The sequence below is a fragment of the Chlorogloeopsis sp. ULAP01 genome (assembly GCF_030381805.1).
GTDB lineage: Bacteria > Cyanobacteriota > Cyanobacteriia > Cyanobacteriales > Nostocaceae > Chlorogloeopsis.
On record NZ_JAUDRH010000010.1, the window covers coordinates 1 to 57671 of the forward strand.

Annotated in this window: 39 protein-coding genes; 15 read left to right on the top strand and 24 right to left on the bottom strand. The window is 40.7% G+C overall.

The window, feature by feature from the left end:
• The first annotated feature begins 294 nt into the window (after positions 1-294).
• A complete protein-coding gene (locus QUB80_RS19825; protein ID WP_289791242.1) occupies positions 295-1395 on the top strand; it encodes an aldo/keto reductase in 1101 nt (366 codons plus the stop codon).
• 94 nt (positions 1396-1489) lie between these two features.
• Here QUB80_RS19825 and QUB80_RS19830 read toward each other — a convergent pair whose 3' ends face one another.
• Positions 1490-2998 carry a helix-turn-helix domain-containing protein gene (locus QUB80_RS19830; protein WP_289791243.1) on the bottom strand — a complete coding sequence of 503 codons (1509 nt, stop codon included), beginning with the start codon at positions 2996-2998 and terminating at the stop codon, positions 1490-1492.
• A 1233-nt stretch (positions 2999-4231) separates the two neighbouring features.
• On the bottom strand, positions 4232-5047 hold the full coding sequence (larE, locus tag QUB80_RS19835; protein WP_289791471.1) for an ATP-dependent sacrificial sulfur transferase LarE: 816 nt from the start codon (positions 5045-5047) through the stop codon (positions 4232-4234).
• 303 nt (positions 5048-5350) lie between these two features.
• On the opposite strand from larE, the gene QUB80_RS19840 reads away from it, so the two are divergent.
• Positions 5351-5989, top strand: coding sequence for a histidine phosphatase family protein (locus QUB80_RS19840; RefSeq protein WP_289791244.1), 639 nt, complete (start codon positions 5351-5353; stop codon positions 5987-5989).
• 151 nt (positions 5990-6140) lie between these two features.
• Here QUB80_RS19840 and QUB80_RS19845 read toward each other — a convergent pair whose 3' ends face one another.
• The 3 genes from QUB80_RS19845 to hrmK all read right to left on the bottom strand — a co-directional run bounded on the left by QUB80_RS19845 (position 6141) and on the right by hrmK (position 13553).
• Positions 6141-9326, bottom strand: coding sequence for an efflux RND transporter permease subunit (locus QUB80_RS19845; protein ID WP_289791245.1), 3186 nt, complete (start codon positions 9324-9326; stop codon positions 6141-6143).
• 146 nt (positions 9327-9472) lie between these two features.
• Positions 9473-10840 carry an efflux RND transporter periplasmic adaptor subunit gene (locus QUB80_RS19850; protein WP_289791246.1) on the bottom strand — a complete coding sequence of 456 codons (1368 nt, stop codon included), beginning with the start codon at positions 10838-10840 and terminating at the stop codon, positions 9473-9475.
• 805 nt (positions 10841-11645) lie between these two features.
• Positions 11646-13553 carry a hybrid histidine kinase/response regulator HrmK gene (gene hrmK / locus QUB80_RS19855; RefSeq protein WP_289791247.1) on the bottom strand — a complete coding sequence of 636 codons (1908 nt, stop codon included), beginning with the start codon at positions 13551-13553 and terminating at the stop codon, positions 11646-11648.
• A 183-nt stretch (positions 13554-13736) separates the two neighbouring features.
• Between hrmK and QUB80_RS19860 the strand changes: the two genes are divergently transcribed.
• On the top strand, positions 13737-14603 hold the full coding sequence (locus tag QUB80_RS19860; RefSeq protein ID WP_289791248.1) for a branched-chain amino acid ABC transporter permease: 867 nt from the start codon (positions 13737-13739) through the stop codon (positions 14601-14603).
• 60 nt (positions 14604-14663) lie between these two features.
• Here the strand turns inward: QUB80_RS19860 and QUB80_RS19865 are convergent, their stop codons facing one another.
• Both QUB80_RS19865 and lipA read right to left on the bottom strand, forming a co-directional pair.
• The gene (locus QUB80_RS19865) at positions 14664-14798 is read right to left on the bottom strand and encodes a photosystem I protein PsaX (protein ID WP_289791249.1); all 135 of its coding nucleotides are present in this window, start codon (positions 14796-14798) and stop codon (positions 14664-14666) included.
• A gap of 199 nt (positions 14799-14997) precedes the next feature.
• Positions 14998-15879, bottom strand: a complete 882-nt coding sequence (lipA, locus tag QUB80_RS19870) for a lipoyl synthase (protein WP_289791250.1) — start codon at positions 15877-15879, stop codon at positions 14998-15000.
• 239 nt (positions 15880-16118) lie between these two features.
• On the opposite strand from lipA, the gene QUB80_RS19875 reads away from it, so the two are divergent.
• Positions 16119-16694 (top strand): response regulator, encoded by a 576-nt coding sequence (locus QUB80_RS19875; protein WP_289791251.1) that lies wholly within the window; start codon positions 16119-16121, stop codon positions 16692-16694.
• Positions 16695-16911: 217 nt separating this feature from the next.
• Entirely contained in the window at positions 16912-22533 is a 5622-nt protein-coding gene (locus QUB80_RS19880) for an ATP-binding sensor histidine kinase (RefSeq protein ID WP_289791252.1), read from the top strand.
• 136 nt (positions 22534-22669) lie between these two features.
• On the opposite strand, the gene QUB80_RS19885 is transcribed toward QUB80_RS19880, so the two are convergent.
• Together QUB80_RS19885 and QUB80_RS19890 are read right to left on the bottom strand one after the other, a co-directional pair.
• Positions 22670-23485, bottom strand: a complete 816-nt coding sequence (locus tag QUB80_RS19885) for a hypothetical protein (protein WP_289791253.1) — start codon at positions 23483-23485, stop codon at positions 22670-22672.
• Positions 23486-24986: 1501 nt separating this feature from the next.
• On the bottom strand, positions 24987-26549 hold the full coding sequence (locus QUB80_RS19890) for an NAD(P)H-quinone oxidoreductase subunit N (protein WP_289791254.1): 1563 nt from the start codon (positions 26547-26549) through the stop codon (positions 24987-24989).
• Positions 26550-26625: 76 nt separating this feature from the next.
• Here QUB80_RS19890 and QUB80_RS19895 point away from each other — a divergent pair, with 76 nt between their 5' ends.
• Positions 26626-26817, top strand: a complete 192-nt coding sequence (locus QUB80_RS19895; protein ID WP_289791255.1) for a hypothetical protein — start codon at positions 26626-26628, stop codon at positions 26815-26817.
• A gap of 204 nt (positions 26818-27021) precedes the next feature.
• On the opposite strand, the gene rbp (QUB80_RS19900) is transcribed toward QUB80_RS19895, so the two are convergent.
• Together rbp (QUB80_RS19900) and QUB80_RS19905 are read right to left on the bottom strand one after the other, a co-directional pair.
• On the bottom strand, positions 27022-27336 hold the full coding sequence (gene rbp / locus QUB80_RS19900) for an RNA-binding regulator (RefSeq protein WP_289791256.1): 315 nt from the start codon (positions 27334-27336) through the stop codon (positions 27022-27024).
• A gap of 1211 nt (positions 27337-28547) precedes the next feature.
• Entirely contained in the window at positions 28548-28841 is a 294-nt protein-coding gene (locus QUB80_RS19905; RefSeq protein ID WP_289791257.1) for a DUF8820 family protein, read from the bottom strand.
• A 499-nt stretch (positions 28842-29340) separates the two neighbouring features.
• On the opposite strand from QUB80_RS19905, the gene topA reads away from it, so the two are divergent.
• From topA to QUB80_RS19930, 5 genes are all read left to right on the top strand, one after another.
• Positions 29341-32019, top strand: a complete 2679-nt coding sequence (gene topA, locus QUB80_RS19910; protein ID WP_289791258.1) for a type I DNA topoisomerase — start codon at positions 29341-29343, stop codon at positions 32017-32019.
• A 464-nt stretch (positions 32020-32483) separates the two neighbouring features.
• Positions 32484-32624: a hypothetical protein gene (locus QUB80_RS19915; RefSeq protein WP_016876993.1), complete on the top strand. Its 141-nt coding sequence runs from the start codon at positions 32484-32486 to the stop codon at positions 32622-32624.
• Between the two features lie 20 nt (positions 32625-32644).
• Positions 32645-33109, top strand: a complete 465-nt coding sequence (aroQ, locus tag QUB80_RS19920; RefSeq protein WP_289791259.1) for a type II 3-dehydroquinate dehydratase — start codon at positions 32645-32647, stop codon at positions 33107-33109.
• A gap of 58 nt (positions 33110-33167) precedes the next feature.
• A complete protein-coding gene (locus QUB80_RS19925; protein WP_289791260.1) occupies positions 33168-34190 on the top strand; it encodes an ADP-ribosylglycohydrolase family protein in 1023 nt (340 codons plus the stop codon).
• 217 nt (positions 34191-34407) lie between these two features.
• Positions 34408-36948 carry an HD family phosphohydrolase gene (locus QUB80_RS19930; RefSeq protein ID WP_289791261.1) on the top strand — a complete coding sequence of 847 codons (2541 nt, stop codon included), beginning with the start codon at positions 34408-34410 and terminating at the stop codon, positions 36946-36948.
• 438 nt (positions 36949-37386) lie between these two features.
• On the opposite strand, the gene QUB80_RS19935 is transcribed toward QUB80_RS19930, so the two are convergent.
• The 5 genes from QUB80_RS19935 to QUB80_RS19955 all read right to left on the bottom strand — a co-directional run bounded on the left by QUB80_RS19935 (position 37387) and on the right by QUB80_RS19955 (position 41859).
• Positions 37387-37944 (bottom strand): YqeG family HAD IIIA-type phosphatase, encoded by a 558-nt coding sequence (locus QUB80_RS19935; protein WP_289791262.1) that lies wholly within the window; start codon positions 37942-37944, stop codon positions 37387-37389.
• Between the two features lie 668 nt (positions 37945-38612).
• A complete protein-coding gene (locus tag QUB80_RS19940; protein WP_289791263.1) occupies positions 38613-39185 on the bottom strand; it encodes a DUF3727 domain-containing protein in 573 nt (190 codons plus the stop codon).
• Positions 39186-39328: 143 nt separating this feature from the next.
• Entirely contained in the window at positions 39329-39898 is a 570-nt protein-coding gene (ruvX, locus tag QUB80_RS19945) for a Holliday junction resolvase RuvX (RefSeq protein WP_289791264.1), read from the bottom strand.
• Positions 39879-41141, bottom strand: a complete 1263-nt coding sequence (locus tag QUB80_RS19950) for a GNAT family N-acetyltransferase (protein ID WP_289791265.1) — start codon at positions 41139-41141, stop codon at positions 39879-39881. Before QUB80_RS19950 ends, ruvX begins: the two co-directional genes overlap by 20 nt.
• Positions 41142-41658: 517 nt before the next feature.
• Positions 41659-41859 carry a hypothetical protein gene (locus tag QUB80_RS19955; RefSeq protein WP_289791472.1) on the bottom strand — a complete coding sequence of 67 codons (201 nt, stop codon included), beginning with the start codon at positions 41857-41859 and terminating at the stop codon, positions 41659-41661.
• Positions 41860-42415: 556 nt separating this feature from the next.
• On the opposite strand from QUB80_RS19955, the gene QUB80_RS19960 reads away from it, so the two are divergent.
• Positions 42416-42778 carry a phospholipid-binding protein gene (locus QUB80_RS19960; RefSeq protein WP_289791266.1) on the top strand — a complete coding sequence of 121 codons (363 nt, stop codon included), beginning with the start codon at positions 42416-42418 and terminating at the stop codon, positions 42776-42778.
• Positions 42779-42918: 140 nt separating this feature from the next.
• Here the strand turns inward: QUB80_RS19960 and QUB80_RS19965 are convergent, their stop codons facing one another.
• Positions 42919-43830 carry an alpha/beta fold hydrolase gene (locus QUB80_RS19965; RefSeq protein WP_289791267.1) on the bottom strand — a complete coding sequence of 304 codons (912 nt, stop codon included), beginning with the start codon at positions 43828-43830 and terminating at the stop codon, positions 42919-42921.
• A 723-nt stretch (positions 43831-44553) separates the two neighbouring features.
• Between QUB80_RS19965 and infC the strand changes: the two genes are divergently transcribed.
• From infC to QUB80_RS19980, 3 genes are all read left to right on the top strand, one after another.
• Positions 44554-45087 (top strand): translation initiation factor IF-3, encoded by a 534-nt coding sequence (infC, locus tag QUB80_RS19970; protein WP_289791268.1) that lies wholly within the window; start codon positions 44554-44556, stop codon positions 45085-45087.
• A 211-nt stretch (positions 45088-45298) separates the two neighbouring features.
• Positions 45299-48346, top strand: a complete 3048-nt coding sequence (locus QUB80_RS19975; protein WP_289791269.1) for an MFS transporter — start codon at positions 45299-45301, stop codon at positions 48344-48346.
• 8 nt (positions 48347-48354) lie between these two features.
• Complete coding sequence (locus QUB80_RS19980) at positions 48355-48795, top strand: Crp/Fnr family transcriptional regulator (RefSeq protein WP_016876980.1); 441 nt, start codon at positions 48355-48357, stop codon at positions 48793-48795.
• A 203-nt stretch (positions 48796-48998) separates the two neighbouring features.
• Here the strand turns inward: QUB80_RS19980 and QUB80_RS19985 are convergent, their stop codons facing one another.
• The 7 genes from QUB80_RS19985 to rbp (QUB80_RS20015) form a co-directional block, all read right to left on the bottom strand.
• Positions 48999-50489: a cobyrinic acid a,c-diamide synthase CobB gene (locus QUB80_RS19985; RefSeq protein ID WP_289791270.1), complete on the bottom strand. Its 1491-nt coding sequence runs from the start codon at positions 50487-50489 to the stop codon at positions 48999-49001.
• 66 nt (positions 50490-50555) lie between these two features.
• Positions 50556-51935 (bottom strand): glucose-6-phosphate dehydrogenase assembly protein OpcA, encoded by a 1380-nt coding sequence (opcA, locus tag QUB80_RS19990; RefSeq protein ID WP_289791271.1) that lies wholly within the window; start codon positions 51933-51935, stop codon positions 50556-50558.
• Between the two features lie 206 nt (positions 51936-52141).
• On the bottom strand, positions 52142-53671 hold the full coding sequence (gene zwf / locus QUB80_RS19995) for a glucose-6-phosphate dehydrogenase (RefSeq protein ID WP_289791272.1): 1530 nt from the start codon (positions 53669-53671) through the stop codon (positions 52142-52144).
• Between the two features lie 176 nt (positions 53672-53847).
• The gene (gene tal, locus QUB80_RS20000; protein ID WP_289791273.1) at positions 53848-54993 is read right to left on the bottom strand and encodes a transaldolase; all 1146 of its coding nucleotides are present in this window, start codon (positions 54991-54993) and stop codon (positions 53848-53850) included.
• 341 nt (positions 54994-55334) lie between these two features.
• Positions 55335-56387, bottom strand: a complete 1053-nt coding sequence (gene fbp, locus QUB80_RS20005) for a class 1 fructose-bisphosphatase (protein WP_289791274.1) — start codon at positions 56385-56387, stop codon at positions 55335-55337.
• Between the two features lie 258 nt (positions 56388-56645).
• Positions 56646-56969 (bottom strand): hypothetical protein, encoded by a 324-nt coding sequence (locus QUB80_RS20010; protein ID WP_289791275.1) that lies wholly within the window; start codon positions 56967-56969, stop codon positions 56646-56648.
• A gap of 244 nt (positions 56970-57213) precedes the next feature.
• Entirely contained in the window at positions 57214-57501 is a 288-nt protein-coding gene (rbp, locus tag QUB80_RS20015) for an RNA-binding regulator (RefSeq protein WP_289791276.1), read from the bottom strand.
• Between the last annotated feature and the right edge of the window lie 170 nt (positions 57502-57671).

The following is a 57671-nucleotide window of genomic DNA, read 5'->3' on the forward strand; positions in this document are numbered from 1 at the left end:
AAGACTGCGACCCCCTCACCGCTTTGCGTCTACGCCGGGAACCGCCAAGACGGGGGCTGCTTCACCGCACTGGCTCCGCAAGGGCGCACTGGCTCCTTTATGCCGGGGAACCCTTACTTTCGCTTATCCGCCTTCGGCGTCTACGCCAGTCGCTCATGGGGGAGACCCCCTGTTCTGCGCGCTGCTTCACCACCGCAATGGCTCCCCCACACCCATTTTCAAGACAGGCTAAACGCCAACTAACTCCGATTACACCACTCATACAGCATGAATGGCTATCCATTAAGGACACTAATGTCTTTTGAAAGGCTCAATCAAATCAACGACTATCGACAGTTGGGCAACACTAATTTATATGTTTCGCCATTCTGTCTGGGTACCATGAGCTTTGGTACTGATTGGGGTTGGGGAGCCGACAGAGCCGAAAGCCATAGAATGTTTAACCTCTACATCGAACGAGGGGGAAACTTTATCGATACTGCCAACCATTACACTAACGGCACCAGCGAAACCTTTTTAGGAGAATTTATCGGCAATCTTCGAGATCGGTTGATCGTTGGTACCCACTACAGCATTTTCACCCAGCGCGGAGATTTCAATTCTAGTGGCGATCGCCTCAAAAACATGGTTCATTCACTAGAAACAAGCCTCAGACGCCTGCGAACTGATTATATCGACATCTACTGGATTCACCATTGGGTATTTGGAACTCCAGTTGAAGATGTGATGCGGGTACTAGATCAGGTGGTGCGAACGGGTAAAATTCTTTACGTAGGCGTGTCGAATACTCCTGCCTGGAAGATTGCTCAAGCAAATGCGATCGCCCAACTGCGTAGTTGGAGTCCTTTGATTGGCGTGCAAGTAGAATACAACTTAATTAACCGCATGGCAGAACGAGACATCATTCCCATGGCGAATGATTTACACATGGGTGTTGTGGCAACCTCTCCCTTAGCTGGGGGTATCCTAACGGGAAAATACAACCAACTCGCCCTCGCCAGACAAATCTCTATTTCTGAAATCCTGGCGCAGATTGATTGCACAACTGCTCGCGCGTCATTGAATCAAGAAATTGGACGATTAAATCTGCATAACTTGGCAATTTCGCTTGAATTGATGGAAATTGCTCGTCAAATCGACCGTTCCCCGGCTCAAGTTGCTTTGAACTGGTTACTGCAACAGTCAGACATTACTAGCACTATCCTGGGCGCTCGTAGCATTCGGCAACTTGAAGAAAACTTAGGTTCCGTGGAGTTTCAACTGGATATGACACAACTTGCTGATGTGGATGCAATTAATCCAACTGATTCAGGCATACTCTATGGTGATACCGTATACTCGGAAGTCCAAGACATCCTCTTAGAATCAGCCCGTGTTGTTGACCTAAATCAATAACAATAGCAATAAGTAGTAGACTGACTGGGCTAAAATCGTGCATTATGATTTTCTTGTGGAGCAGGTATCTTGCCTGTTCTGTGTTCCCTATTTGCTATTGACGCGATAAAATTCGTTTTGTCATGTACTCCATAACCATTGGCTGGAGTGTAAAGCCGTCTGAAGTATTCTCAATTAGCGATCGCTGCCTTAAAGTTCTCAAAGCTTCTGGCAAGTTAACTCCTGAGCCAGAGAGGAAAATTTTCTCTTGCAACTGTGGAATACTCACGGGTTTACCTTTCCTTGATAGCCAACACATAATTTCTCGCTCTAAAGTTGGTAAGCGATTAAATTGTTGATCTAATAAGTTCCAAAGCTCGTCAAAAATTAAAACTCCTTGCTTCAAATATTTTAAAAATTCTGAGAGATTACCATCAAACAACTCTTGAATTCCCGCAGCCACAATCTTGAGAGCGAGAGGATTGCCTCCATAGTAATCAATCAAGGCTCTCCATTCTTCATCAGTTCCACAAAAGCTTGCCTTGGCTCTCAAAATTTCCCGCGCGGCTTCAAATTGCATCCCCTTCAATTTTAAGCAGCGTACAGGCAGAGTTTCTCCCTCTTCAGCCGCTAATCCTTCGGGTTTCTCGCGGGTTGTTAGCAGTAAGCAGCTTTGATGGTTGCTCTTTCCCATACATAGAAAGAATTGACTATAGTCTTCATATCCCTCTCGATAACAACCACTACGTTCACCACTTTGCAAAATTGACTCGGCACCATCTAAAACTAACAGCCACCGGGAGGCACGTAACCATTCTAGTAAAAGTAAAATTCCGCGATCGCAAGAACTTGGTAAATAATCACTAGGTTGGCTGCTAAGAGATTGGAAAAGAGTAACCAAAGTCTCTGCTAGGAAAGGAGCATTATGGAGACTACGCCAAACAAGCCCCTCAAATTTGTCTTGAACCAACTCAGACAGCTTTGCTGCTAAAGCCGTTTTACCTATCCCACCCATGCCCTGAAGTACTACTAGGCGACAATGATCTTGAACAATCCATTGCTCTAGAGTGGTTAATTCTTGATGACGTCCATAAAAAGTTGAGACATCCGGAGCATCACCCCAATCAAAATGCTGCTTTATTGGTTCTATTTTCTGTTTTTCTCTCCAGTGGGGAGGTAAATCTTCAGCGTTCTGCATACATCGTTCTAGTACTGCCTTAAAGTTTTTTTTCCCAACTCTTTCCCCTAATTCCTCAGAAAGTTGCTGCCATAAACTTGCTGCGACGTCCTTAATATGTCCTTCAGAACAGTGAGTAGTTTCAGCTATATCTTCATACTTCCTGTCATCCCAAGCACCCTTTAAGATATCTCTTTGCAAACTATTCAAAGTCTTGCCTTGCTTTGCTGAAATTATCGATTCGGCAAATTTTAATGCTGGAGAACTATAAATAACCTCAGCAATGTCTTCATATTTATAATCTTCCCAAGCATTCTTCAACATTTGCCTTTGTAAAATGTTCAAAGGTTTGCCCTGTATAGCTAAGGTTGCTGACTCAACAAGAATTAAATCCTGATCTGGTTGGTGTGGGCGATTTTTGTTGAGTGAATTTTGCTGAACATACATAAATCCAAAGCTTTGATTAAGATTGAACACATATTATTTTTTAAATAGCGGTCAAGAGCACTATTTGAACTGGATATGCTGTAATAGTTAGTGACCAAACTCAAAAAGGTCAGGAATTAGTAACTGTTCCAGGTTGAAATTTTAGATAGCAGTGTCAATAAAGCGAAAAGAGATTGCTATAGTTTTTGTATTACACCTTTGACTTTTTGACTTTGAATGTACGAGTAAGTAGAACGGCGTAAATAATTAAAGGTTTGTAGTGGGGACTTTAGTCCTCTAATCAGGACTGAAGTCCTTGCTAAGAACTTGATTCAAGCATTTTTTACATTACTTTACATAGCTTGATTTTTTCAAGTCGTTCTAGTTAGTGTCAAATTAGCAAAGGTTGTTTGATTTATATTCTGTTACTCTGGGGTGAGAGATACTGTAGGGTGTCTACAGAATTAAAACAGTGTCATGCAAATGCTCTTGTTAAGACAATACGTCAAAACAATGGTACAGATTATTCTCTAACGGAAATGATAAAAGAACTTGAGTAGCAGTCTTAAATCATTTGTGAAAAAATACCAAGGCTATGCTTGCAACTAAGTACAAGATGCTCAATCCTGGATACAAATGCCAAGCAAATTTATTGACAACAGCCCAGAAACTGCGAAAATCAACGCACAAGTTTCGGTCAAAATGTCAATAGAGGGTTATATACAAAATGTACTTGGTCGATACTTATACTATTTCCCTACAAAGATGCACTGGTGGAGGCAAAGACAGATTTTGTTTATGTCACCCAATCTTCTAGACTGAGGATGGATAAAGCGCAAAGTCATAGAGAAGCAGAAAAAAGCTTTTTAAAACAAAGATTTTAGGGTTTAAAGTTTGTTTCTAAAGGAATCCAAGGTGTCTACAGCCACAATTTCATCTAGAGGTCGTTGAATCGCTCAAAACCAACTTAGCCAATTTTAGGAAGAATTGCAGTAAAAGATATTATAACAACCTTAAATCCTAAATTGAATCGAATCTCCTTTAAGTAGCAGCAGTTATTTCTAGTTCTTTCTTAATATTGAGACTAGAAGTAAAAATTTTATTGTCTAGACTTAAGATTAAATACTTATCAAAGACATTTCTCAGAGATTCTTGCTATGTTTTTTACTTTCTTTACGATATTCTTGCGATTGACAGTGAATGACTTTGCCAAAACCAAATAATAGTCCTTGTTTTGAGTATATCTGCTCCAATTTAAGAAACTTTTTGATCTAGAACCCGATTTAATTTACCACTGCTATAACCTTCTAAATCTAGAGTGATATACATAAAACCAAACTCTTGAAATGTAGACACTATTGTTTGTAAATTTGTAGTCAACACAAAATCTTTAATTTGTTCTGGCGGCAGTTCAATCCGGGCTGTATCACCTTCCGATCGTACGCGCAAATTCTGCCAACCCAATTTACGCAAGTAAATTTCTGCTCTGCCCACACGCTGTAATTTGGCAACAGTAATTTCTTCTCCATAGGGAAAACGGGAACTCAGACAAGGTTGTGCGGGTTTATTCCACCAAGATAAACCCAGTTGCACAGAAAGCTCGCGAACTTCCATTTTGGTAATGCCAACTTCTGCTAAAGGCGATCGCGCACCTCTTTCTTTTGCTGCCTGAATTCCGGGACGATAGTCGTGCAAATCATCAGCATTGACGCCATCTACCACATAGGGGTAGCCTAACTTCTGCGCTAAGGGTTTGAGAGTATCGTGCAATTCACTCTTACAGAAATAACAACGGTTGACAGGGTTAGAGGTGTAATTGGGATTTTCCATTTCGTGCGTCTCAATAATTTGATGAGGAATCCCAATTGTTGCTGCTTGCAAGGAAGCATCTTCCAGTTCTTCCGGTAACAGACTTGGTGAAACAGCTGTCACAGCCAAAGCGCGATCGCCCAACACATCATAAGCAATTTTGGCAACCAAAGTGCTATCCACACCACCAGAATAAGCAATAAGAGCCTGCTCCATTTCTGCAAATATGGCTTTAAGTTGCTTAAGTTTTTCTGTCAACATATTTTCCCATCCAGCCAAATCTTGCACCCTAACAAATTAAATTTTAGTGGTTAGTCATTGATCATTGATCATTTGTCATTGGTTATTAATTATTCTCCTTGTCTCCTTGTCCCCGTTGCCCCTTGTCTTCCCTTCTGCCATCTGCGCTCTGCCTTATTTTCAAGCTAGATACCCTCTTCAAAAATTTGTGGTTGATTGACTTTTTTGCTGGATTACTTTGTCCTAGTGTTACATAAAAGATTGCGAGATTGATGGTACTTTATATTTGCACTCTCCTCCTTGAGCCCAATCGCAATACAAGCTATGACACTCAATTTATATTTACTGCGACATGGAGAAACTACTTTTAGTCAAAGTGGTAATTTCTGCGGTGAAACTGATGCGGAATTGACAACAGAAGGGATGCAGATGGCAGAGAGTTTTGCTGGTGTTTATCAAAAATTGAAGTGGCAAGCAGTTTATGTTAGCCCGATGAAGCGCACAATTGCAACTGCCAAGCCATTTTGTGATGCTATCGGTATGGATATGCAGTTGCGTGATGGACTTAGAGAAGGTAGTTACGGCTGTTGGGAAACTAAGAGTAAATCGTTTGCCCAAGAGAATTACGCCCAAAACTATATCAAATGGTTGACAGAACCCGCTTGGAATGCACCACTAGGTGGAGAAACTGCGGTAGATATTGCTAACCGTTCTATGCCTGTAATTGCTGAAATTCAAGAAAAACATCCCCAAGGTAATGTTTTAGTAGTTTCCCATAAAGCCACGATTCGGATTATGCTTTGCAGTTTACTGGGAATTGATTTAGGACGCTATCGCTATCGGGTGAATATTTTGGTCGCGTCGGTAAGTATGGTGAAATTTGACGTTAACGGCCCAAAGTTAGAAATATTAGGCGATCGCCATCATATACCCGATCATCTTCGCTCTCGTCCGGGAACATAATGTTCTGCTTCTGAGTTACCTCCAGATATCGCTCCCTAGCTGTTAAAGTCCGATCCAATATCTTTTGAATGTGGCGTAATGGTATCCTGGCATTCTGCTTAAGGGATAAATCAACAGGAGCAGTATGTCTCAACCCTCTGCCTTCTTCGCCTCAAATCCTCACCTTGCCATTGCTATTAACACTTGCCGCCACTATTTGAGTGCGCTTTGATGCGTTGCCACCAGATAGATCGCGTAATAATCCCATTAGTGCAGGCACTACCGTTGGTGTCAGGATGGTGGAAAATGCCAAACCACCCGTAAGTACAATACCTAAACCTTGATATAGTTCAGAACCTTGACCTGGTAAGATTGCCAAGGGCAACATCCCCAAAACGCTGGTGCCGGCTGACATGAAAATCGCACGCAGGCGGTCATTGGTGGCGTTGTACAATGAACTATCAAATTCTTCTCCTGCTTCTTGGAGTTGTAAGGCACGGTCAACAAGTAGAATTGCGTTATTGACAACAACACCAGTAAGAATTACAAATCCTAGTGCTGTAATCATATCCAGAGGCACGTTCATGCCCAGAATGCGATTGGCAAGCACCAAACTCAAAAGAGCGCCGCTCATCCCCATTGGTAATGTTGCCATAATCACCACTGGGTAGAGAAATGATTTATAAAGTGCAACCAACAGCAGATAAGTAACTAACACCGAGAGTATAAAAGCTGTAGCTAATTGCGAAACTGTAGTTGCCAATTGATCGGCTGAACCAGACAATTCTAAGCGATCGCCCCCAGACAAGCTAGCACGCAGGGGAGCCAGAATTTCATTTTCGGTACGTTCTACCAGGGTTGCCAAAGGTGCATCCGGTGCCAGGGAAGCGGTAAGAGAGATTGACCGCTCTAAATTTATATGATTAATAACATCTGCTCCAGTAGTTTCACGTACTTCTGCTACGTCTTGTAGCTGTACTTGCCTTCCCTGGCTATACAACGGTAGTTGACGCAATTGTTCGGGCGTTTCCACAAAGGTATTTTTTAATTCTACAGAAACATCCAGTGGCTCTTTACCATCAATGTAATCGGAGGCAATACGTCCACCTAGTGCCGCTTCTACCATTTCGCCTATTTCTGCTTCTGAAAGTCCAACTTCCGCAAGACGTTCTCGAATAGGAATTACTTGCAGTTCTCCTGTTCCCATAACAAAGTTAGAACGGACACTACGCACACCAGGTAAAGCCCGGATCTTGTCAGAAATTTCCTTCTCTAACTTGCTCAACTCATCCAAATTTGCTCCAATGATATCAACCTCAAACTCCTTACCCGGATCGCGGAAGATAGAGACGCGGGTTGGTATGATGAATCGATAGCCAGCAAAATCATTGCTCTTAGCTCGCATCTTGTCCACCATATCAGCAAGTCCTTTGGTGGTAGCAAATTCTGGTTTAAGAATTGTAGCAACGCCACGAAGCGCCCCCGGACGGTCAATATACATAATGCGATCAACTTCAGGCTGCGATCGCAAAAATGCCTGTAGTGGTTCTGACTGGCGTATGGCTTCGGGAATGCTAGTACCAGGTAAGGGTTCTGCCCGCCACTGCACAAGATTGCGGTTGCCTTCTGGTAAATAGTCAGCAGGAGGCAGAAGGAATATACTGATAAAAAGTAAAGCAATAGGTATCGAAAGAATCAAGAGCCTGCGCCCTACTCGCTTGCGCCCTAGCGACCAACTCACAGTAGCAGCAAGCAGATTTTCCAATTTACCTTGAAAATACCGAAATGTAGCAGAAGATCTCGCAACAGCACGTTCTAACCAGTTACCACCTCGATAATTTCCTCCTTGTAGCATTTGCATCGCTTCCGATTGCTTCAGGAAAAGTCCAGATAGCATCGGTACTAAAGTCAATGCCGCAAATAGTGAGAACAGCGAAGATGCAGAAAGAGCGATCGCCATATCTGCATACAACTGTCCTGCTTCTCCCGTCACCATAATCAAGGGTACAAACACCACTACGTTTGTCAGCGTCGAACCCAACATTGCCCCCCAGACTTCCTGAGTACCCTCAATTGCGGCATTTAAGGCACTTTTTCCCTGCTGCATATGGGTAAAAATATTTTCAATTACCACAATGGCGTTATCTACCACCATCCCCACAGCAAACGCCAACCCCGCCAAACTAATGATGTTTAGTGTTCTGCCTAACGCCGCCATCACTATAAACACCATAACTAGCGTTGTGGGAATCGTCAGCGCCACAACTGCCACCGTCTGCATCGAACCGAGAAACAAAATTAAAACAATTGTTGCCAACAGCGCTCCAGTCACTAAGTTTCCTTGCACGAAGGATACCGACTGGTTAATATATTCGCTTTCGTCATAGTTGTAAGCAAAGCGAATGCCCTCATTACGCTGATCAAAATCAGCTTGCAGTTCGGTAATTGCGGCTCGGATCCCCTTTGCTACTTCCGGCACATTCGCTCCAATTTGACGAATCACGCCCACAGCAACCGCAGGTGTACCATTAAACATGAGGGCGCTGTCTTGCGGTTTGCGCCCCATTGTCACTTCTGCCACATCTCGCAGATACACAGTCCCACCCTCATCCTTCCTGAGGATAAATCCTTCAATTTGCTTGATGTCTTGCGATCGGCTTACCGTCCGTACTCGATATTCGCGCCGCCCCAAAATTAAAGGCCCACCCCTAATGTCACGGTTATTTTCCCGTAAGACTCGTACCACATCTCCAATGGTGAGATTACGATCAGAAAGAGCTTTCGGATCAATTCTGACTTCAACTTCTCGTTGTTGTCCACCCACAACCAGAAACTGTCCCACACCTGCCACCCGCCGCAAACGCGGTACTACAACCTCTTCTGCCAAATCTCGATAACGATTCGGATCGGCTTGGAAGTTGTCTTTGGTGGCAAAGGGAATCCACATCATCGGCGCACTATTACCGCCTACCAGTTCTACATCAGACTCTTGAGCTTCCTCTGGCAAACTCGGCACTTGCTGCAAACGATTGATTACATCCAATAAACGGCTTTCTAAATTTACACCGTCGGCAAATTCCAAAGTAATATTGCTGCGTCCGTTACGTGAAGTACTGGTAATTTCCTGCACACCCAACACTTCTTCCATTCGTTCTTCAATTGGACGGGTAATTAAGTCTTCCACTTCTGTTGGACTTGCACCAGGGTAGGGAGTAGTGATAGTAATTTCCGGGCGATCGCCTCCTGGTTGCAATTCCAAGGGCATCCTTAACAGCGAGAAAATACCCAATAGAGCTAGCAAGCAAAATAAAACAAATGTGCCGTGCCGCCAGCGAACAGCAGTTTGGATGAAATTCATAATAATTTGTCGTGTAAAATAAATTATCTATTTAGGCAAGGAAATAGGGAACGGGGAACAGGTGACAGAGAAGAGGGAAACAAACAAAACTCTGCGTTCCTCTGCGTTATCCTCAGCGCTCCTCTGCGTTTGAATCATTGAAATGTTTATATGCCCGAACGAGGCTGACTCTCCAAAACCTTCACTGCCGCCCCATCAGACAAACCGTCACCACCGCGCAAAACTATCCGTTCTCCCGCCCGTAACTGTGGGTGAGAAATTGCTACATTTCTACCCATATCGGCAACCATTTCCACTTCTAACTGTCTAGCTTTACCATTAGCAACAGTAAAGACAAGCCATTGATTTTGTCGCCTTGTCAGGGCATCACGAGAGACAACAAAGCTGGGTTGATTGGATGGCATCACAAGATTACCTGCGATCGCCATCCCCGGTAGCAATCTTTGGGGTGGGTTATCTAGCTGCACTCGCACTCGCTGCCTTCTAGATGCTGCATCTGCGGCTGGAACTACTGCTGTTATTTTTGTACGTTCTTTCCATTGGGGCAATGCCCGCGCAGTTAATTCTATCGGCATCCCTGGGGTAACTTTACCGCTTAGTTCCTCTGGTAGCTCTAGAAAAATATCGAGAGCATTCCCCGATACCAATGTCACAATTTGATCGGAATCTTGCACGAGATCGCCGCGACTGATATGGCGTGCTTGCACAACTCCAGATTCTAAAGAAAGAATCCGAGTGCGTTGCTGGGCTAACTTTGCCTGATTTAAAGCTGCTTCTGCTGCTGCTACGTTTGCTTTTTGGGCTGCTATTTCTTCTTTGATCGGCCCTGCTTTTGCTTCTGCTAAGGCTGCTTGCGCTGCTAGCTTTTGTCCTCGTGCTTCATCTACAGCACTTGTTACTTCTACTAGTACCCTTTGCGACAATGCACCCTGCTTTACCAAATCTGTGGTGCGTGTGAGGTTATCTCGTGCTTCTTGCTCTCGTGCCTGGGCAGAAGTAACTGCCGCTTGTCTTTGGGCAATGATTTCGGGACGAGTTCCTACTTCCAAACGGGCAAGGTTGCTGCGTTGCTGTGCTAACTCTGCTCGCGCCCGTGATATTGCTAACTGCTGATCGGAATCATCTAAAATGGCGATCGCCATTCCTGTTTTGACGCGATCGCCTGGTCTAACTAAAATGTCTTTAACTATACCTCCAGTTTGGGCGCGAATCGTTGATTGCTGACTTGCTTCTACCTGTCCCAATAGTGATACGCTAGTTGTGGCATTTCCCCTTGTCAGGATAACAGTTTCCACAGGACGCTTTGGTGGTGCTGTTGGCTGTTGTTGAGCTAGAGCAGGTTTGGATGTTCCACTCCAAGCAAACATCCGCCACAAAAAAATTGAGTTAACTGTCAAGGACAACGCTAGTAGCAGCCATAGCCAAGGCTTTCTGTTTCTGGACTTCAACTTTTGCACATCAGGGGTGTCTGAATGCAGATCAGAGTTTGAGACTTTAGCTTCAGAAGTATTCATGGTTTATTTCAGTACGCTTTCTTGTTAGGCAAGAGTTTAAGAGCAAAGATCGCGCCCAAAAGGGAAACCTTCGCCATCAACTGACAACCGCTCACAATTCAACTAAAAACACTAAAAATCTCTGCAAATCAATTACTTGTAGCAAGCCTGCGATCGCAATAATTACGAAGTAATTATTGCTTGATATTAATTCAAATGTAGTAATATTTCGTAACTTTAACTTTACTAGATAAATGTGACAAAAAAATGTCAACCCCAAAATCTTTTAAAAACAAGGTAGTCCGAATGAAACAAGTTTCACCCCTACGGGGTACTCTGCCTTGAAGCCGCGCTGCGTCTACGGCAGTCGCTCATGGGGGAAACCCCCTGTTCTGCGCGCTGCCTCACCGTCAGGCATGAAAAACCTCACCCTTTGCCCCTCTCCTTACCAAGGAGAGGGGTGTCCGACAGGACGGGGTGAGGTGAAGTGAACTTCAAGTCAGGAGGTGAGGCAGTCCCCACCACAGGCGGCTTCAAGGTAGAGTACCCGTTCGCTGAAAGTGTTCCTGTTTATACTATTTCACGAAAAGGCTGATATGGATCTACCCCACCGCCTACGGCACCTCCCCTTAATAAGGGGAGGTTGGCAGGGGTTGAATACGAATCACTCAAAAAGTGAAATGGTATTAAATTAGCGCTCGCAGTCCACTTGAATTGACTTGAGCTATAAGCCAAGAAATAAATTTCTTGGCTGACTACCGAATGCAGACATTATCAGCGTTCCATCGTTGCAGGAATGCGATCGCGCTGATAAACAAGGGTGTAGTTAATGAATATTTGTCTTTCCATCTCTTCCCAACTTAGGTGGTTGAACATATTTTGATACCAAAGTTGCTAAGAGTGGTAAATCAATAGGTTTAGAAATATAGTCATTGAATCCGGCGGCTAGGCAAGTTTCGCGATCGCCTTTCATTGCCATTGCTGTTTGAGCGATGACTGGAATAGCCTGAAAATTCTGATCTGTTCGCAGCTGCTTTACTATTAATAGACCATTTTTATCAGGTAGATGGACATCTAACAAAATTACTGCTGGCTTGATCCGATTTAATATTTCCCACATTTGGGCAGCATTTTTAACACAAATAACTTGATATTTCAATGACTCAAGATAATTTTGCATTAACTTGGCATTTGGTGGATCGTTTTCTACTAGCAAAATTTCAGCAGAAGAACTTAGAGTCATGGTGTGTGAATGCTCAGGAGGCAGTTCTCCATATAGTTGAGGTGTAGGTGCTTGAAGGGCAACTTCTGTTGCCTCCCCTTCTCTTGGGTGCTCCCAAGGTACAGCCCCTACTATTGCATTCTCTCCCTCCTCTTGTGCCTCTTGTTGTCTCAAAGGAAGTACGATTGTAAAACGCGAGCCATGCTCCAGTTGTGATTCTACTTCAACCCAACCTCCATGAAGTTCAGCAAGCTTTTGTGTGACTGCCAATCCTAAACCTGTGCCTTCTTCACGGCTAACTAGAGCGCTAGCTATTTGGAAATAGGGTTGAAAAAGTTCGGCTTGGTGTTCTTGAGAAATGCCAGTGCCAGTGTCCCAAACTGTAAAATGTATAAATGAACCGTTAACTTTGACTTGTAAACCAACGGTTCCCTTATCTGTAAATTTAAGGGCATTAAAAAGCAAATTCAACAGCATTTGCTTAAGTCGCAAAGAGTCAACTACAAAGGTAGTGACATTCGGATCTAGCTCAAGTACTAGTTTTAAGCCTTTATTTGCTGCTTTTTCTTTTACAAGTGTCAAAGTATTACGACACAAGGTTGGCAAATCTACTGCTTCACACTGTATTTCTAGTTGATTTGCTTCAATTTTAGAGAGATCTAATATATCGTTAATTAAAGCTAACAAATGCTTGCCACTAGACTGAATAATATGTAAATACTCTTGGTGACGTTCGTTATTAGGTTCATAGCCTTTTGCTAAAAGCAGGTGAGTAAAACCGATAATCGAACTTAGGGGTGTGCGGATTTCATGACTGGTGTTAGCCAAGAACTGATTTTTAAGTTGATTAGTGCGCTCTAGTTCCTGATTAATGCGTTCTAATCGGTGACAATGCTGCTGTAAAGATTGTATTTGCCTTAATTGCGCTATTGTTGCCACACATTGTTTAGCAGCACGTGCCATTAATTCTGATGTCAGTTCAACAAAGCAATTTTCGAGTGGTTTGCTATCAAAGGGAATGGATGTGGTGGTGACAATTAACCAACCAATAATGCTCTCATCAATATTGACTAGCTGCCAAGCACTCGGAGGTTCCTGTTTTTCAAGAAATTCTAAATCTTCAAATTCTATTTCTTCTTCTAATTCCAAACCAAACTTTTTTCCTCTGATCTCCAGAAACGATGGAGATGATGAGCATCGCCATGAAGCATAATCAATATAAGAAACTTTACAAACACTTTTTTGTGGTTCTACAAGTGCGATCGCCACTCTACCTTGAGCCAAGGCATTTTTCAGATCGTCCACCACAGTTGTAAATATTTCTGCTTCTGTCGTCGCTGTCTGTTGATTTTTAGTAAAAAAAGAAACAAGGCAATTATTAAGGCTATTTTGCAACTTACTCAAGCTGCGCTCCACCCACAACTCAGCCTGAAGTTGCTGAATTTTTGTCAACAGTTTTGTTGTTGCATCCACTTCGGAGTTCTGTTCTGGTAAGCTTGAATACTGCTGCATGGTCAACTAGACCGCTTAAAAAGTTTAGCTTTGCACAAAAATGCGAAGGTCATGCTATGTATATTAGCGCACTCGCCTTCTTATAGTTATAAACCAAAATTGCTAGTGTCGTGTCTGGGGGTGAGACCATGAATTGTTGTATGAAAGCACTATGCTGGAATTGCGAAAGACTAACCTAAGACTATGGACGCACAATTTGCTCAACTAATCGTCAATGGCATTGCAGTCGGGAGCATTATTGCTCTGGGTGCAGTAGGCTTAACACTGACTTATGGAATTTTACGATTGTCTAACTTTGCCCACGGCGATTTTCTCACTTTAGGAGCTTATCTGACACTACTGGCAAATTCCTTAGGAATAAATATTTGGCTATCAATGGTACTGGCAGCCGCAGGAACAGTAGCGGCAATGTTATTGTCAGAAAAACTGCTGTGGTCGAGGATGCGTTCTATCCGTGCTACTTCCACTACCTTGATTATCATCTCTATCGGTTTAGCATTATTCCTTCGCAATGGCATTATCTTTTTGTGGGGTGGTAGTAACAGAAATTATGATTTGCCCGTACCTCAAGCTTTAAATATTTTGGGTTTAAACATCCAGCAAAATCAAATGCTGGTTTTAGCTTTAGCTGTCGTGGCAATTTTAGCGCTGCACTACCTGCTGCAAAATACCAAAATTGGTAAAGCGATGCGAGCTGTTGCTGACGATTTAGACTTAGCCAGAGTTTCTGGTATTAATGTTGACCAAATAATTCTTTGGACGTGGGTGATTGCTGGTAGTCTTACCTCCCTTGGTGGTAGTATGTATGGCTTGCTTACAGCTGTGAGACCAAATATGGGTTGGTTCTTAATATTACCATTATTTACCTCGGTAATTTTAGGTGGAATTGGCAATCCTTATGGAGCGATCGCCGCAGCTTTCATCATTGGCATTGTTCAGGAAGTCAGTACACCTTGGCTAGGTTCTCAGTATAAACAAGGTGTAGCACTGTTAATTATGATTATAGTGCTACTCATTCGTCCCAAGGGTTTGTTCCGAGGCACGATTTGAGCAACACTACAAAAAGGCAAAAGGAAGAAGACCTTTACCTTTTTCCTTGTTTATACCTGCTTATTCAATAATATGGAAATAATAGGCAGCCACAAGGAAGTTTACAGCTAAAAGGAACAGCGCCCAGCCTGTACGAAATGGATAGGGAGGTTTAGCTGTTGTTGATTGAGCTACGGGTTTATCTGCTGTTGCCATGAGAATTATCTCCTAACTTAAGGACTTCTTCAGAAATACCAAACAGCTGCCCCTATTTGCTAGTTTCGTTAAAAATATTTTCGTGATTTTGAGTACTCTTACTTATGGGAGATGGGGGATTAGAGATTGGGTACTGGTGATTGGGGATTGGGTATTAGGATCTCTTTATTCCTAGTCCCTAGTCCCTAGTCCTTAATCCCTACTCCTCTTCCCCCGCATGATAAGAACTACGAACAAGGGGTGCGGAACGAACATGGCTAAATCCCATTTGGATTGCGATCGCACCCAATTCGTCAAATTCTGCTGGTGTCCAGTATTTTTGTACTGATAAATGCTCTAAAGAAGGACGCATATACTGACCAATAGTCAGGCGATCGCAATCTACCTGACGTAAATCTGCCAGTGTTGCTATTACTTCTTCAACTGTTTCTCCATGTCCCAGCATTAAACCGGATTTGGTAGGAATAGTTGGATCAATTTCTTTAACAATTTGTAATACTTGCAGTGAGCGATCGTATTTTGCTCCGCGTCGGACTTTGCCTGTTAACCGTCGTACTGTCTCGATATTGTGGTTGTAACAAGCTGGCTTTGCTTTGGCGATCGTGGCTATACGCTGGTATTCACCGTAGAAATCGGGAGTTAACACCTCAATTTGAGTTTCTGGGTTAATCTGGCGGATTGCCTCCATCGTCTTCACGAACCAACCAGCGCCCTGATCCGGTAAATCATCACGGGCTACAGAAGTCAGCACCACATAACGCAATCCTAAAAGCTGCACTGCTTCCGCTACCTTTTGAGGTTCTTCGGGATCTAAAGGCATGGGTGCATGACCTTTATCAACTTGACAAAAAGCGCAAGATCTAGTGCAAGTCGGCCCCATCAATAAAAAAGTCGCGGTTTTTTGAGCATAGCACTCTCCCCGGTTTGGACAACGCCCTTCTTCGCAAATAGTGTGAATTTGACGTTGCTTGATAATACGTTGTACGTTTGAGAGTTCGCTAGCTTTGCCAATCGGGCGACGTAACCATGTCGGCATAGCCGTAATTTCAGACTTGAGTTGGTTTGCTCGCAAAGAGGACATAGATATCCAAACAAGTTTAAAAAGATTAGGGAAGCAGGCTTTCCGCCATACTTTTATTACCATGACATAAATTTCATAAATAGAAACGAAGGTTAATTAATTTACTCAGTACTTCCTAGTATTCTCCTAGAAAATACTATCCCCCAATCAAGAAAATTATTGGATATAGTGGGAGCATTAAGTAGTATTAATCGGCAAAACAGCCATCCAACCTAAAGTTTCTGTTAGAGTAAGCAGTCGTGACAATTAACAAAATCTTAGTTATCGATGACACTACAGTAGTCAGGGTAAAAGTACGTGAGATGTTGCCTCCCGGCAATTTTGAGGTATTGGAAGCAAAAGATGGTGTAGAAGGACTAAATTTTATCCGTCAAGAAAAATTTAGCTTAATTATGCTGGATTTCTTGTTACCAAAAATGAGTGGCTGGGAAGTCTTTCAGCAGATTCAGTCTCAACCAGAGCTAAAGAAAGTTCCTTTAGTAATTATGTCTGGTCGTAAAGAAGAGGTAACAGAAAAGCTTCCAGAACCCTTTGAAGGTTTTGAATTTCTTGGCAAGCCTTTTGATCAAAAGCAACTACTTGGCGCGATTAAAGCAGCCATGACAAAGGCTAAACAGCCACGCCCAGAACCAACTCCAGTTGCCACACCTACAAATAATAATGGTGCTACAGCAACAGAGGCGATCGCAACGACTTCCTCTGCTAATGAAATTCAAGCACTTAATGAAAAAATTGCAGCTATGCAGGTAGAAATTGATGGCTTGAAGAAACAACTAGCTCAGGTGGTGACCTTTATTAAACAGAAAATCAAATAGCATTCTCTAAATTTTTATATCTACGCTTAAAGTCACCAGCCTGCTTAAGCAGGCTTTTTTCTTTTGCAAATATTAAAATTTAACTATTATTTACATATTATTACATAGACTATATCTAAAAATAAGTTTAATTTATACACATGACATGATTAATGATATTGTCAATCTGTCCTTGGGAATAATAAAACATAAATACTAAGAGTGTAAGGCTAGGCAAATGACAGTATTATTAGATACAATTAAGCCCTTTCCTGGCTATCGCATTGTCGAACAAATTTATTTGGGTAGTAAAACAATAGTTTATCGCGGTATCAGAGAACAAGACCACAAAACTGTCATCATCAAAATGATGCGGAATGAATATCCTAGCTTTGATGAAATTGCCCAGTTCCGCAATCAGTATTCCATCACTAAAAATCTCAATCTTTCAGGTATTGTCAAAACCTATAGTTTAGAAAATTATCGCAATGGTTATGCCATTGTTATGGAAGACTTTGGTGGCATTTCCCTTAAGCACTGGATAGAGAAAAATATAGAAACATCACCTATAAATCTACAGCTTTTTCTCGATATTAGTATTCAAATCGCCTCTATCCTTGACGGGTTACATCGCTATCGCGTCATTCACAAAGATATTAAACCCGCCAATATTCTGATTCATCCAAGCACTAAAGAAGTTAGGATCATCGACTTTAGTATCGCCTCTGTTCTACCAAGAGAACTTCAAAGTTTGACAAGTCCCAACGTTTTAGAAGGTACCCTTGCTTACATTTCTCCAGAACAAACCGGACGGATGAACCGAGGCATTGACTATCGTGCCGACTTTTATTCCCTTGGTGTTACCTTCTTTGAACTCCTCGCTGAACAGTTACCTTTCACAGCCACTGATCAGATGGAGTTAGTTTACTGTCACATTGCCAAAGAACCGCCACGCATCAGTTGTATTAATCCAAAAATTCCATCAATCCTATCTGATATCATTAGCAAGCTGATGGCAAAAAATGCCGAAGAACGTTATCAAAGTGCCTTAGGGCTAAAGTATGACTTAGAAGCGTGTAAACAACAATGGCAACAAACACAAAAGATAGACTCGTTTGAATTAGCAACTAGGGATATCTCAGACCGTTTTATTATTCCCGAAAAACTCTACGGTCGTCACCGGGAGGTAGAAACTCTACTCGCTGCTTTTGAGCGTGTGACACGTGGGACAACGGAAATAATATTAGTTGCTGGTGATCCTGGAGTGGGCAAAACCGCGGTTGTCAACGAAATTCACAAACCAATTGTTCGTCAGCGCAGCTACTTTATTAGAGGAAAATTTGACCAGTTCCAACGCGATATTCCATTTTCTGCATGGATAGAAACTTTTCGCGATTTAATTAGACAACTACTGAGTGAATCTGATGCTCAAATTCAACAATGGCAAGAGCAGATTTTACTGGCATTAGGCGATCAAGCTCAGGTTATTACTAATGTAATTCCTCAATTAGAACAAATTATTGGCAAGCAACCAGAGGTTGCAGAACTTTCTGTTAGTGCTGCCGAAAATCGCTTCAATTTACTATTTCAAAGATTTATTCAAGTCTTTAGTAGCCAAGGACATCCCTTAGTTATCTTTCTGGATGACTTGCAATGGGCAGATGCGGCTTCTTTGAAATTTCTTCAATTACTAGTTAGCTCAAATTCATACCGTACTACACCTACTTTTGAAAGGAGAGATTCAGCAGTTCTCCACAAAGATTTAGAGAGATACAATCCAGAATTCATAGATGCAACTCAGGGTAGCCTCCTACTGATTGGTGCCTATAGAGATAATGAAGTCTCTAAAACACATCCACTTTATTTAACACTAAATGAAAGTGAAAAAGATGGAGCGACTATTAATACAATTACCCTCAAAAATCTCAATCAAAGTGATTTAAACAGATTGGTTGCTGATACTCTCCATTGTACGGAAATGCTTGCTGTTCCTCTCACTCAAATGACATTTATCAAAACTAAGGGGAATCCTTTTTTTGCTACTCAATTTCTTAAGTATTTACATAGTGATGGATTAATAAAATTCTATTTTGACCTTGGTTGTTGGCAATACAATCTTACACAAATTAAGACATTATCTCTTACAGATGATGTCGTAGAATTTATGGCACTGCAAATAGAGAAATTACCAAAGCCTACTCAAGAAATTCTGAAATTAGCTGCTTGTATCGGCAATCAATTTGACCTAAAATCTCTTTCTATTGTTTATGAAAAAAATATTACAGATACAGCATCGGATTTATGGATAGCCTTACATGAAGGATTAATCTTACCTCAAACAGAGAATTATAAATTATTTGCAGAAAATGGAGATAGATTACTAACAAGTGATGATGTAGAAACATCTACCCCATTACCTAAATATAAATTTGTCCATGACCGAGTACAGCAAGCTGCTTATACTTTAATTGCTGAAGCTAAAAAACAGACAGTTCACTTAAAAATTGGGAGACTGCTATTAAATACAATTCCCCAAGTTGAGCAAGAAAAAAATATTTTTTCTTTAGTGAATCAGTTCAATATAGCAGTAGATTTAATCGTTGAGCAAGCAGAATGCAATCAACTCGCTAACATGAATTTAATTGCCGGACAACGAGCTTTAGCATCAACAGCTTATACGGCAGCACTTAAATATTTAACTACTGGAATTAAACTGTTAGAAGATAATAAGTGGCACAATCAATATAAATTAACTTTAGCCTTATATGAAACAGCTGCCGAAGCAGCATCCTTGGCTGGTAGCTTGGAACAGATGGAAGAGTTTATCCAAGAAGTGTTAGCACAAGCTAAAACACTGCTAGAAAAAGTGAAAGTTTATGAAGTTAAAATTCAAGCTTATACATCACAAAATAAACTTTCGGCAGCAATTGCGATCGCACGACAAGCGCTAAATTTGTTTGGAGTGTCTTTTCCAGATAAACCGAATGAGTCTGATATTCAACAAGTACTTAGTGAAACTTATACATTAGTTGCCAAAAAAACTATAGATGAATTAGCTAATCTACCATTAATGACTGCTGTAGAAGAATTGGCAATTATGCGGCTAATAGCAAGTATGATTCCTTCTAGCTACATTGCAGATCCTTTACTATTTCCACTCATAATTTTATTTCAAGTTAACTTATCAGTTAAGCATGGCAATGCTCCTCTATCAGCTTTTTGTTATGCATGTTACGGTATCCTATTAAACGGTATTCTTGATGATATCCAAGCAGCAGACAAATTTGCCAAGTTAGCTTTAAAATTAGTTACAAAATTTAATATCAAAGATATAAAGTCTAGAACTTTTTATGTTGTTAGTGCCTTTATTGTGCATGGAAATTCGCATATTAAAGAAACTTTGCCGATTATGTTAGAAAGCTATCAAATAGCGCTAGAAACTGGAAACTTAGAATTTGTTGGCTATTGTGTTAAAGATATCTGTCAACATTTATATTTTATTGGTAATGAATTATCAAAATTAGAAGAAGAAATAAAAGAATATTGTCATCTCTTAGAAAGTCATAAACAAGCAACAACATCACATTATTGTAAAATTTGCTGGCAAGCTGTTATTAATTTATTAGGTAACACCCAAAAACCTTGTATCTTAACTGGTGAGATATACAAAGCTGAAGAATATCTTCCTTTGTTGATTCAAGCTAATGATATTAATGGACTTCACTATTTTTATTTACACCAACTTATTCTTTGCTATTTTTTTGGTGACTTAGTTCAAGCTAAGGAAAACTCTATTAAAGCAAAACAATACCTAGCCGGTGGAACAGGTTTTATCACTGTACCTATTTTTCATTTTTATGATTCTCTAATAGCTTTGGCGTTATCTTCAGAAGCGCAAGCTGAAAGGGAAATTTTATTAAATAAAGTCATAGAAAACCAAGCAAAGTTACAAAAGTGGGCAAATCATGCCCCTATGAATTATCTACATAAATATTATTTAGTAGAAGCTGAAAGGTATAGAGTTGTAGGTCAATACTTAGAAGCTATAAACTGTTACGATCGCGCAATTGAGCTTGCGAAAGAAAATGGGTACATCAATGAAGAAGCTCTTGCTAACGAACTTGCGGCGATGTTCTATTTAGAACATGGTAAACAGAAAATAGCTCAAGTCTATTTAATTGATGCTTACTACGGATATGTTCGTTGGGGAGCAAAAGCCAAGGTAGATGATTTAGCAAAACGTTATTCCCACTTACTTGCTTATATTCTCCAACGTGAAACACTCAACTTTTACCCCAATGATAAAAGCAGTTTTCACGATACTACATCTATGTCAACCTTGAACAATCACCAAACTGTCATTGGTTCTCACACAAGTATTTCTAACTCTTTAGATTTGGCATCTGTGATTAAAGCGTCTCAAGCACTCTCAGGAGAAATTGAGCTAGAACAGTTACTTTCTACCTTGATGGAAGTACTGATGGAGAATGCGGGAGCATCTAAATCCGCTCTAGTTTTGAGTAAAGGCGAAAATTTGGACTTAATAGTTACCGCCATTAGTTCCACTTCTTTTGGTATTCAATTTCCATCTACTAGCCTGGAATTCAGTCATGATGTTCCTATTACTTTGATTAACTATGTTAAACGTACTAGGGAAATATTTGTCAAAGATGATGCCAAAATTGAACAGTTTCTGAGTGGCGATCACTATATTAACGAGCAACAACCCAAGAGCCTTTTGTGTATTCCAATTAGCAATCAAGGTAAATTTATTGGTATTCTTTATTTAGAAAACAATCTTGCAACTGGAGCTTTTACACGCGATCGCATAGAACTGTTGAAAGTGATTACCACCCAAGCTGCAATATCTTTAGAGAATGCTATCCTTTACAAAGATTTGACGGAAACTAAAGAACGCTTGGAAGAATACAGTCACACGCTAGAGGAAAAAGTTGAGGAGAGAACGCAGGAACTCAACGAAAAAAATCGAAGTTTGCAGCAACTAATTCTGGATTTGCAAAGTACCCAAACTCAACTGATTCAAAGTGAAAAAATGTCTAGTTTAGGGCAAATGATTGCAGGAATTGCTCATGAAATTAATAACCCGATAAACTTTATTCATGGTAATATCGCTCATGCTAGAGATTATGTGCAAGATTTGCTAGATTTAATTGCTGTTTATCAACAGGAATATCCCAATCACTCTGCTATAGTTGTACAAAAAGGAGAGGAAATTGACCTAAATTTTCTATTAGAAGACTTGCCTAAGCTTTTGGATTCAATGAAGATTGGAACGTCGCGCATCCGCAATATTGTTTTGGGCTTACGCAATTTCTCACGCCTAGATGAAGCTGATATGAAACCTGTAGATATTCATGAGGGTATAGATAACACTCTCATGATTCTGCAACACAGACTCAAAGCAAAGAGCGATCGCCCTGAAATTCAAGTGATTAAAGAATATAAACAAATGCCCGAAGTTACCTGTTATGCTGGACAGTTAAATCAGGTGTTTATGAATATTCTAAGTAATGCCATTGATACTCTAGAAGAAAAAACAAAGAACAGTCAAGATTTAAATTTCAATTCTCAAAATTTGAATTTAACTATTTGGATATGTACTGAGTTGATTAATAATAATAGAGTGAATATTCGGATTGCTGATAACGGTCTTGGTATGCCAGAAGTAATAAAAAATAAAATTTTTGATCCATTTTTTACTACTAAAGCTGTTGGTAGAGGAACTGGATTAGGTTTATCAATTAGCTATCAAATTATAGTAGATAAACACAAAGGTCAGTTAAAATGTAATTCTATTCCAGAAAAAGGAACTGAGTTCATTATTGAAATTCCAACTTAGGTCAAAATTTTAGCAGCACGTCTAAGGTCAATTATTGGTAAATACAATTACTATAATCTTTAAAAAACAAGATTTTAGCAATTTTATCAACCCAATTATTTTAACCTCGACGTGGTATTGGTAATTTAACTCAAGTCTAATTGATATCGCTGATTAAAACCTTACTTTCACTACTCGACTCTAAGATTTCTGTTGCCAGATTAATTTGTTCATCTTTTAGATATAGAGATTTATTCCCTGTGTTCAAGCAAAAATCTTTTGCTAAATTAAATTCTTGAGCTTGAATTAAAAGGAAATCAACGAAATCTTTGAATAAATCAAATGATTTGTCAACTAATTTAAAAGCATACTCGCGACTTTCTTCAGATAACTGAATATTATTAATCATATCTAAATTATCTGAAGAATACATACTATGATCGGAATCAATTAAAAAATGATGATTACCAAAGTATTTGAATTTTTTACCAGTCACTAGTTTTAATTCTTCAGTAACTTGTGTAGTTGTTGAGAGAAATATATCTGCTATTGCTTCTATCGCTTCTATTACCACCAACTTATCGATAGGAGTAGCTTTGTAAGTATACCGATAAATCTCATATATTGTCTGCCGTGATGCTTGGATTTCACTGCTCCATAAAAATCTTAAGGCATCAGTAAGATTTAAGAATATATCAAATCCTAGCTTTTGTAAGTCTTCTAAAAACCATATCCAATGACTATCATCTTCATAAGTATGTTGATTGATAAGAGCTTGTATCGGATCATTAGTTGGTTCTTCACGCCAAACATATCTATTCAATTCTGCAAAACCCATAACAAAAGGTGAAAAGCAGGGAGCAAATGCTAGCCTTTGTCTGGGTTCTATGCTGGTATCTTGTAAAAATTGAAAAAATGCTAATTTAGCAAACTCTTGCTTTTTGCTTTCAATTAGTTCCAATACTTCTCTCATGGTTGCAATTCCTCTTGATGTTTGATTATTACGAAATAGGTCAAACTAGTCTTTTATTAAGACATAGAATGACTAACTCCAGTAGCTTGATACCCTTCTTGTACAATGAGGGTAAATACTCGAAACTAGATTAAAACCATTAAATTCAAAAATTACATGGTTTCATTTTGAAGCTAGTGATAAAATCTAAATAAATAGACAAAACGGAAATTAATACTAATCCAAAACATCTCTAACCTGAGTATGAAAACTCTTAGACGGAACGAATTTGAATTTGTAATTTCCAAATGTTTCTGATTCCCAATCGAACAAACTTTCAGGAATTTCAGTGGGTGGACATATTTATTTAGTGTGATGTGAGAAAAGCTAAACAATCGCAAGAATTTTGCAATTGTTTCACAATACTCTTATCTGTTGCCTGCGCTAACGTACTGAGTGTCCACACAATTGCATAATTGTGATGATTTATGTGTACTAATTTATTGAATTAAGAGGTTACTTCAGCGTCCTATTTATCCTTTATTTCAGCCAAATGAAGACTGCTATAACCTTTGTCAACAAATAATACAAATCCCTACATTTTTGTGAAGAGATATAAACCTCTATACATTGAGAGTATATTTTTATTTTTTCTTAAGATTCAATAGTGTTTATATGGATTTATGTATTTTTTCTAGTATTGCTAAAAACAAAGTAATAATAGTTATAAGTATTAATACTTATATAAATCTACTTGTATTACGATTTAGCTACTAAAGTGTGAAAATTGATGATTATTAATACAAGTAACATAATAGTTGCTATACGTAAAATTACTAACTAATTAATCAAGTATATTTACTGTATTATTATGATATATTGACATTTAACTTTGTCTTATAGTACACATTATTTTTCTTAGATGTTTTCACGTGACCAGTCACAATTAACTTAATTTCCGCTTATCAAGACAGTCATGAGAGTAAGCCAGCATTTTGCTTTCTGCAATTATCTACGAATATTAGGTGCTTTTGTGAACAATTCCCAATTGTATGAAATACAACGACTAATAAAATATATATCTAAAGTGTGATTGACAAATTAACCACTTATACTAGACCAAGGTAAAGAGTGATACTATTTCACGAAAAGGCTGATATGGATGTACCCCACCGCCTACGGCACCTCCCCTTAGCAAGGGGAGGTTGGGAGGGGTTGAATATGAATCACTCAAAAAGTGAAATGGTATGAGAACACAAAGCCACTCAAATTTGTAAGTGGTCGTGCAAAATAAAAGGGAACTCTTAGTAGGGAATTTCTCATTAGCATACAGAGTATGGTCATAAAAACTGGAGACAGAGCCTCAATCAATGTTTTCTCAGGCTCCAGCCTGTGAAAAAGAAAGTGTAATTAATGTGTGCAAGTACTTAATACTGTCTTAAAGTTACAAATATGCAAAAACGCCTGACTTTAACATCAGGCGTCTTGATTGCATAAGTTTGAGTTATATTTGTAAGTAAACTTACAACCCCTCAGTAGGTTTGGCAGACATAGCACTTACCTGAGTACTATCAACTGCTTTGGCTTGCAACATTGAAGTATGAGTGATGGAATTATTAGCCAGGGTAAATATGGGATTGGACAAAATTCCTGCAATGGAAGTGGCGATTAAGGTTGTTAACAAACCTACCTGCAAAGGTCTAAATCCAGGTAAATTCCAACGCACTTCAGGATAATTCTTGACAGCATCAGACATCTCTTGGGGTTCTTTAACCACCATCATCTTAACTACACGAATATAGTAGTAGATGGAGACAACACTAGTAACAAGACCTAGTAATACTAAACCATAAAGGCCTGCTTGCCATCCAGCCCAGAACAGGTAAATCTTTCCAAAGAATCCAGCTAAGGGCGGTATTCCTCCCAAAGACAGTAGGGCAATACTTAAGCCCAAAGTCAAAAGAGGATCTTTCTGATATAAACCAGAGTATTCGGCAATTTGATCGGTTCCTGTTCGTAGCGAGAAGAGGATAATACAAGTAAAACCGCACAGGTTCATAAACAGGTAGACCAACAGGTAAAATACCATACTGGCATATCCTGCTTGGCTATCAGCAATCAAACCAATCATCACAAATCCAGCTTGGGCAATGGATGAATAAGCTAACATCCGTTTCATGCTGGTTTGGGCAAGAGCAACTACGTTACCCAAAATCATACTCAGTACGGCGAGGGCAGTGAAAACAAATTTCCACTCCTCGGCGACGAGAGGGAAAACGGTTGTCAGCAAGCGAATGGCAAGGGCAAACCCAGCTGCTTTAGAACCCACAGACAAAAAGGCAATCACTGGGGTAGGTGCGCCTTCGTAAACATCTGGCGTCCATTGGTGGAAGGGTGCAGCAGAGATTTTAAAGCCTACACCTGCAATCACAAATACAAGAGCAATGACTACACCCAAAGATTGGGCTAGGTTGGCTGTAGCAATGCCGCTAGCGATCGCATTCAGTTCTGTTTGTCCGCCAGACAAACCGTACAGCAGGGAAACACCATACAAAAATACAGCTGTACTAGCAGCACCAACCAACAAGTATTTCAGCGCCGCTTCATTAGAACGAGGATCGCGCTTTGTATAACCTGTCAGTAAATAAGAGGAAATACTCAGAGTTTCTAGAGAGACGAAAATCATCACCAACTCACTAGCCCCTGATAAAAACATTCCTCCCAAGGTAGCAGTCAGCAAAATCGCTATGAATTCCGCTAAAGCGGTGCCACTTTGTTCAACATAGCGAATTGACATCAAAATCGTAACGGCGGCAGATAATGCCACAATACCGCGAAATACGATGCTGAGGTCATCACCATTAAAGGCACCAGCAAAAAACATGGGATTAGAATTATCCCATTGCAAATACAGGGCGAAAATTGCGGCGAACAAACCTGCGATCGCTAGATATCCAATCCAGCGCGAGGAATTACGCCCCAATATCAAATCCACAATCAAAACCCCCAAGAAGGTGGCTACGACTATTCCCTCTGGCAATATCGTTCCAGCATTCAACTGGGATGCAACATTAGCAAAATCCATGAGCTATATAGGTTTTGGCAATTAGACATAAAAGGGCCAACTGTGTTAATTCTATTGTGTTTTCTACTAAAGTTTCGTGGCGCTGTTTTTGTTACGGGATCGATACCATCAAATTAGTTTATGTTTCAGTTTAGCGATCGCTATACACGCTTGGTGGAGGATCTACACGAGCGATCGCTATGCTAAAGCCAATCCTATTTTACTTACAGCAGCTGATTACAAGCGTGAGCTACAGAATTTTTCTCTTTCCCATGCAGAGCATAAGTAATCAGAAAATTTAGTCTAATTAAATATCAAAATAATCTCTAAAAATTAATAAGCAGCTCAGTCGGTGCTGATCTGCTTATGTTCAAACAAGCAGTTTCAGTAAATAACTGAACTGCTATTTTTGTATTAAATCGTACTTGCGAAATGCTGTTTTTTACCTTTCGACAATAGCTTTTCAGCCTCAGTTTATGAAGATATTCAAGACTTAATAGCGCCTAGAGTATCCACCACTGTTACTCTTACCCCAGCTATTACCGCCAGAGCGACTGCCTCTTTCCTCCCGTGGTCTTGCTTTGTTAACTTTCATGACGCGACCCATCCACTCAGCACCATCTAAAGCTTGAATGGCTGCATCTTCTGAGGCTTCTGATTCCATTTCCACAAAACCAAAACCTCGCACACGACCTGTTTCCCGATCGGTGGGAAGTTGAACTCGCTTCACGGTGCCATACTCAGAAAACACCTTGCTGAGGTCTTCTTGGGTGACGTTGTAGGATAGGTTGCCTACGTAAATCGACATTAATCTCTCCAGAAATCACTTATGCATATGCAGAGATGTTCATCCGGAGAGCCACTTGCAATGATTGACAAAAACAAGAATACTACCGCCGAACTAAATTCTCCGATTTTATATTATCACAATTTCTATTTCAGCAAGGTTTGAAGTTTATAATAAACTCTATTTTAAATTAAAATGTATTGATTTTTACGACACTCAGTAATTTGTAGGATATGACAAAACTAAATAACTAATATTACGGGCTTTCTCTTCGTCACAAAAGGCAGAATCCATACTCTAAAATCCCAAGTTTTAAATTTAGAGAAGTTGCTAAACTTACAATATTTAAATACACCTAGAAAAATATATCTTAAGATGGATTATAAATAATAATATATTCGTTATATTAAACTGTTTTTAGAAAAATTTATACTTTGAGTTCATAAGTTAGCTTAATTTCCTATAACTTTGGGAATAGACAAATACAGAAGAGAGAATTCTAAAAATAAAATCTTAAGTATACAATTCCTTAATTTACTATCTTCGTAGATTAAGCATAATAGCGTAGAGTGATAACATCCTAATCTAGTCATTATGTAGCTTAAATCAACAATTTTACTTTTTTAGCTTTGAAAGTATTTATATTTTGGTGAGTGTTTATGACTATCAAATATTTAACTAATATTGAAGTCAATATTTCATCAATAACGATAATTACAAATATTAACTATATCTATCTATTATAGAATTGTGATTTTTGATATTATTATTTCACGATGGAGGTTAAGTTGATCGTGGATAAGATTAGTATTTTTTCGGTCGTCAAATTGTCAAAGATTTTGTCTACAAGCAATATCTATCGAAAAACATGAAGTATATTGAGATGAAATTTAAAAATCAGTTAATACCAAATTGGCACGCGGGAGTCTTGTTTCAAAATCTTGGACTAGCCTATTAATCAATGTTTTTAATCCAAAATCCACGCATTGGTATAATGTAGTTACCTATGGGTATTTATTTGCTCAAGAACCACAAAAAATACTCTTTAATTTTTCTGAATGATTAACATATAAAGAAAGCTGAGAGTAAAAAATCAAGAATTAAAAAATTCTAACTTGGGAACAAATAAACAGTAATTATTTTGACAAAATGTAGGGAACACAATTAAAAGCTCAGTTAAAAAGGCGCTTAAGCAATAGGTGTAAAAAGTGGAAAAAACAATCATTACTGCCTTAATCGGTAACATAGCGCCAACTTTCAGGTTCATATTCTCGCTGAATTCTCACCATCCATGTACCCTGGGGAATAACAATGGACTTATGTTCCTCGTGAACAAGCAATGCCTCAGATGAAAGTACACTCAAATATAAGGTGCCATCTTGCTCGTATAACTCCGCTTGTCCGTCAATGATGCAATGTTTGTGTCCAGTAACTTCACCTTCTGCCAAAGTTAAATGTGGCAGTTTTTGTCCATCTATTTGCTGCACAGGCAGTAGAATAACGTCACCTTGACGAATTGGTTGCATGATTGCTTCTCCTGAAGTTACAGAATTAATTTTTATTTAAGCTTAAAAGCTTTGATTTAATTTTGGCATAGTTAGGAGGTTAGGCAAGAGGCAAAGGATGTGGAGCAGGGTTCATCGTTGCTGGGTTCCTTTCGCTGATGAGTGTCTTCGGACAAGCATTAGGCGATCGCACAGCAAATACTTAGGTTTTGTGAACTCATACCTCTTCTATCCTCAAAAATAGATATTTTCAAATTAATAGTCGCCAATTATGCCTGAGATAAGTTAAAGATTGAAATAACTGGAAATTCCATAGATCCGCTTTCCCTATCCTTTAGGAAAAACTACACTGTGGAAGTGGCAACAGTCCTATGCCACAGTGTGAGGGGATTTTACAGGCGGACAGTTTATGTGAGGATTAAATCACATCTGTTGAATGATTGATAATCTTTACATTTAGCTCTCAATTATCTCAATTTGACTGTTTAGCCTAGCAGCTATTCTTTTTTTTGAAATTTCCATGTCAACTCTCGTCATCGTCGAATCTCCGACCAAAGCTCGTACCATTCGCAACTACCTGCCAAAAGACTATCAGGTAGAGGCTTCTATGGGTCATGTGCGTGATCTACCCCAGTCAGCTAGTGAAATTCCCACCACTGTCAAAGGGGAAAAATGGGCGCAGCTCGGGGTAAATGTAGACGCCGACTTTGAACCTTTGTATGTCGTTCCCAAAGATAAAAAGAAAGTTGTCACCCAACTAAAAGAAGCATTGAAAGACGCTTCAGAGTTGATTCTGGCAACAGACGAAGACCGAGAAGGTGAAAGCATAAGTTGGCATTTATACCAATTACTCAAGCCAAAAGTACCGACTAAGCGGATGGTATTTCACGAAATCACTCAAGATGCCATCAAAAAAGCATTGCACAACTGCCGCAATATTGACGAGCAGTTGGTTCGTGCTCAAGAAACACGGCGAATTTTAGATCGATTGGTAGGCTACACCCTCTCTCCCTTATTGTGGAAAAAAATCGCCTGGGGATTGTCGGCTGGGCGGGTTCAGTCAGTAGCGGTTAGGCTGCTGGTAAACCGCGAACAAGAGCGTCGCGCTTTTAAACAAGCAACATACTGGGATTTAAAAGCTACTTTAACTCCCCCGCAAGCAGAAAGCAAAAAAGACCAAGCATTCGCCGCCCAGCTTGTGACATTGGCAGGAACTCGATTAGCAACAGGTAGTGATTTTGACCCGAAAACAGGCAAAATTACCACAGGTCGTAATGTTGTCCTGCTCAACCAAGAGCAAGCACAAGCGCTGAAAGAACGCCTGAGTGGGAAAAGTTGGACAGTTACAGACATAGAAGAACGCCCCATTACTCGCAAGCCCTCGGCTCCGTTTACCACTTCAACTTTGCAACAGGAAGCTAACCGGAAACTGCGCCTATCGGCACGAGATACAATGCGAATTGCCCAAAGTTTGTACGAGCAAGGGTATATCACCTATATGCGTACAGACTCCGTACACCTTTCAGAACAGGCGATCGCCGCAGCCCGTAGCTGCGTAGAACAACTGTACGGCAAGCAATATCTCAGCCCCAAACCCCGGCAGTACACCACCAAATCCAAAGGTGCTCAAGAAGCCCACGAAGCCATTCGTCCTGCGGGAAGTACCTTCCGTACTCCCCAAGAAACAGGCTTAAGCGGACGAGAACTACAATTGTACGATTTAATTTGGAAGCGCACTGTCGCTTGCCAAATGGCAGACTCTCGCCAAACCCAAATTACCGTACAGCTGCAAGTAGAAGATGCCGGATTTCGGTCTTCTGGCAAACGTATCGACTTTCCCGGCTATTTGCGCGCTTATGTTGAAGGAACTGACGATCCAGAAGCGGCTCTTGAAGATCAAGAAATCATCTTGCCCAATCTCAAAGTCGGGGATCATCCCAACTGTGTTGATCTCGAAGCACTGGGACACGAAACTCAACCTCCGGCTAGATATACCGAAGCAACTTTGGTGAAAACCCTAGAAAGTGAAGGTATTGGACGCCCCAGTACCTACGCGAGTATCATCGGCACAATCCTTGACAAAGGTTATGCTCAGTTGGTGAATAACGCACTCATACCTACTTTCACCGCCTTTGCTGTAACCGATTTACTAGAAAAATACTTTCCTGATGTTGTCGATCCAAGTTTTACTTCCAAAATGGAGCAAACTTTGGATGATATTGCTACGGGTGAAGCCAAGTGGTTGCCTTACCTGCGAGAATTTTATTTGGGAGATCAAGGACTAGAAACTTTAGTCAAACAAAAACAAGACCAAATTGATGCCAATAAAGCTAGAACAGTGGAATTGGAGAATTTGGATGCCAAAATCCGCATTGGTAAATTTGGCCCCTACATAGAAGTTGAAAATGGAAATGATATTGTTACAGCCTCAATTCCTAAAGATCTAACTCCCGCCGATCTCGATCCCCAAAAGGTAGAAACCTTACTGCGACAAAAAACCTCCGGCCCAGATGAAGTTGGCCGTCATCCAGAAACAGGCGAATCGATATACATATTGATTGGCCCTTATGGCCCTTATGTCCAGTTAGGAGATAAGTCTGACGAAAATCCCAAACCCAAACAAGCTTCTTTACCAAAAGGAGTAAAGCCCGAAGATGTCACCCTAGAAATGGCTGTTGGCCTTTTGTCCTTACCCAGGACACTAGGTAAGCATCCAGAAACTGGTGCGACAATTCAAGCTAATTTAGGACGCTTTGGGCCTTACGTCGTACACAATGCCAAAGAAGGAAAAGATTACCGTTCCCTAAAGGCAGGTGACGATGTTTTGTCAATTTCTTTGGAACGAGCATTAGAGTTGTTATCTGAACCGAAAAAAGGACGCTCTACAACTAGCAAGTCCAAAGCTGCTTTACGGGAATTAGGAGCTCACCCAGAGGATGGCGAACCAGTCAATATCTACGACGGCCCCTACGGCCCCTACATCAAGCACGGCAAAACCAATGCTAAGATTCCAGAAGGAGTATCAGTAGAGGATGTAACTTTAGATATAGCTGTTGAGTCGCTTGCAAACAAAGCATCGAGTGGCAAATCGACTCGCAAAACGAGCAAATCCACAACGAAGTCTACTAAGTCTACAACTCGCTCTAATACCAAATCAAAAGCTAAATCCTCGGCTACTGCTGCCAAAAAAGATAGCTAAACCTAATAGTTAGTAGTCAATAGTAATAAATAAATATTGACTATTAACTATGAATTATGCTTTTATACTTTGCCAGTAAAACACCATTGTCTTCAAATCACAATGGATAAAAAATTTTTATATTTTGATTGCTACTCGTTCAAACAAATTTCTCAATAATGGCAAGAAGCACAAGGTAGCTCAAATCCTGCACACAGCTTATGAAAGTAGGTTTTGTAAGTTGTTTGTGCGCGCTATACTCTTCAAAACACCTATCCCTAGTAGGATGCAGTTGTCTAGGTTGTAAATGTGATACTCTAAAAAATGAGGGAGAAAAAACATCAAAATTTTTTAGATGTGGCTTATTCCTAAAACATGGGAGCGTAAGTTTGCTGAGTGCAAAACTGGAGTGCAACAAAAAGCTAGTTTCTCCTTTACTGACAAGTTGAAAAGATAGAGGTAGTATCTCAGGAGCGGTCAGTCCAATGGACTATATAGAAAAGGTGCTAGAAAAGCTTAAAGAATTGGCACGCAAGCTAATTGAAGCCCTTTTGGGGCCGGAGGTTGAGCCGGAACCGGAATTAATTCCGATTCCTGTAGATGATCGCTCGCGCCGTCGCTCTTGACAACAAAGGTGCAGGATTTGATGTTCCGTCCCCTGAGCCTTCTGGTGCTGCATGGACCAAACTTAAATTTGCTAGGACAACGGGAACCGGGTATTTATGGTTCTCTAGGCTTGGCTGAGATTAACCGTCAGTTAGAAGTGGAAGGGAAAAAATTGGCGGTAGAAGTATCTACTATGCAGTCAAATCACGAAGGAATTTTAGTAGACGTAATTCATGATGCCTTGGGAAAACACCAAGGCATTTTGATTAATGCTGGAGCTTATACCCACACCAGCGTAGCTCTACGGGATGCGATCGCTGCGGTGAATTTGCCCACAGTAGAAGTGCATTTGAGTAACATATATCGGCGAGAAGAATTCCGCCATCACTCTTATATAGCTCCAGTCGCAATTGGGCAAATTAGTGGTTTTGGCGCTCAAAGTTATCTTCTAGGCTTGCAAGCTTTAGTGTATTACTTAAGGACGAAGTGTGAAGATAAAGTATAGACTATAAATCTTTTATCCTTTAGTCTGATAGTCTTCATAATTTGCTGTCTTTAAATTTATGCGCTACTCTCTTGTCAATCGAGTGAGAGGTACTTTCCTGGGAGCCTTAGTTGGCGAAAGTTTTGCCAAGGCAAGTGAAAAACAGTCTCAAATTCATTTGGAACAACACCATAGCCAGAGTCTGCTTGATGGTGGTTCAAATCGCGATCGCTCTACTTTTACAAGAATTAGGGGAGTTGAACTTTCATCTGGAAATTGGCAAAAACTAGCGCTTTTAGGTGCTGAAAGTTTAATTGAACTGGGCAGGTTTGATTTTGATGATTGGGTAAAGCGTCAGCAACAGGCAGGAATTATTTTGGAGGCAAGTGCATTAAGTTCGCCGGAAATAATTCTTACGACTTTACCAGTGGCGCTATTTTGTCATGAAAACTTAATTAAGCTCCGACAATCCTTGCTCGATGTGGTTAAGATCTGGGACAATCATCCACTCGTGCAAGATTGGGCATTGGTAATGGGCTATGCGATCGCCCAATCCCTAACTGACAAACTTACTCCCCTTTCGCTGATTCCCCAAGCCATTTCTTTTTTGGGAGACACATCCACAACAGTGCCACAAATTTTATTCAAATTAAATAATTTGTTAGAAAAACATACGAGCCTAGAAAAAACCCAAGTTGAATTCAACAGGGAAGATAAGCTCAGTTACACAATGACAATGGCTTTTTACTGTTTTTTGAGTACTTTAGAGGAATTTCGTCTTGCGATTTTGCGGGTTAATCAGGTTAACTTACATTCGCCACAGATGAGTGCAATTACTGGTGCTTTATCAGGAACTTATAACAGTACCCTCGGTATTCCCATCAGTTGGCACTTCTTGTTTGCAAAAACCTGCTCGGCACAGTGGCACCTGACGAATTTCTCCCAAATGCTACAATTAGCGGATGCACTGATTGCTACCTGGTCTGGAGTATATCGTCCTGCTTTAGAGCAAAGCAAAACCAGCGAAGAAAAATGGGCTAGAACATCGAGCGCAGTGCTTCCCCAGGCGATCGCAGCTCCTCGTGTCATTCGGCTACGTTAATGCGATCTCTACGTATTCATATAGTCATTTAAGAAACGCAACAAACATTACTTACAAAGAATTAATTTTTATAAAATTTTTATCAATCTTGGATCAAAGATGGATCTTAATTTAGTTTCTGTAAGTAACAATTGTGGCAAACATATGGCTTTAAAACCCATTTCATTTCAGAATTATTTTATTTAACCTATGACAGTAAGCAACTGCGTCATAAGCGATGAAAACGCAGCCATTTTTTCAAACCTTAACCCAGCAATTATCTTACTGGAGGCGACATTACAAAGTCCTAAACTGTTTGTATATATCGAAATCACCTGTGAAAGGTAGACATCGCACCCAAAAAACGCCAATTTATAAGGCGGCTGATAGTTGTACTAATGGCAAACGCTCTCCTATTGTTTTTGCGATCGCAGTATTGTCCCTTACAGGTGTCATGGGACAAAAATTATATAATCAGCCGCAGCTAAAAATTGATACAGTTGCTCCAGAGACAATTAGAGCACCTCATACTACTCAAATAGAAGATAAGAAAAAAACAGAAGCCAAGCTTAAAGCCGCCAGTAAAAGTTCTGTACCAGTGTTGATGGTTGATAAAAGTATCAATGAACAAATCAACCAAAATTTACAACAACTTCTAGAGCGGGGTAACCAAATTCGAGCTGCTGCTGGCTCCTTTCCTTTTTATGATACGCTTGCTTTATCTCTACGCAGCCAGCGTTATCTGCGCTCCTGCGCCGATCAAGAGTGGCAAGCTTTGCTGCTGGCTTTAGAGCGCCCTAATAAGCAAAAAACAGGGATGTTGACTCAACATCCAAACAAACAGAAAACCGATACAAGCTTACTATCCTCAACACAGTCTTCCCTACTCGCAGCTTCCTCTACCCATGATTCCAAATTAGTAGAGTTTTTCCAAAATGCTGATTTTATGCAAGCAATGGCAGAATTAGAAGCTTACCGCCTCAAGACTTCTACGCAAAACTTGTCCTCACTTTTAACCAAAATTTTTCAAGTACGCCAAAGTTACATTAAAGCCCGTACCAAACTTTTACAACTACTAAATGAGGATTCCCAAACACTATATGATCCAAGTTCCTTCCTCGACTTATCTGACGAGGATTGGGCAAAAACGCAAATGGGGATTCAGCAGAGTGCGGAACGAATTCTCACTCAAGGAATTCCTCCTGGGTTACCTTTGAGTATTTTACAAAATGCAGTCAGCGTACAAGTACAGACGTTGATGCCAAAACAAGCTAAACCTTTGGCAACCAAGTTGTTATTAGCAGTTTTAATGCCTAATCTGACGAAAGATGAAGCGCAAACAAAACTACAGACTGATCAGGTGCTTGCCGAGATCAAACCTGTCATGGTAACTGTACGCAAAGGTGATTTGATTGTTCGTAAGGGAGAGCTAATTACAGCCTCGAAATTAGATGTATTGGAGCATTATCGCTTAGTACGCCGAGAAATTAATTGGCAAGGATTAATGTATTTAGGAGGTGCTGTCTGTGGGGCTGTAATCATTTTTGCTTTCGTTGAGCGACGTTTCAAGTGTCGGTGGCGGCAGAGTGATCGTCTATTGGTATTACTGCTGACTTTAAGTACACCACTAGTGTTAACCTTGGGTACACCTTATACTACCTGGAGTGGGCTTGGTTTATTGCTAGGTAGTTTCTACGGAGCTAATTTGGGTGTGACAGTGGTGGGTTTATTGGTGGTATTGCTACCCATTAGCCTAGAAATCAACAAGATTGGACTTTTAGCAGGAGCGGCAGGGGGAATATTAGGCAGTTGCATGGCACACCGCCTGCGATCGCGTGAAGAACTGGCACTATTAGGTGTAGCCATAGCTTTAACTGAGGGTGGTGTATATTTAGTAGTTCAGCTTCTGTTTGGTGCAGCATTTGGCCCTAATATATATGTCGTACTCCAAGAAGCAGGATTTTTTGCCTTATCTGGTTTAGTTTGGAGCATTGTCGCTTTAGGATTAAGTCCCTATTTAGAAAAACTATTTGATTTAGTCACCCCAATTCGTTTAGCTGAACTAGCAAGCCCCAACCGCCCCTTGTTAAAGCGACTTGCCACAGAAACTCCCGGAACGTTCCAGCACACCTTGTTTGTTTCTACCCTTGCCGAAACCGCAGCTAAACAATTAGGATGCAACGTTGAATTAGTAAGAGCCGGAACACTGTATCACGATATTGGTAAGATGCATGATCCCCTAGCATTTATTGAAAATCAAATGGGGGGACCAAATAAACATGACACAGAAATTAAAGATCCTTGGAAAAGTGCTGAAATTATCAAAAAGCATGTTGGTATAGGCTTAGAAATGGCACGCAAACACAGATTACCAACAGCAATTCAAGCTTTTATTCCAGAGCATCAAGGAACGATGCAAATTGCCTACTTTTATCACCAGGCACAGCAAATGGCGAAGGAGGATTCTAGTTTATCAGTAAACGAGGCAGATTTTCGTTACGATGGCCCACCTCCTCAATCGCGGGAAACTGGAATTGTCATGTTAGCTGATTCTTGCGAGGCGGCACTGCGATCGCTTAAAGATGCCACTCCCGAACAAGCTTTGGCAATGCTAAACAACATCCTGCGTGCTAGATGGCAAGATAATCAACTTGTTGATTCAGGATTAACACGGGAAGAATTAACGAAAATAGCTGAGATTTTTGTAGAAGTTTGGCAACAATTCCACCACAAACGCATTGCTTATCCAAAGTTAAAAATTGGCAGCGAGAAAAGTTAGAGCAAGTAATACTGTTACTTGGTGTACAAGTTACACATGAATTAGCCGAACTCATCTTGAGTTGCAGCAAACAATAGATTGATTGCAAAATCGAAGTTTAGGCTCATAACGAACACAGATGAACACGGACATACCACAAGATAAATCATTGGTGTGCATCTTGTAGTTTATCTATGTTCGATTTCTAAATATATGATTTTTGCTTCTTGCTGTTTTAATTTACCAAAACTAATGGACAACAAAAGCTATTCAATTAATAGCTATTAAAATCTAATTAAAATGCAAAACGCCAACCTATATAAAGTTTTAGGTTGACGCTTTACAAATTTATAGTTACTTGCTATTTTTAGGATCTTTATTTGGCTGATCCCATGTTATTAATACTTATAATCTCCTATTTTCGTCTTCAACAAAATATTTTTAATGTTTTCTTTAGATTTATTTTCCTGTCAATTTGTCAAGATTTACTAATCTACGCTTTTTAGGAGATATAGAAGCTCCCATAATTTCGGATATCCAGACTTCAAAATTACGTACTGGGTGCGAACGAAGGGCAACATCTGAAAGAATAATCGGTTCAACCAAAATAGTAAACATTCCCAATCTATTGCCTGCTAAAACATCAGTAAATAAGCGATCGCCCACCATAGCAACTTGCTGTACTGGTAAGTTCATAGTTTGGAGTGCAGCTTTAATTTTACGTCTTGAAGGTTTAGCAGCACCAAGGTAGTAGGGTAAATTTAAAGAACGAGCAATACCACCGATTCGAGGTTCACTAAGGTTATTACTTACCAGGCAAAGACTTACTACCTGGCGGATTTCCTTTACCCATTGTTGCAACTCAACAGAAGCGGATGCTACCCTAATCGGTACCAGAGTTTCATCTACATCTAACACCATCCCCTTCAGCCCATATCGTTGAATTATGTCTGGTGTGAGGTTTAATACTGAACCTTCTAAAATTAAATCAGGCTGTAGAAGCTTGTTCCAGGGCATAGTCATTAGTTAGTAGTCACTATTTATTAGTTAATAGTCATTAGGCCAAATTATCAATCATGACTATTGTTTCTAGGTTAAATTCCTTGTGGTAGGTAGTAGCAACAAAAGCTTTGATTCTTTTGCAAAGACAGATGCACATAGCTTTATCATACCTAAAGCCAACATTTACTAGCATCGTGACAAAAGGTCTAGCTAGGATGATGATTCAGTAGAAGCATTGAACCACATGAAAGTAGGTAGTATGAATTGGCGCAAAAAGGGAGCAACGCGATTTTGATGCAATACCCTAGAAGGGTATCGCTACTTAAGACAAAGCCCACGCAGGCAAAGAGAAGTCTGTAAACGAGGTGGCTTTGCGCAGGGTGCGCTGGAAACCGATGCTCAGAACTTTGGGGCTTGGTTTGTATAGCCTCACCCTTCTAGGGTGTAGGGTTTTTTGAAAACAGGGTTAGGGAGCAGAAAAGAGATTTTCATTACCTGGTTGTATGATTTATCACATGAACGTCTGACTTGAAATATATGCCAAAATATTAAAACAAGGAGACAAGACTTATGATTCATCTCTTCTCTCCTTGTGTTCTTTAGAACCCAGTTTTGCAAAAACTACTTAATTCAAAATCTTAATTAAGCATTAAAATTTTTCATTCTTAATTTGAGTTTTGAATTTATTCAACTTCATTAAACAACTGTTCTTCTAATAGTGGCTGTACTTGGCGAAATTCTTCTGGAGAGAGCAATTCAGGTTTACCACTTTTTGATATCCGTGCAAAAAATAACAGTGGATCGAGGGGAGTGTAAATTGCGTACTCTTGCTCTTCGTAGTAAAAGCTAGCTAATAACTGTAATTGCTCTGGTTCTAAATCTGACTCTTCATCTTCTATTTCTAAAGTGAAAAGTTCTGATTCTTCAACTGGTGGGAGCTCGCCACCGACAGTCAAAGCATAAGCTGTGTTCTTCAAAACCAAGTTCTGCTCAGACAAAACCGCTTGGGCAGTGGTAAAAATTTGGTCGATAGTCGCATCATCTTCCACAAGAATGGCTTCTTCTTCCTCACCATCACCTTGCCAAGCAAAAATTTCTACTGGTGAGTCAATAGGAAGAAGTAAAAAATACTCTTGCCCATCAACTTCAAGCGAATGCTCTACATAACATTCAAGCGATCGCCCTTTGTCATCTGTCAAACTGATGGTACCAGAATGTTCGCGATCGTGTTCGTCAGAAAAAGAAGAGGAAAACATAGCCCAAGTGTAGAACTTTAATAATTACCAGCTACTTGAGAAATCGTTTAACTGCTTAATGACAAGATATGTCAAACAATGAGTCTTGGATACACAATTAAGTGCTGGGTAACAGATTTCAGAATATCATGCTAGAGCTATGGTTACTCAGCAGATACTTCCGTGAATTTAAGGTTAGTTCGCCGGGCATCTAACCATTGTTGCAAAATCAAAGCTGCGGCTTTGCGATCAATCAACGCTTTATGTCGTGATGGGGAACGGTTTTCAGCAATTAACAACTGTTCCGCTTGAAATGAAGTTAATCGCTCATCTACATATTCGAGTGGAAGTTTAATCACCTTACTCAGTTGTTTGGCAAATTTCTGTACTTGCCGTGCTTGAAAGCCCAAAGAACCGTCCATAGAATAAGGTAAACCGACAACTAACACTTGTACTTCTCGCTCAACAACTAATTGTCGTATTTGCTCCACATCCCGCTCAAAAGATGTGCGCTCAATAGTGGTAATACCAGTGGCAATTAAACCAGTGCGATCGCATCCTGCCACACCAATACGTTTACGACCAACATCTAATCCTAGAGCAGAAATAAATGCTTTGGTCTTTTTGATTGAATCGAGAGATACATCAGAAGAGAAAATTTCTCCGCATCCCCCTTTCCCACATTTGGTGTGTCCATTTTCAACTACCAAATCACTACTCCTGTTTTTGTGCATCTGCCGACTCCGATTGGCAGGATGTTTCCAGGTGAGAATTTTTGCAAGAAAAATTAATAGTTTCTTTCGATGGATTAGGTTGTATAGATCTGTCTACAGGTGTTTGTTGCCTTGGTGGTACCCATAACATTCCACCCGGTATCGGTTTCCGTGCCGGTTGCAATCCTTGCAGCACCTCAGGCAGCTGAATTCCTTCTAGAGAGACAAATTTAGACTCCCGTACCTTATGCCAAACAGAGCGAGACATGATCAGGGTGTGTTCTACACGAGTTGCCCCTATTTGCTCCAAATACTCTTCTCCTTCCGGTTGGTAATCAGCCGAAACTAGTTGCAAGGGTTGCTGAGGAAAATCTTGGGCAATACGAGCAAGCTGAGTTAGCAGTTCTGGATACAACCAGGTGTATGCTGGGTGAACGGTTAAAGTTGCAATGTGGGCTTCTTCGCCTTTGCGATCTAGCGAGATCTGAAAATAACCGATCGCGGCTTTGCGTTGGGGTTCAAATACATAACCACTCACGACTTCTGTTTTCGTCATCCATTGTTTGGCAGCATCAATCAAAGCACCAAACAAACTAGTTTTGAAATCCTGGGTTTGGCGATCAAACACCTGCCGTACCAAAGGTGGCATTGAAGCCGTATCAAGTTGATACAGCAATTGAGCATCAGCATTACTCACAGGTAGTAGGTTTGGCAAGTCTGGCTGTGCTTGTGCCAACTCAGCTAACAATTGTGGTTGTATTTCCCAATAAGTCATTTCAGCCAAACGCTGAAAGCCATTATGCCTGAACAATGCTAACGCTTCTGTATCATTGACATTAACTTCCAATATCCAAGTGCGAGCTTCTAAAATTGACTCAAAGCAGTAACGCAGAAGCTGCGAGCCAATTCCTTGCTTATCGGCAGTACGATCTAGCATGACGCGATCAACCCGCCAAGTACTCCGCGTGCGATTAAATGGAGACACTTGAATCATTCCCAGAAGCATTCGCCCCTGTTCTGCGACATACCCAAAAAAGATATACTTTAATGGGTTAGGAAACCAACTTAAAAATTTCAGTAATCCATACCAACGACGCAGCCATTGCATCTGCCGCATCGCAAACTCTGCTCCCTTTTGGGTTTTGGCTGCGAATGAATCTTGAGCTAAACGTTCAATGCCGTCCAAGTCACGGTATTGGACTTGTCGGATGAGAATATTGAGATTTCGAGTAAGTAATGAACTCATTTTCATTCGAGCTGCCATTCAGCCTTAAATACATTAGGAGGAAAGGAACTTTCAAAGTTGGAGCCTTGCTCTGCTTAAGATACATATTAGGCAGTTTCCGCAGGATATAAACTGCCTTTGGCTTTTCGTTAAAGTGCAGCTAAAGCACTTCAGTCGCAAACCGAGTCTCTAACTTCTCGCTGCATTAATATTAACGGCTTTCCGTTACTTACCGTTGATCCAAAAGAGTGATTTTCATAAGTGAACATTCCGCCACTTAATTGCAAATAGCATAACTCAAGGATCTGATGGAGCAAGCCGACATATAGGGAACGCTATGCAAAACTATTAAGTTCTGATGTTTACTTGTTTATGTGCAAACTTCATAATACCACGAGCAGATGGTGCTTACAGGCACTCATTATGATAATAGCACTTTGGAAACACACAAGTAAGTAATAAAAAAGGCAGATCTTAATGAAGACTGCATTAGCTGTATTAGCTTTAAGTCAAAAAGATCTGCTATTGATTTTATTCAAAAGTTGTATAAATTAGTTTAGAGTGAGCGGCGAGAAACTAGCTTTTCAAAATGCGCTTGAGTTTGATGGAGGAGTTGCTCTCGACTATCTGAGTTTGTTTGTGTCAAAGTTGGAACCAGATTACGAGCTTGCAGAGCCATGTGCAGTTGGAGATGGGCAACATATTCACTAAAGTCTTCACGTACTGCACTTGTGCCATTTTGAAGAGTTGATTCCATTGCCACCGTATTCTCCTTCTCTTGATTAAATCTAGAGTTATTGATTCACGTTTTCAAAACTTATCACGTTGTTTTACCTCTCTTCTTAGTTTGCAATGAAGTGTAACGCTTGCTAGGTTAATTGTAGAGAAATGTAAATCCTACTGTGGAATGAAGTAGGCTAGTCTCTGATTCAGTCATTTACCTTGTTGAGAGCCTTTACACTTAATTGAGGGCGAAAGCGAGCAAAGGTGAGACTATGATGAAGTTTATAGCTCCCTGTCTTGAAAATAGAGACTAGGAACTGGGGGTTAGAATCCCCCTTTAATTCCCTTCTGCCCTCTGCCAAATAACTTCTGACTTGAAAGAGCGGGGGGAGCTAGGGAAGCTGGGGAAGGTGGGGGAGAAAAACACTTTCATGCAAGGCTTGTAAAACTTGTTTATTTGGGACTGCCTTCTTCAATACTCTATTGGTAGAAGTTATTTTTGCTGCATATCAGATGATAGGTAGATGTAAATTTTGATTTTAACTTTTATACTTCAGATGAAAATTTAGTTATCCCAGGAAAATAAGTATATGGGTTGGCTTAAAAGACTTTTTGGACTAGAAAAGCCTCAAAACGCACAAGTAAATCCTACTCCTCAACAAGTACAGCAACAACCTTCAGCGACACCTGCTGCGACTCAACAAATTGCTCCTGAACGCATGGGATTGAATGGAGAATATGATCAAAGTGGTTTGGCGAAACGTGTAGCGCTTGCGTTTGATCAAGATCAGCAGTTGACTGACATAGAAACTCTCTGGGTTGCTCAAACAGGCAGCACAGTAGTATTAAAAGGTAAAATTCCCAGTCAAGACATTCTTAACAAGATGGTTTCCGTTGCGCGCTCAGTGAATGGAGCTACTTCTGTTGATACTAGTCAAGTGACTATTGGCTAGGTAGTTGACAATACATTCATTTTACTTGGTGTCTCGTGTCTTGGTGGTGAATAAAACATCAAACACAAAGACACTCAAAAATAAAAATAACTTCTAAAGCCCTGCAATATCCTCGGCTTCTTTGAGAAGTCGGGGATCTGTTACTGATTAGAAACTGAAATAATCCAATCCAAAATAGCCTGGTTAACTGTTTCTGGACATTCATCATGCGGACAATGCCCTACATTGTCTAGATTCAGCAGTTTCAGATTTTCGTTGTACTGAGCAAATTCATGAGCAAGGGCTGGGGGAACAAATCTGTCATTTTTTCCCCAGATTAAAAGCATAGGTATTGTTAAAGTTGGCAATAAAGATTTGACACTGAACCCAAAATTGGCAGTAATTGTAGCCTTGAATAATGCAGTAAAAGCACGGGCAGAACCCCGATCTTGAGGAGGCCCTGCTAGTATTTCTATTAGTTCATCTGTGATCGCCTCTGGGTTAGCGTAGGCAATCGCAGCCCAACGACGTAAAAAACTTGGTCGGCGTATCAGATAAAATAGGGGTTTGAGCAACAACGGCGAAGCTACGATATTTTTGATTGTGGTGACAACAGGACGTAGTAAAGCAGGAATAGCCTCTTGCTCTAATGATGGATCTGGTAGACTCATCATCACTACACCTTGGATCATCTCTGGATGGGCAGTAGCGACAGCTAGGGCAATCAGCGAGCCAATAGAATTACCTATTAGAATTACAGGCTGACGGATAAATGTTTTCCAAAAATCGTAAACTTGTTCTACCCACAGTTGGATACTGTAATTAACGGCTGCTTTTTCAGAAGCACCAAAACCCAGCATATCGAGGGCATAAACTGTGTGTCGTTCTCCTAACACCTCCAAATTATGTCGCCAATGCCCAATAGAAGCACCAAATCCATGTAGCAAAATTAAAGGTGTTGCCTTGTAATGATTTTGGGTATGGCGAATGTAGGTATAGCGGGTTTGCCAACCCCGCCAAACCCAGTCTCTTTGATTGCCTACTCGTTCTTGCCAGTGAACTGTACCGTTCACACTTCCTCCAATTTCTTAGCCATAGGAATACTGCTATTTCTATTTTAAATGGAGCACTTTTGACTCCTTTTAAGTCATCTCAACTTCTAAGGGTATCGTCTGATATCTGCGTACTTGATGTTGTGTATCTTGGGTTTTTTGCTGAGAAGCGATCGCTTATCATATCCTCAAGAAACAACATCACTTAGCACATGACTGTAGTAACACTTTCAAGATATCTCCGAAATAATACTCATAAAAAATAAGTTTGTAAAAATTATTACTATTTTTATTTCGAGAAAGAACAAAGAAAACCTGCGTGAAGCCAACAAAGGCACGTCTACAGAAGTCAAAACCCACGCCTAAGCTTTATAAATTGTATTCTAGGTTCTGTATTATTTATTGAATCTTCTATGTTCTTATTCCAGTAAGTGTTTAATTTTGCTTTATAAAACCAGTAATTATATTGAGGGAAGAGAATGTTAACATTGTCACAAAGAAATAGTACAATAGTTAACAAATGCTGCAGTTGTGTAATTTAGGTTAACGATTAGATAGAAATCCTCTCAGAATTAGTAGAATGACAGATACAACCAATAAGAGAATATCTTTCTTATTGATTAGCTACCCTGGAAATATAGACTATTTTCAGTCCTTGAGATATTCAATTATGTTTGCTGCTGAGGCAAATAAAACAATACCAAACCAAGCCCTATTCTTAAAAATCAGCTCCCACAACTCATAATGGCAGTGACAGAGAAAAAAAGAACCCGCGATTTACCCCAAATTAATGAAAGAATTCGTTTCCCGAAAATTCGGGTCATTGACACTGATGGTGCACAATTGGGAATTATGTCCCCACAGGAAGCACTACAACTAGCAGAGGAAAAAGAGCTGGATCTGGTACTGCTCAGTGATAAGGCTGATCCGCCGGTTTGTCGGATTATGGATTATGGGAAGTATAAATTTGAGCAGGAGAAGAAAGCACGGGAAGCGCGTAAGAAACAACATACAGCTGATGTCAAAGAAGTGAAGATGCGCTACAAGATAGAGGCGCATGATTATAATGTGCGTGTCAAACAAGCAGAACGTTTTCTCAAAGATGGTGATAAAGTAAAAGCTACTGTAATGTTCCGTGGTCGAGAAATTCAACACAGCGACATGGCAGAAGAACTGCTCAAACGGATGGCTGCCGACTTAGAAGAGGTTGCCGAGGTGCAGCAAGCACCAAAGAAAGAGGGGCGAAATATGATGATGCTCCTGTCTCCAAAGAAATAATATTGCTCTAAATTCAACAGCCGAATTGAAAGTCCTGATCGCTGAGTGGGAAAAATATACTCAGTTGATCGGGATTTTTGCTATTTCAATAAATCTGATTGAGGTTGGTAGATGCATCCCTTCAACAAAAATGCTACTCTGACATCTCAAATAAATTGTTATATATTTTACTTGTGCTTTTAGGGGTGCAATTACTAGAAAGTAAAACTGCATGGAACTGAAAAATTACCAGCCTGCCCAAAGAAAAATGATTCTGTCGCGACTGCTAAAGTGGGTAAATCTTCGACCTGAGGAGAGCGATCGTACATGGTTAATGTTTGCTTTTTATACCACTACCTCAATAGGATTACGATGGTCAGAGGATTCTGCTGTAGCACTGTTTCTAGATGAGTATGGCTCTGATCTCCTGCCTTTGATGTATGCAGCCAGCGCATTCATGGGTGGAGTCTTGGTTTTTTTCTACTCTTGGTTGCAAAAAATTTTCCCCTTGCGGCAGGTGATAGTGGCGATCGCCCCCTGCATGTTTGTGCCATTGATGTTTTTACATCTGGGTTTACATATTTCGTTACTTTCGATATTTATCATATTTATCCTGCGGTTATGGGTAGATGCATTCTACATTGTTAACGATCTCAATACCTCGATTGCAGCTAACCAGCTATTCAATATTCGGGAAATTAAGCGCACCTACCCAATCATTAGCAGTGGCGTTTTAGTAGCTGATGTTCTTAGCGGCTTTAGTTTACCTTTTTTGCTGCTATTTGTAGATCTCAATAATGTGATTATGCCCTTCGCTGGTATCTTCGTTGTCTTGGGAGCGGGGATTCTTTTATATCTAAGTAAAAATTATTCGCAGGCTTTTCCTAATGTTCCTCAAAGACAAACAAAACAAGCCCAGCACTATAAACAGCAACGCCTTTATGGTTCTTTGAAGCATTATACCTGGTTGTTATTTGCGTTTTTTACTCTCATACAAGCAATGGGAGTGTTGATAGATTTTCAATATTTGTCTCAGTTGAAATCAAATTTTCAGGGTAAAGATATCGCTACCTTTTTGAGTTTACTAGGTGGAACTATGGGAGTGTGCGAGCTAGGAATGCAGTTATTTATTTCTAGCCGCGCTCTGGAACGCTTTGGAGTATTTATTACTGCTGCAACTTTACCTGTCACCGCAGGTATTGTCATACCCTTAACGCTATCTTTGCTGGGTTTATTACCTTGGAGCAATAGCCACAATCTTTTATGGGGTTTAGTGATTCTCAAGTTCTTAGATGAAATTTTACGTTATACCTTTGTTGCTAGCAGTAGCCCTTTACTTTTTCAACCAATTCCAGATCGCTTTCGCAGCAGCGTTCAGTCATTCTCAGGAGGCATTGCAGACGCCTTTGGTGCTGGGATTGGGGGTGTAGTTATTCTCATCACCCTCTGCCTGGGAAAGCTATTTTTGCCCGTGTCCGCACATAGCACGATTATGGTAGCAGAAACTATGGTCGTGGCTGTATGCTGTTTGGGAGTAATTTGGTTGTTGCGATCGCATTACGTTAATTTATTAGTCTTAAGTGCCGAAAGAGGACAACTGAACGCAACAGACATAGATTTACGCACATTTAAACAAGGAGTTGTGAAAGCTTTAGGAGAAAAAGGCACTGAAGCAGATAAGCGCTCTTGTATCGAACTTTTATCTCAAATTGATCCCCAAAGTGCAACAGAAGTGTTGGCACCCCTGCTCGTCAAGCTTCCCCCTTCATTGCAGAAACCTAGTTTAGAGATTCTATTGACGGCAGGTGCAAATCCTAATTATTTGCTAGAAGTCCGAGCTTTGTTAGAATTACCCCAACACCTGATTAGTCCAGAAGTTTTTGCTCTTGCCTTACGTTACGTTTGGTTTTGCGAGCCAGAGCCAGATGTCAATCTTTTGGAACAATACTTAACAGAAGAACAACACTCAATTATTCGTGCAACTTCTGCTGCCTTATTATTACGTCAAGGAACACCACTACAAAAGTCAACTGCAACCAAAATTTTGCGGCGGATGCTCACTCACAAACAAGAACGAGAAAGAGTAAATGCAGTCAGAGCGCTTAGAGAAGCAGTTTACTTGCAGGCACTGCGAATTTATATACCAAATTTATTACAGGATGAGTCTTTGGGAGTGCGTTGTGCAGTTTTAGAAACAATTGCAGCAACTCATTTGGAAGAATATTATACAGCACTACTATTAGGGCTTCAGTATAAATCAACGCGGACTACAGCAATGCGTGCTTTAGTGGGGCTAGAAAATGAAGCCTTACCAATATTGATAAACTTAGCCACTGATATTTATAAACCAGAAATTGTGCGGATGTATGCTTGGCGTACTATCGGTCAAATTCCCACTTTAGAAGCAATAGATACTTTATGGCAGCATCTAGAATTATCTAGGGGTAAGAATAGAGGTTACATTCTTCGTACCTTATTGAAAAGACTACAACAAAAGGGAGTTTTAGTTTTATCCGCTCGCGAAGCTACTTCCTTTGAACATCACTTTTATGAAAATCAGGTAAAAAAACTAATTGAAGAAGAATTGGAGTTTTTAGGTATTATTTACGCTGCATATATAGATTTCAAAATCCAAAACAAAATTTATGCTCAAGACATAGATTTAAAAGCCAAAGAAACTTTAGAAGTTTATAACTCAGACAAAAAATTTTTAGTTGTTTTATCCCTTCTGCAACACGCCCTATTAGAAGTAGAAATCGATGTTCAAGAGCGTTTGCTGTTACTACTACAGCTAATTTGTCCAATAGATAAAATTCAAGCAGCAGCATTCAATTTGCGGTCTGAATCATTGGTAAACTTAGCACGAGGTTTAGAGATTTTAGAGCATAGTGTCAGTTTACAAAGTAAATCTGTATTACTCAATATCTTAGATCAGCGATCGCCCTCAGAAAAATTGCAACATTTAATTGATGCGGGAATTACCAATTATGAACAAATGATGATTAGCAAACGCACTTGTTTTTTGTTAACACAGGATAATTTGCTTTCTGATTGGTGCGTGGCTTGTTGTTTTCATTTTGCCCAAGTTGCTAATATCCGACTGACTAGCGAACAAGTTCTGAGAAGTTTGCGTCATCCCACAGGCTTTGTTCGAGAAGCAGCAGTAGCGTATTTGAGTACAGTATCACCTCGCATTCTGCTGAAAATTTTGCCTCAGTTGCAAAAAGATCCACACCCACTTGTAGTTGCTCAAGTGCAAGAGTTAATGAGGAATTTATAACCAATTTTATGCTAACTACCGTTGAACGCTTATTATTTGTCCGTAGAGTACCGATTTTTAAAGAATTACGCGATGATTTTATTGTTCGATTGGCTTCAGTCATGGATGAGTTAGAATTTCCAACAAACTATACTATTTTTCAAGCAGGGGATGAAGGACGATCGCTTTATATTGTCGTTTCTGGTAAAGTCAAAGTTCATATTGGCAACCAACAGCTAGCAGTTTTTCCCAAAGGTGAATCTTTTGGTGAAATGTCAGTTTTTGATGCTCAACCGCGTTCTGCTTCAGCAACAACTTTAGAAGCTTGTGAATGTTTGGAACTAACACAAGAGCAACTTTACGAAGCTATTGATGAAACACCAGAAATTGCCGTGAATATTATTGGGATTTTGTCTCGTCGGATTCGAGAACTGAATGAAAAAATTAATGCGATCGCAGCAAAAAATTAGTCAATTATTTAATTAGATTTGTATTTCTATAGGATTCGTATTTGATTTTAAAAAAATGCGTATTAGAATTATAACCGCAGATTGACACCGATAAAAATTGATTTTATTTGTGATATCTGTGTCTGTCTGTGGTCGATTTTTTTGAAGCTAGAATCAGTGCAAGAGTTTTAATGTAACCTCGTGTATTTCAACAGTAAATTCAATTAATCAAGTACTTTTTTACTTAAGCCAAAACTAAAACAATTCTCTAAAAATCGCTGTGGAATTTCTGGATGCTCGCCCCAATGCATATGAATATATGAAGCGTGAAGATTCGGAAGCGAACACCATCCCTCATATCCTGTTGATTCTAAACAATCAAAGCGCCAAGTTTCAAATAATGGTTGAGCGGGATTTAATCTTAAACAAGAACGGTGAAATTCATGACCATAAACTGTTGTACCTGCACTCACTAACAAACTATCTTGTAAGGCAACAGCGCGGCGATATCCTAAAGTCAGACGCTTGCTCATCATTACTGTGGTTGGTAACACTCCTGCCATCGGCCAAGATTTACCTTCAAAATCAACTATTTGCTCGCACAAATACATTAACCCGCCACACTCGGCTATTGTAGGCATTCCCACTAGAATTGCTGTTTTTACAGCTTCACGAACATAAGTATTTTCCGCTAGTTGTTGCGCAAATACTTCTGGAAAACCACCACCAAGATACATTCCCTGTACACATTCTGGTAGTTCAGCATCTTCTAGGGGACTCCAGAAAACAAGTTCTGCACCAAGTTGTTGTAACAAGTCGAGATTATCTTGGTAGTAAAAATTAAAAGCGCGATCGCAAGCAATTGCAATTTTGATTCGAGTTTTGGAAAAAGACGCAGAGAAACTATCAAAAACATTCCCCGTGTCTCCGTGTCTCCGTGTCTCCGTGTCCTCTTGCCTAGCCTCTAGAAGAGGTAACAATTTTTCCCAGTCAAAGCAAGTCTCACCCAAATGGGCAAGTCTATCAATTAATGCATTCAATTGAGGAAGTTCTGCTGTGGGTACTAGACCGAGATGGCGATCAGGAATAGTAATATTATCTTCACGTCGCAGTACACCAAGAATAGGCAAATCTAAAGGTTCAAGAGAATCTTGGAGTAATTGCAAGTGGCGATCACTTCCGACACGATTTAAAATCACCCCAGCCATTTTAATTTTGGGATCGAAGGAACGATAACCGTGAGCGATCGCTGCTACTGAACCAGACAAGCGACTGCAATCAATCACCAATACCACAGGCAAATCTAACAGCCGTGCTATGTGTGCCGTACTAGCAAAAGTAGGATAAAGTACAGAATTTTGTATTTCCTCTCCCTTCTGCTTACCTACGGAAGCCGCTCCGCGTCTACTGCCCCCTGCCTTCTGCCTTCCAGAAACTCCATCAAACAGCCCCATCACTCCTTCGACAAGGGCATATTCACACTTTTGAGTGTCATATAAAAAACACTGTTTTACGTATGATTCCGAGGTCAGTACTGGATCTAAATTTCGACAAGCACGCCCAGTAACGTGCTGATGAAACATCGGATCTATATAGTCTGGCCCAACTTTGAAAGATTGTACTCGTTTTGACTTTCGACATAAAAACGCTAACAGGGTGAGTGTGACTGTCGTCTTACCCACCCCGCTACGTTCTCCTGCAATAATTAAAGACATTGCTAACTGTTAATTGCTAATTGCTAATTGTTATTTTTCCATTAGCTATTAGCAATTAGCCATTAGCTACTGGCTTTGAGAAAGTTTGAGAATTTGCGCTGTCACAGCAAGGCTTTCTTCAAATAAGACTTCATGCCCCCAGCGTTGTACCTGTTGACTCAGCAAAAATTCTGCTTTTTGTTCGGAGAGTGAAGTTACTTGTTGAAACAATCCAGAAGACTGAGCGCCGCCTTGGGTTTCCATACGCATACAGCCACCTGTTTCCGAACAGATGAGTGTACCACAATTAGCCTGTGGATTAGTGGAACTTAGACGTAGAGCAATCAAGTCTCCAGAAATTTCACCTCCATCAGCAACGGGAACTCCTGCTAACTCTGTTTCTACTTGCCTTTGGTCTTTGGTAAGAAAGCTAATACGCATGAGATCATAATCACCGCTTTCTCGCTGATAAGAAACCGGATGCCAATTTAAGCGACTTGCAAACCAACTTAAAAACAGCAAGGCTTGCGCGGGGTTGCCTTTTTCGTAGTCAATGTTGACTCTATCAATTTCTGTAAGGGCAGCACGGCGATGTGGTGGATCATAAGCTTCTGCCGTTAACTCTTGCCACGCCGACAGCCGACGCCAGTTCAAGTCTGCCAACGGTACACCATTTTCTACCAATGCTTGTAGACTGAGCAAATCTGTTTCTGGCTTATTGAAGTTACAGGAATCGACAATGACATTGTTGCAAACAGCCGCCAGTCGCTTAAATAGGTTGTTATTTGGATCGGGGGTTGCTTTCCACCAGAGAAATTTGGGCAAACCGCCAATTAACAGTGCTGGCACCATACCACCTATTCGTTCTAAAGCGGCAGCAGTACCAGTCAGAGTGATGTATTCACAGCAAACCAGAGTACTTGACGAACCCTTTTGAATAGGACAATAAGCGGAGACTTGCACCTTTACGCCTTCGTCTTCTCCAACTACTGGCAACAGGGCAATAATACGACACGGATTACGGAGGGCAATTTCATCTGCTATTCTCGGACTTTGTGTGTCAAAGCTAGAAATTGCACCACCTGCACCATTTTCAGCCGTCTCCCCACTCTTGTGGCGTTTGGCAACTTCTTCCCGCAATAAACTTAGGGTTTCAGTCGAAGCAGTTCCAGTTTCTGCCAATCCATATTTTTTCTGCACTTCCCGTAGTGCTGTTTCTGTTTGCGGCCCAAGAATTCCATCAATTGGGCCATTGTAAAATCCCAAGGCAGCTAACAAATGTTGAGTTTCTTCGGGTTCGTAAACCACCAAAGTAAATGTTGCTGCCCGTGTAGCAGCAGGAAGTGTACCGTCTTCACCGGCGATACCATAGCTTTGCCAAATTTGGCTGAGTTCCGCTTCAATATCCGAAAGCGAGACATCTTTTGGAGCCTGAAGTGAAAAAATTGTAGAAGCTTGGGAAGTCATAGCAATTGAATTATGAATTATTGAAGTTTGAATTATGAAGTTTGAAGGATGAAGGATGAAGTAATCAAAATGATATTAACCCTTCTGCCTTCTGCCTCTTTGAAGCTTTGAGCCTCCTTGTGGAGGAGCAACGCTTTCGGAGGAAACCTCCCCACCCTTACGGGAAGTCGCTCCGCGCCTACAAACTTCTCTCTGCCGTCTGCCTTCTAGAGTCTGCGCCAACGACGGCCATCTCGGTTAATTAACAATTCCGCTTCCACGGGTTCCCATGTACCAGCTTCATAACTAGGAATTTTGGCTGGATCTGCTGGTGCATCCCAAACAGAAAGAATTGGTGTTACCACCTGCCAAGCTGCTTCTACTTCGTCTCCCCGTGTGAACAATGTCTGATCGCCCATCATACAATCCAAGAATAAGCGATCATAGGCTTCGGTAGCAGCTTCGATACCGAATGAACCATAACTAAAATCCATATCAACAGAACGGGTACGGAAATCAGCCCCAGGCATCTTGACTTCAAAACGCAAAGATATTCCCTCGTTTGGCTGAATCCGCATTGTTAAAATATTGGCATTCATCTGTTGTGCTGCGGATTGAAACATCCGGGAGGGAACTTCGCGGAAGTGGATGGAAATCTCACTGACTTTTTTCGGCATTCGCTTACCAGTACGCAGGTAGAAGGGAACTCCTTGCCAACGCCAGTTATCAACAAGAAACTTTACTGCCACATAGGTAGCAGTTGTAGAGTTGGGGTTCACTCCTGGTTCTTGTCTATACCCTGGTACAGACTGTCCTTTCATCCATCCAGCACTATATTGACCCCGTACTGCACAAAGATCTAAATTTTGCACATCAGCTAAACGAGTAGCCTGTAGCACTTTAACCTTTTCTGTGCGGATACTGTCGGCATCCATTGAGTTAGGGGCTTCCATTGCTGTCAAGCAGAAAAGTTGCATCAGGTGGTTTTGCAACATATCCCGCAATGCACCAACAGTTTCGTAGTAGCCAGCCCGGTCTTCAACTCCCACGGTTTCAGCTACAGTAATCTGAACATGGTCAACGAAGCGACGATTCCATAGCGGTTCAAAAATCGCGTTCGCAAAGCGGAAAACTAATAGATTCTGAACTGTATCTTTACCCAAGTAATGGTCGATACGGTAGACTTGTTGTTCTTTACAATATTTTTGTACTACTAAGTTTAGGCTCTTGGCAGAAGCTAGGTCTCGACCAAAGGGTTTTTCGATGACTAGGCGATGCTTGTAGGGATCGTCTAGCATTCCTGCACCCCCTAGCTGTTTGATTGCTTCAGCAAAGAAGTTAGGGGCAACAGACAGGTAGAACATTCGGTTCCCCCGCGTTCCCCGTTTGTCATCTAACTCTTTTAACAAAGTCTTCAGTTTCTGATAGCCTTCGGGGTTATCGATATTACCAGAGCAGTAGAACAGACCTTGAGAAAAGTCTTGCCAGAGTTCTTCCGGGCCAACACCGCCATGAACCTCTTCCATACCTTTCCGCATCTGTTCGCGGAAATATTCGTGACTCCAATCTCGACGAGCCACACCAACGATGGTGGTTTCTGGTGGAATGCGCCGTTCCCGTCGCAATTTATAAAGCGATGGCACAAGTTTACGCCAAGTGAGGTCTCCGGAAGCACCAAAGATAACTATGATCTGAGGTTCGGGCATTCCTTGCTGTTGCAGACCAACCCGCAAGGGATTTTCTAGCAGACTGACCATAACAATTTTGGATTTTGGATTTGATTTTGGATTTGAGGATTGGGTACTGGGGATCGGGGATTGGGGATCGGGGATTGGAGATCGGGGATTGGGAATTGGGAGAGATTTTATTTACATTCCCCGTGTCTCCTTGTCCTCTTCCCAGTCCCTAGTCACCAGCCCCCAGTCCCTATTTTCTACACTGGTGACAACTGCTTGACCTTGTTTTCTAAAGAATTCATCAAGGATTCAAAGGGCTTGACAAATTTGTCAATACCTTCAACTAGCAGTTCGTCCATCACCACGTTGATGTCGATGTTAACGTCTGGATCTTTGAGGCTTTCAATCAAGTTATAAGCCTCTTCCACATCTGTTTCCACCCGGTTTGCAACATCGCAGTGATCGGCACAAGCTTCAATTGTCGCTGGTGGCAAGGTGTTAACGGTTTCGGGACCAACCAACTCATCGACGTACATCACGTCATTATATTGGGGGTCTTTGGTGCTGGTGCTTGCCCAGAGTAAGCGTTGCACTTTTGCTCCTTTTGCCGCTAAAGCTTGCCATTGATCGCTTTGTACAATCTTTTTATATTCTTGATAGGCAATCTTTGCGTTAGCGATCGCTACTTTTCCTCGAATTTTCCGTAGTTTTGCTTCTACATTGATATCATCAACGCCTTTAGCTAGTTTGGCGTCTATTTTACCGTCAATGTTGCTGTCAATCCGGCTGAGGAAGAAGCTCGCAACAGAAGCAATTTTACTAATGTCCTTACCTTGGGCTACCCGCTTTTCTAAGCCACGAATGTAAGCCCAAGCCGTATTGATGTAGCTCTGTATGGAGAATAGCAGTGTAATATTAACATTTATACCCTCGGATATTACCTGCTCAACTGCTGGTAAACCTGATTCTGTGCCGGGAATTTTAATCATGACGTTTTCCCGACCAATTTCTTGGAAATAGCGACGGGCTTCAGCTATTGTGGCTTCAGTATCATGAGCAATGGTTGGTGGTACTTCTATGCTGACATAACCATCCAACCCATTTGAGGCTTCATAAACAGGGCGTAAAATATCACAGGCATCGCGGATATCTTTAAACACCAGCGACTCATATATTTTGTAGGTTGGCAATCCTGCCTGAACTCCGGCTTCGATATCGCGATCGTACATGGCATTGTTAGCGATCGCTTTTTCAAAAATGGTTGGATTAGAGGTAATCCCGCAGATACCTTTATTTTCAACCAAGTCTTTCAATTCGCCAGACTGAATAATATCACGGCTCAAATTATCCATCCAGATACTCTGACCGTAGTTTTTAATCTCTAATAAATGATTTGTTGTCATAACAGTCTTTTCACTCCTGTTAATTATCTTTTCTATGGATATTGTTCAAAAGGTTACTAACTGCTAATTAAATCCATTATTTTGGTTAACTGCGTGGAAAATCACCCACACTACTTACTGAGAGGAAAAGACAGCGCCACTAGCACAGAAAAATATATTTCTGCCGCGATCCAAGGAGGAGAGCCACACCTGAAAGAGACAGTGCGCTCTTGAAGGTTCCAACAGGCAGTTTTTACCCTACGTGAAGCAGCGTAACAAGTGGCGTGGAAACCCCTGTTCTGCGCACCGACTTCCCATTAGCCATTAACTATTAGCTATTAGCTATCAACCATTGCCAATGTTTAATGGCCATTTTGAATAAAAGACTCTACTTTCGCTACATCTTCTTTGCTACCAATGATTAGAGGGGTGCGTTGATGCAATTTTTTTGGCACTACATCCAAGATGTTCTCATGTCCTGTAGTGGCGCGGCCACCTGCTTGCTCAATTACAAACGCAAGGGGAGCAGTTTCATACAGTAACCTAAGTTTCCCTTCTGGTTTTTGAACCGTGCCTGGATAGAGAAACACACCGCCTTGGATCAAAATTCTATGAATATCGCTAACCATTGCCCCGCTATATCGAGCTGTGTAGCCCTCTGTACGATGCACATAGCGGATGTACTCGCGAATCGATTCATCCCACTGCCAGAAATTCCCCTCATTAACACTGTAAACTGGCCCGTGGCTAGGAATTTGGATATTTTCTTCGGTGAGAATAAACTCTCCTAAACTAGGATCAAGGGTAAAAGAGTGAACGCCCTTTCCTATAGTATAGATCAGCATCGTACTTGGGCCATACAGGATGTATCCGGCAGCAATTTGTTTGCCTCCTGGTGCAAGTAAATCCTGTGCGGAACCGTCCGTGTCATCTCCTTCTTGTTGACGAATCGAAAAAATGGAACCCAAACTGAGATTAATATCTGTATTGGATGAACCATCAATGGGGTCGTACAGCAGAGTGTAGCGACCAATGGGGCAGTTTTCGGGAATGTAGTAAGGTTTTTCCATTTCCTCAGAAGCCAAGCGACATACTAAGCCGCTTTGCTTGAACACTGCGATAAATACATCATTGGCGTAGACATCCATCTTTTTGACGGATTCTCCCTGAACATTAGTCTCCCCAGTAAATCCAAGCACGCCTTCCATTAAGCCAGCACGACTGAGATGACGAGCAATGAGTTTGCCAGCTAGCGCGATCCGATTCATCAGCGCACTTAAGTCCTGTGCTTCTGCAGAAAAGCTCTGAAGTTGCTGCAAGACATGACGGGACAAAGTAGTACAGTCACGATCTAAGCTACGGTCTGCTGTAGCGTCTCTGAGAGATTGCTCTAATGATTCTGCCGCTTTAGTCATTATTTTTGTCCTCCCTAGCGACCGGCTTTTTGTGGGAATGATCCCGTTTCTAGCAACTTGAGGTTGCTGCCTCTATCTTAGAAAGGTAATTTGACAATTGAAATCTGATTTTAGACAAACTAAAGAAATCAGCCTAGTATGCCTCTACACCAAATTAGTTGCTCATTTGAAATCCCCTTTTAGGAAAACTTACCTAGTTTTACTGGTAATATAAATTGGTTGCTTATGCACTGACCCTTGGTAATAATGACTAATGGGTCAAAATCTGCCCTTGTAGCTACTTGTAGCTAAATGACAATATAACCATTGTGTAAGTAAATGTTTTATTGTAAAAATTAGTACAATTCTAGCTAGGCAATAATATCTTAATTTTGCTGTTATTGATGAATCACTTTCTATCTGGCAAGCTTGATCGCACTCGTGGCGGGTAGGGCGAAGGTAGAAAATTTGGAGTATTTTTTTGCTGGTAGTGAAGTCACCGCGAAACAGCACTGTTTGCCACTTCCAAACGTGCGATCGCTGTTCAAAAATCGTGTGTTTTAACTCTCCATGCTTTTTGCCGTATATTATGCACATATGCATAAGGTATACCCAACTGCTAATTTATGGGAGTAATGCAGTAACTCTGTGATACAGGTGATGGCAAAGCTTTATTATGGCAAAAACCCAAAAACCGATTAATCATGACACTTTATGTAGTCATGACAATCGGTCATTATACTAACAGGCTATTCAAGTATTGTCTTTTGAGTTATGCCTAGCCGTTTTTCGCGATTTTTGCTTGCGTAAATAGAAAACTATTTGCTAAGATTATCTTTCATTGCTTTTAAGAGTATTGTTTTTTCGTCCAACTACCCCGTCGGTTGTTATCCTCTCGCGGTTTTGCTTTATTGACTTTGAGCTGACGACCCATCCATTCAGCACCATCTAATTCTGTAATAGCTGCATCTTCTTGGGCGTCTTCACTCATTTCAACAAAAGCAAAGCCACGCATTCTACCTGTTTCACGGTCGGTAGGCAATACAATTCTTACAACTTCGCCATAATCAGCAAAAACTGCTTTTAAGTCTGCTTCGGTAGCGCGGTAGGAGAGATTTCCAACGTAAATAGTCATCTGAATCACGTAAGTCTGAATTCAAGCGATTTGCTCCAGCCGAAGAAATAGTCCGCAGAGCATCAATATTGAATTGATTTCGTTTGGTCTAATTCACGATGGCATAATTTTGTGGTAGACAAGCAACCGAAAGGTTGGACTATCTACTACTCAATCAATGCTAATGCTAA

What these genes read in the sequence shown, in the direction of transcription:
- QUB80_RS19825 (WP_289791242.1), top strand. Translation starts at nt 295, where the DNA reads ATGTCTTTTGAAAGGCTCAATCAAATCAACGACTATCGACAGTTGGGC.
- QUB80_RS19830 (WP_289791243.1), bottom strand. Translation starts at nt 2,998, where the DNA reads ATGTATGTTCAGCAAAATTCACTCAACAAAAATCGCCCACACCAACCA.
- larE (WP_289791471.1), bottom strand. Translation starts at nt 5,047, where the DNA reads ATGTTGACAGAAAAACTTAAGCAACTTAAAGCCATATTTGCAGAAATG.
- QUB80_RS19840 (WP_289791244.1), top strand. Translation starts at nt 5,351, where the DNA reads ATGACACTCAATTTATATTTACTGCGACATGGAGAAACTACTTTTAGT.
- QUB80_RS19845 (WP_289791245.1), bottom strand. Translation starts at nt 9,326, where the DNA reads ATGAATTTCATCCAAACTGCTGTTCGCTGGCGGCACGGCACATTTGTT.
- QUB80_RS19850 (WP_289791246.1), bottom strand. Translation starts at nt 10,840, where the DNA reads ATGAATACTTCTGAAGCTAAAGTCTCAAACTCTGATCTGCATTCAGAC.
- hrmK (WP_289791247.1), bottom strand. Translation starts at nt 13,553, where the DNA reads ATGCAGCAGTATTCAAGCTTACCAGAACAGAACTCCGAAGTGGATGCA.
- QUB80_RS19860 (WP_289791248.1), top strand. Translation starts at nt 13,737, where the DNA reads ATGGACGCACAATTTGCTCAACTAATCGTCAATGGCATTGCAGTCGGG.
- QUB80_RS19865 (WP_289791249.1), bottom strand. Translation starts at nt 14,798, where the DNA reads ATGGCAACAGCAGATAAACCCGTAGCTCAATCAACAACAGCTAAACCT.
- lipA (WP_289791250.1), bottom strand. Translation starts at nt 15,879, where the DNA reads ATGTCCTCTTTGCGAGCAAACCAACTCAAGTCTGAAATTACGGCTATG.
- QUB80_RS19880 (WP_289791252.1), top strand. Translation starts at nt 16,912, where the DNA reads ATGACAGTATTATTAGATACAATTAAGCCCTTTCCTGGCTATCGCATT.
- QUB80_RS19885 (WP_289791253.1), bottom strand. Translation starts at nt 23,485, where the DNA reads ATGAGAGAAGTATTGGAACTAATTGAAAGCAAAAAGCAAGAGTTTGCT.
- QUB80_RS19890 (WP_289791254.1), bottom strand. Translation starts at nt 26,549, where the DNA reads ATGGATTTTGCTAATGTTGCATCCCAGTTGAATGCTGGAACGATATTG.
- rbp (WP_289791256.1), bottom strand. Translation starts at nt 27,336, where the DNA reads ATGTCGATTTACGTAGGCAACCTATCCTACAACGTCACCCAAGAAGAC.
- QUB80_RS19905 (WP_289791257.1), bottom strand. Translation starts at nt 28,841, where the DNA reads ATGCAACCAATTCGTCAAGGTGACGTTATTCTACTGCCTGTGCAGCAA.
- topA (WP_289791258.1), top strand. Translation starts at nt 29,341, where the DNA reads ATGTCAACTCTCGTCATCGTCGAATCTCCGACCAAAGCTCGTACCATT.
- QUB80_RS19915 (WP_016876993.1), top strand. Translation starts at nt 32,484, where the DNA reads ATGGACTATATAGAAAAGGTGCTAGAAAAGCTTAAAGAATTGGCACGC.
- aroQ (WP_289791259.1), top strand. Translation starts at nt 32,645, where the DNA reads ATGTTCCGTCCCCTGAGCCTTCTGGTGCTGCATGGACCAAACTTAAAT.
- QUB80_RS19925 (WP_289791260.1), top strand. Translation starts at nt 33,168, where the DNA reads ATGCGCTACTCTCTTGTCAATCGAGTGAGAGGTACTTTCCTGGGAGCC.
- QUB80_RS19930 (WP_289791261.1), top strand. Translation starts at nt 34,408, where the DNA reads ATGAAAACGCAGCCATTTTTTCAAACCTTAACCCAGCAATTATCTTAC.
- QUB80_RS19935 (WP_289791262.1), bottom strand. Translation starts at nt 37,944, where the DNA reads ATGCCCTGGAACAAGCTTCTACAGCCTGATTTAATTTTAGAAGGTTCA.
- QUB80_RS19940 (WP_289791263.1), bottom strand. Translation starts at nt 39,185, where the DNA reads ATGTTTTCCTCTTCTTTTTCTGACGAACACGATCGCGAACATTCTGGT.
- ruvX (WP_289791264.1), bottom strand. Translation starts at nt 39,898, where the DNA reads ATGCACAAAAACAGGAGTAGTGATTTGGTAGTTGAAAATGGACACACC.
- QUB80_RS19950 (WP_289791265.1), bottom strand. Translation starts at nt 41,141, where the DNA reads ATGGCAGCTCGAATGAAAATGAGTTCATTACTTACTCGAAATCTCAAT.
- QUB80_RS19955 (WP_289791472.1), bottom strand. Translation starts at nt 41,859, where the DNA reads ATGGAATCAACTCTTCAAAATGGCACAAGTGCAGTACGTGAAGACTTT.
- QUB80_RS19960 (WP_289791266.1), top strand. Translation starts at nt 42,416, where the DNA reads ATGGGTTGGCTTAAAAGACTTTTTGGACTAGAAAAGCCTCAAAACGCA.
- infC (WP_289791268.1), top strand. Translation starts at nt 44,554, where the DNA reads ATGGCAGTGACAGAGAAAAAAAGAACCCGCGATTTACCCCAAATTAAT.
- QUB80_RS19975 (WP_289791269.1), top strand. Translation starts at nt 45,299, where the DNA reads ATGGAACTGAAAAATTACCAGCCTGCCCAAAGAAAAATGATTCTGTCG.
- QUB80_RS19980 (WP_016876980.1), top strand. Translation starts at nt 48,355, where the DNA reads ATGCTAACTACCGTTGAACGCTTATTATTTGTCCGTAGAGTACCGATT.
- QUB80_RS19985 (WP_289791270.1), bottom strand. Translation starts at nt 50,489, where the DNA reads ATGTCTTTAATTATTGCAGGAGAACGTAGCGGGGTGGGTAAGACGACA.
- opcA (WP_289791271.1), bottom strand. Translation starts at nt 51,935, where the DNA reads ATGACTTCCCAAGCTTCTACAATTTTTTCACTTCAGGCTCCAAAAGAT.
- zwf (WP_289791272.1), bottom strand. Translation starts at nt 53,671, where the DNA reads ATGGTCAGTCTGCTAGAAAATCCCTTGCGGGTTGGTCTGCAACAGCAA.
- tal (WP_289791273.1), bottom strand. Translation starts at nt 54,993, where the DNA reads ATGACAACAAATCATTTATTAGAGATTAAAAACTACGGTCAGAGTATC.
- fbp (WP_289791274.1), bottom strand. Translation starts at nt 56,387, where the DNA reads ATGACTAAAGCGGCAGAATCATTAGAGCAATCTCTCAGAGACGCTACA.
- QUB80_RS20010 (WP_289791275.1), bottom strand. Translation starts at nt 56,969, where the DNA reads ATGCATATGTGCATAATATACGGCAAAAAGCATGGAGAGTTAAAACAC.
- rbp (WP_289791276.1), bottom strand. Translation starts at nt 57,501, where the DNA reads ATGACTATTTACGTTGGAAATCTCTCCTACCGCGCTACCGAAGCAGAC.